The sequence below is a fragment of the Streptomyces sp. NPDC001443 genome (assembly GCF_053597355.1).
Genome location: NZ_JBSFIA010000018.1, coordinates 111,697 through 153,626, shown reverse-complemented (window position 1 = coordinate 153,626; position 41,930 = coordinate 111,697). Strand labels below are relative to the sequence as shown.

The 41,930-nt window shown below is 71.8% G+C and carries 38 protein-coding genes (1 of these 38 running past the window's edge); 15 read left to right on the top strand and 23 right to left on the bottom strand.

The genetic code is table 11. The annotated features are described in order from the left end of the window. Window positions 1-132: 132 nt before the first annotated feature. Entirely contained in the window at window positions 133-399 is a 267-nt protein-coding gene (locus ACWC24_RS20490) for a GlsB/YeaQ/YmgE family stress response membrane protein (RefSeq protein ID WP_450664245.1), read from the bottom strand. A 165-nt stretch (window positions 400-564) separates the two neighbouring features. On the opposite strand from ACWC24_RS20490, the gene ACWC24_RS20485 reads away from it, so the two are divergent. Then, complete coding sequence (locus tag ACWC24_RS20485) at window positions 565-1,806, top strand: APC family permease (RefSeq protein WP_450664244.1); 1,242 nt, start codon at window positions 565-567, stop codon at window positions 1,804-1,806. Window positions 1,807-1,994: 188 nt separating this feature from the next. Continuing rightward, a complete protein-coding gene (locus ACWC24_RS20480; RefSeq protein WP_450664243.1) occupies window positions 1,995-2,396 on the top strand; it encodes a YccF domain-containing protein in 402 nt (133 codons plus the stop codon). A gap of 87 nt (window positions 2,397-2,483) precedes the next feature. On the opposite strand, the gene htpX is transcribed toward ACWC24_RS20480, so the two are convergent. The 11 genes from htpX to ACWC24_RS20425 form a co-directional block, all read right to left on the bottom strand. Then, entirely contained in the window at window positions 2,484-3,347 is an 864-nt protein-coding gene (gene htpX / locus ACWC24_RS20475) for a zinc metalloprotease HtpX (protein WP_450664242.1), read from the bottom strand. 188 nt (window positions 3,348-3,535) lie between these two features. Beyond that, window positions 3,536-5,095, bottom strand: a complete 1,560-nt coding sequence (locus tag ACWC24_RS20470; protein WP_450664241.1) for an NADH-quinone oxidoreductase subunit N — start codon at window positions 5,093-5,095, stop codon at window positions 3,536-3,538. Next, window positions 5,092-6,675 (bottom strand): complex I subunit 4 family protein, encoded by a 1,584-nt coding sequence (locus ACWC24_RS20465; RefSeq protein ID WP_450664240.1) that lies wholly within the window; start codon window positions 6,673-6,675, stop codon window positions 5,092-5,094. The genes ACWC24_RS20470 and ACWC24_RS20465 overlap by 4 nt, the downstream gene beginning before the upstream one ends. Before the next feature lie 6 nt (window positions 6,676-6,681). Then, entirely contained in the window at window positions 6,682-8,715 is a 2,034-nt protein-coding gene (locus tag ACWC24_RS20460) for an NADH-quinone oxidoreductase subunit 5 family protein (protein ID WP_450664239.1), read from the bottom strand. Beyond that, window positions 8,712-9,116: an NADH-quinone oxidoreductase subunit NuoK gene (nuoK, locus tag ACWC24_RS20455; protein ID WP_450664238.1), complete on the bottom strand. Its 405-nt coding sequence runs from the start codon at window positions 9,114-9,116 to the stop codon at window positions 8,712-8,714. The genes ACWC24_RS20460 and nuoK overlap by 4 nt, the downstream gene beginning before the upstream one ends. Continuing rightward, the gene (locus ACWC24_RS20450; RefSeq protein WP_450664237.1) at window positions 9,116-9,766 is read right to left on the bottom strand and encodes an NADH-quinone oxidoreductase subunit J family protein; all 651 of its coding nucleotides are present in this window, start codon (window positions 9,764-9,766) and stop codon (window positions 9,116-9,118) included. The genes nuoK and ACWC24_RS20450 overlap by 1 nt, the downstream gene beginning before the upstream one ends. Beyond that, a complete protein-coding gene (locus tag ACWC24_RS20445) occupies window positions 9,763-10,323 on the bottom strand; it encodes a NuoI/complex I 23 kDa subunit family protein (RefSeq protein ID WP_450664236.1) in 561 nt (186 codons plus the stop codon). Before ACWC24_RS20445 ends, ACWC24_RS20450 begins: the two co-directional genes overlap by 4 nt. Next, a complete protein-coding gene (locus ACWC24_RS20440; RefSeq protein ID WP_450664235.1) occupies window positions 10,323-11,291 on the bottom strand; it encodes a complex I subunit 1/NuoH family protein in 969 nt (322 codons plus the stop codon). The genes ACWC24_RS20445 and ACWC24_RS20440 overlap by 1 nt, the downstream gene beginning before the upstream one ends. After that, window positions 11,288-12,997: an NADH-quinone oxidoreductase subunit C gene (locus tag ACWC24_RS20435; protein WP_450664234.1), complete on the bottom strand. Its 1,710-nt coding sequence runs from the start codon at window positions 12,995-12,997 to the stop codon at window positions 11,288-11,290. The genes ACWC24_RS20440 and ACWC24_RS20435 overlap by 4 nt, the downstream gene beginning before the upstream one ends. Then, the gene (locus ACWC24_RS20430) at window positions 12,994-13,602 is read right to left on the bottom strand and encodes an NADH-quinone oxidoreductase subunit B (RefSeq protein ID WP_450664233.1); all 609 of its coding nucleotides are present in this window, start codon (window positions 13,600-13,602) and stop codon (window positions 12,994-12,996) included. Before ACWC24_RS20430 ends, ACWC24_RS20435 begins: the two co-directional genes overlap by 4 nt. Next, on the bottom strand, window positions 13,593-14,012 hold the full coding sequence (locus ACWC24_RS20425) for an NADH-quinone oxidoreductase subunit A (RefSeq protein WP_450664232.1): 420 nt from the start codon (window positions 14,010-14,012) through the stop codon (window positions 13,593-13,595). The genes ACWC24_RS20430 and ACWC24_RS20425 overlap by 10 nt, the downstream gene beginning before the upstream one ends. Before the next feature lie 412 nt (window positions 14,013-14,424). Between ACWC24_RS20425 and ACWC24_RS20420 the strand changes: the two genes are divergently transcribed. The 5 genes from ACWC24_RS20420 to ACWC24_RS20400 all read left to right on the top strand — a co-directional run bounded on the left by ACWC24_RS20420 (window position 14,425) and on the right by ACWC24_RS20400 (window position 21,398). Beyond that, window positions 14,425-15,564, top strand: a complete 1,140-nt coding sequence (locus tag ACWC24_RS20420; RefSeq protein ID WP_450664257.1) for a sensor histidine kinase — start codon at window positions 14,425-14,427, stop codon at window positions 15,562-15,564. A gap of 130 nt (window positions 15,565-15,694) precedes the next feature. After that, a complete protein-coding gene (locus tag ACWC24_RS20415) occupies window positions 15,695-17,065 on the top strand; it encodes a sensor histidine kinase (protein WP_450664231.1) in 1,371 nt (456 codons plus the stop codon). A gap of 240 nt (window positions 17,066-17,305) precedes the next feature. Continuing rightward, the gene (locus ACWC24_RS20410) at window positions 17,306-17,965 is read left to right on the top strand and encodes a LuxR C-terminal-related transcriptional regulator (RefSeq protein ID WP_450664256.1); all 660 of its coding nucleotides are present in this window, start codon (window positions 17,306-17,308) and stop codon (window positions 17,963-17,965) included. A 432-nt stretch (window positions 17,966-18,397) separates the two neighbouring features. Further along, window positions 18,398-20,326, top strand: a complete 1,929-nt coding sequence (locus ACWC24_RS20405; protein ID WP_450664230.1) for a 2-oxoacid:acceptor oxidoreductase subunit alpha — start codon at window positions 18,398-18,400, stop codon at window positions 20,324-20,326. Beyond that, a complete protein-coding gene (locus ACWC24_RS20400; RefSeq protein ID WP_450664229.1) occupies window positions 20,319-21,398 on the top strand; it encodes a 2-oxoacid:ferredoxin oxidoreductase subunit beta in 1,080 nt (359 codons plus the stop codon). The genes ACWC24_RS20405 and ACWC24_RS20400 overlap by 8 nt, the downstream gene beginning before the upstream one ends. Before the next feature lie 142 nt (window positions 21,399-21,540). On the opposite strand, the gene ACWC24_RS20395 is transcribed toward ACWC24_RS20400, so the two are convergent. Further along, complete coding sequence (locus ACWC24_RS20395) at window positions 21,541-21,960, bottom strand: winged helix-turn-helix transcriptional regulator (RefSeq protein ID WP_450664228.1); 420 nt, start codon at window positions 21,958-21,960, stop codon at window positions 21,541-21,543. A 90-nt stretch (window positions 21,961-22,050) separates the two neighbouring features. On the opposite strand from ACWC24_RS20395, the gene ACWC24_RS20390 reads away from it, so the two are divergent. From ACWC24_RS20390 to ACWC24_RS20380, 3 genes are all read left to right on the top strand, one after another. Then, window positions 22,051-22,905: an NAD(P)H-binding protein gene (locus ACWC24_RS20390; protein ID WP_450664227.1), complete on the top strand. Its 855-nt coding sequence runs from the start codon at window positions 22,051-22,053 to the stop codon at window positions 22,903-22,905. A gap of 134 nt (window positions 22,906-23,039) precedes the next feature. Further along, a complete protein-coding gene (gene rarD / locus ACWC24_RS20385; protein WP_450664226.1) occupies window positions 23,040-24,110 on the top strand; it encodes an EamA family transporter RarD in 1,071 nt (356 codons plus the stop codon). A 127-nt stretch (window positions 24,111-24,237) separates the two neighbouring features. Further along, window positions 24,238-24,708, top strand: a complete 471-nt coding sequence (locus ACWC24_RS20380; protein WP_450664225.1) for a VOC family protein — start codon at window positions 24,238-24,240, stop codon at window positions 24,706-24,708. A gap of 232 nt (window positions 24,709-24,940) precedes the next feature. Here the strand turns inward: ACWC24_RS20380 and ACWC24_RS20375 are convergent, their stop codons facing one another. After that, a complete protein-coding gene (locus ACWC24_RS20375; protein ID WP_450664224.1) occupies window positions 24,941-26,410 on the bottom strand; it encodes a tetratricopeptide repeat protein in 1,470 nt (489 codons plus the stop codon). Between the two features lie 289 nt (window positions 26,411-26,699). On the opposite strand from ACWC24_RS20375, the gene ACWC24_RS20370 reads away from it, so the two are divergent. Both ACWC24_RS20370 and ACWC24_RS20365 read left to right on the top strand, forming a co-directional pair. Then, complete coding sequence (locus tag ACWC24_RS20370) at window positions 26,700-27,254, top strand: DUF6668 family protein (protein ID WP_450664223.1); 555 nt, start codon at window positions 26,700-26,702, stop codon at window positions 27,252-27,254. Window positions 27,255-27,326: 72 nt separating this feature from the next. Beyond that, entirely contained in the window at window positions 27,327-27,941 is a 615-nt protein-coding gene (locus ACWC24_RS20365; protein WP_450664222.1) for a flavodoxin family protein, read from the top strand. 16 nt (window positions 27,942-27,957) lie between these two features. On the opposite strand, the gene ACWC24_RS20360 is transcribed toward ACWC24_RS20365, so the two are convergent. The 4 genes from ACWC24_RS20360 to ACWC24_RS20345 form a co-directional block, all read right to left on the bottom strand. Next, window positions 27,958-28,854 (bottom strand): ABC transporter permease, encoded by an 897-nt coding sequence (locus tag ACWC24_RS20360; RefSeq protein WP_450664221.1) that lies wholly within the window; start codon window positions 28,852-28,854, stop codon window positions 27,958-27,960. Further along, window positions 28,841-29,833: an ABC transporter ATP-binding protein gene (locus tag ACWC24_RS20355; RefSeq protein WP_450664220.1), complete on the bottom strand. Its 993-nt coding sequence runs from the start codon at window positions 29,831-29,833 to the stop codon at window positions 28,841-28,843. The genes ACWC24_RS20360 and ACWC24_RS20355 overlap by 14 nt, the downstream gene beginning before the upstream one ends. Before the next feature lie 27 nt (window positions 29,834-29,860). Then, a complete protein-coding gene (locus ACWC24_RS20350; RefSeq protein WP_450664219.1) occupies window positions 29,861-31,192 on the bottom strand; it encodes a LolA family protein in 1,332 nt (443 codons plus the stop codon). A gap of 346 nt (window positions 31,193-31,538) precedes the next feature. Beyond that, a complete protein-coding gene (locus tag ACWC24_RS20345) occupies window positions 31,539-32,549 on the bottom strand; it encodes a polyprenyl synthetase family protein (protein WP_450664218.1) in 1,011 nt (336 codons plus the stop codon). 794 nt (window positions 32,550-33,343) lie between these two features. On the opposite strand from ACWC24_RS20345, the gene ACWC24_RS20340 reads away from it, so the two are divergent. Continuing rightward, a complete protein-coding gene (locus ACWC24_RS20340) occupies window positions 33,344-33,814 on the top strand; it encodes a transglycosylase SLT domain-containing protein (RefSeq protein ID WP_450664217.1) in 471 nt (156 codons plus the stop codon). A gap of 19 nt (window positions 33,815-33,833) precedes the next feature. Here ACWC24_RS20340 and ACWC24_RS20335 read toward each other — a convergent pair whose 3' ends face one another. The 4 genes from ACWC24_RS20335 to ACWC24_RS20320 all read right to left on the bottom strand — a co-directional run bounded on the left by ACWC24_RS20335 (window position 33,834) and on the right by ACWC24_RS20320 (window position 37,789). Then, window positions 33,834-34,649: an HAD family hydrolase gene (locus ACWC24_RS20335; protein ID WP_450664216.1), complete on the bottom strand. Its 816-nt coding sequence runs from the start codon at window positions 34,647-34,649 to the stop codon at window positions 33,834-33,836. A gap of 44 nt (window positions 34,650-34,693) precedes the next feature. Next, the gene (locus ACWC24_RS20330; RefSeq protein WP_450664215.1) at window positions 34,694-35,155 is read right to left on the bottom strand and encodes a carboxymuconolactone decarboxylase family protein; all 462 of its coding nucleotides are present in this window, start codon (window positions 35,153-35,155) and stop codon (window positions 34,694-34,696) included. Between the two features lie 126 nt (window positions 35,156-35,281). Beyond that, on the bottom strand, window positions 35,282-36,496 hold the full coding sequence (locus tag ACWC24_RS20325) for an FAD-dependent oxidoreductase (RefSeq protein ID WP_450664214.1): 1,215 nt from the start codon (window positions 36,494-36,496) through the stop codon (window positions 35,282-35,284). Between the two features lie 27 nt (window positions 36,497-36,523). Then, window positions 36,524-37,789 (bottom strand): carboxylate--amine ligase, encoded by a 1,266-nt coding sequence (locus ACWC24_RS20320; protein ID WP_450664255.1) that lies wholly within the window; start codon window positions 37,787-37,789, stop codon window positions 36,524-36,526. Between the two features lie 240 nt (window positions 37,790-38,029). Here ACWC24_RS20320 and fahA point away from each other — a divergent pair, with 240 nt between their 5' ends. Both fahA and ACWC24_RS20310 read left to right on the top strand, forming a co-directional pair. After that, window positions 38,030-39,250: a fumarylacetoacetase gene (gene fahA / locus ACWC24_RS20315; RefSeq protein ID WP_450664213.1), complete on the top strand. Its 1,221-nt coding sequence runs from the start codon at window positions 38,030-38,032 to the stop codon at window positions 39,248-39,250. A 288-nt stretch (window positions 39,251-39,538) separates the two neighbouring features. Beyond that, window positions 39,539-40,477, top strand: coding sequence for a M56 family metallopeptidase (locus ACWC24_RS20310; RefSeq protein ID WP_450664212.1), 939 nt, complete (start codon window positions 39,539-39,541; stop codon window positions 40,475-40,477). A 72-nt stretch (window positions 40,478-40,549) separates the two neighbouring features. Here ACWC24_RS20310 and recQ read toward each other — a convergent pair whose 3' ends face one another. After that, window positions 40,550-41,930 carry the 3' portion of a DNA helicase RecQ gene (gene recQ / locus ACWC24_RS20305; RefSeq protein ID WP_450664211.1) on the bottom strand. The gene runs 611 nt beyond the window's last position, so the window shows 1,381 of its 1,992 coding nt (coding positions 612-1,992); its start codon lies off the right edge, out of view; it ends in the stop codon at window positions 40,550-40,552.

The window sequence follows — 41,930 nt, the reverse complement described above, 5'->3', positions numbered from 1 at the left end:
GCGGTCCGCGCGCTCGGTGACCTGGCCGCCGATCTGGCGCGTGCGGCAGGTTCGCAGGAGCAGGGACCGCGGTCGGTCGCGCGAGAACTGTGGACACCGTCGGTGTCCACCCCTCCCTCGCGCGTGTCGGGATCAGTCGCGTGAGTTGCCGAACAGCAGGCGGTAAGCCACCAGGAGCACGAGCGCTCCGCCGATCGCGGCCGCCCAGGTGGCGCCGTCGTAGAAGTTCTTGGTGATCGGGTGGTCCAGCCAGCGGGCCGATATCCAGCCGCCGAGGAACGCGCCCACGACGCCGATCACGGTCGTACCGATGACGCCGCCCGGGTCACGGCCCGGCAGCAGGAACTTGGCGATGGCTCCGGCCAACAGCCCCAGGATGATCCAGCTGATGATGCTCATGCCGTGAACCTGCCCCTCCAGGTCGTGCTTGCACTGTCCCGGCGCTGTGACTTTCTTCCGGCCGGGCTGTGTTCCGCCGTTCTCGCCACGCCCGTTCATCGCGTGTCGGCCGGGAAGACGTCACCGCGCCCTCCGGCGGTTGCGGCGGTCAGTAGGGTGCCGCCCATGACACAGTCCGGCTCTGAACTGCGGCGGACGCTGGGCGTGGGCGACGCCGTCGTCATCGGTCTCGGTTCGATGATCGGCGCCGGCGTCTTCGCGGCCCTGGGGCCCGCGGCGCGCGCCGCCGGCTCCGGGCTGCTGCTCGGGCTCGCCCTGGCCGCGGTGGTCGCGTACTGCAACGCCACCTCGTCCGCCCGGCTCGCGGCCCGTTATCCCGCCTCGGGCGGCACGTACGTGTACGGGCGGGAGCGGCTCGGGGCGTTCTGGGGGTATCTCGCGGGCTGGTCGTTCGTGGTCGGCAAGACCGCCTCGTGCGCGGCGATGGCGCTGACGGTGGGCACGTACCTCTGGCCGGGGCAGTCGCACGCGGTGGCGATGGCGGCCGTGGTGGCGCTGACCGCGGTGAACTACGGCGGCGTCCAGAAGTCGGCCTGGCTGACGCGGTCGATCGTGGCGGCGGTGCTGGCCGTGCTCGCCGCCGTGGTGGTCGTGTGCCTGGGATCCGGGGCGTCCGGTGCCGGACGGCTGGGTGCCGGTGCCTCCGGGGGCGTGGGCGGGGTGCTCCAGGCCGCCGGGCTGCTGTTCTTCGCGTTCGCCGGGTACGCGCGCATCGCGACCCTCGGCGAGGAGGTGCGGGATCCGGCGCGCACCATTCCGCGGGCGGTCCCGCTGGCCCTCGGCATCACGCTGGTGGTGTACGCGTGCGTGGCGGTGGCCGCCCTGTCCGTGCTGGGGCCGGACGGTCTCGCGCGCGCCACGGCTCCGCTGGCGGACGCGGTACGGGCGGCCGGGGTGCCGGCGCTGGTGCCGGTGGTCCGGGCCGGGGCGGCCCTGGCCGCTCTGGGGTCGCTGCTCGCGCTGATCCTCGGTGTCTCGCGGACCACGCTGGCCATGGCCCGGGACCGGCATCTGCCGGGCGCGCTGGCCGCCGTGCATCCACGGTTCCGGGTACCGCACCGGGCCGAGCTGGCCGTGGGGGCGGTGGTCGCGGTGCTCGCCGCCACGGTGGACCTGCGCGGCGCGATCGGCTTCTCCTCCTTCGGCGTGCTGACGTACTACGCGGTCGCCAACGCCTCGGCCTGGACCCTGGACCCGCGCCCGGCGGCACGGGTGGTGCCCGTGGCGGGGCTGCTGGGGTGCGTGGTGCTGGCGTTCGCGCTGCCCTGGGGATCGGTGGCGGTGGGCGCGGGGGTGCTGGCCGTGGGGGTCGTTCTGTACGGCGTACGGCAGTGGCTGCGAGGGTGACGACGACCGTGTGGCGGTGAGGTGAGGTGAGGTGAGGTGTGGCGCGACGTGGATTCCGGGGATGTTCGTCTCCGGATGTTCCCGATCACGCCACAGGGTTGCCGCAGCTCACAGTCGGGCGCTCCGCCCGCTCATACTTGTCCGGGACGGACGGTGTCCGCGCAGCCACCTGGGGAGAGGTACTGATCATGAAGCTGTTCAACCTGTTGCTGAACATCGTGTGGCTGGTCTTCTGCGGCATCTGGATGGCCATCGCGTACACGATCGCCGCCCTGATCTGTTTTGTACTGATCATCACGATCCCGTTCGGGATCGCGTCGCTGCGCATCGCCGGTTTCGTGCTGTGGCCGTTCGGCCGGACCACGGTGGAACGACCGGGCGCCGGAGCCGCGTCGTTCATCGGCAACGTGATCTGGGTGATCTGCGCGGGCTGGTGGCTGGCCCTGGCTCACCTGGTCACCAGCATCCCGCTGTTCGTGTCGATCATCGGCATCCCGTTCGGCTGGGCCAACCTGAAGCTGATCCCGATCTCCCTGATGCCGCTGGGGCGCGAAGTGGTCTCGACGGACGAGCGGTTCGGCGGCCGCTGACAAGGACTCAGGACCGGACCCGGCCGATCCTGACCGGCCTTGGACCGGACCCTTGGCCAGGCCCTTGGCCAGGCCCTTGGCCAGGCCTTAGGACCGGCGGCCCGCCATCCGCTCCAGGCGGGCGATGCGCTCCGCCATCGGCGGGTGGGTGGAGAACATCTTCGACAGCCCCTGGCCGGGCCGGAACGGGTTCGCGATCATCATGTGGCTCGCGGTCTCGATGCGCGGCTCGGGCGGCAGCGGCAGTTGCTTGGTGCCGGCGTCGAGCTTGCGCAGGGCGCCGGCGAGCGCTATCGGATCGCCGGTGAGCTGGGCGCCGGAGGCGTCCGCCTCGTACTCCCGGGAGCGGCTGATGGCCAGTTGGATGACGGAGGCCGCGAGCGGGCCCAGGATCATGATCAGCAACAGACCCAGGAAGCCGGGGCCGTCGTCGTCGTCCGAGCGGCCGACCGGGATGAGCCAGGCGAAGTTCACCAGGAACATGATCACCGACGCGAGGGCGCCGGCGACGGACGAGATCAGGATGTCGCGGTTGTAGACGTGGCTGAGCTCATGGCCGATGACTCCGCGCAGTTCGCGCTCGTCCAGGATCCTCAGGATGCCCTCGGTGCAGCACACGGCGGCGTTGCGCGGGTTGCGGCCGGTCGCGAAGGCGTTCGGGGCCTCCGTCGGGGAGATGTACAGGCGCGGCATGGGCTGGCGGGCCTGGGTGGAGAGCTCACGGACCATGCGGTAGAGCGCCGGGGCCTCGAACTCGCTCACCGGGCGGGCACGCATCGCGCGTAGCGCCAGTTTGTCGCTGTTCCAGTACGCGTACGCGTTGGTGCCGAGTGCGACGACGACCGCGACGATCAGGCCCGTACGGCCGAAGAAGCTGCCGATCAGGATGATGAGTGCGGACAGTCCCCCGAGGAGGACTGCGGTCCTGAGCCCGTTGTGCCGGCGGTGCACGGTACGCCCTCCAAGTGGTGCAGCAGGGGAACCCTTTGCTTGCTGTCTCCGATGCCACTGGTGTCGTGTCACGTCCAGTGGACCCTCCCGCTCTCGACAACGCCAGGCGGGAGCGCCGAGTTCCCTTGTGCCCGCGAGCGCGCGCGTCCGCCGTCCGGGTGACGGGTCCGCCTACCGCCGCGCCGGTCTCAGAACAGCCCGGTGGTGGCGAAGCGCAGGACCAGCTGCGGCGCGCCGGACAGGACGACGCCCAGGACGCCGGTCAGGGCGATGGCGGCGGTGAGGGGAGCCGGGACGCGATGCCGCTCGGGCTCGCCCTCGGGCGCGCGGAACAGCAGCGTCGTCCACTGGAGGTAGTAGAAGAGCGCGATGACCACGTTGACGGCCATCACCACCGCGAGCCAGCCCAGGCCCGCGTCGACGGCCGCCGAGAAGACGGTGACCTTCGCGAAGAGTCCGATGACGCCCGGCGGCAGTCCGGCGAGGCAGAGCAGGAAGAAGGCCAGGAGCAGGGCGGCCAGGGGGTTCGAGGCGTAGAGGCCGCGGTAGTCCGTGAGGCGGTTCAGGGGGCTCCTGCGGCCGACCATGGCGGCCACCGCGAAGGCGCCCAGGTTCACGGCCGCGTACATGAGGGCGTACGCGAGCGTGGAGCCGACCGACTTCTGGGGGTCGTCGGAGTACGCGGCAGCGGCGATCGGTACGAGGAGGTAGCCGGCCTGGCCGACCGACGACCACGCGAGCAGCCGTACCGCGCTGTACGCGCGCGTGGCCTGCTGGCGCAGCGCGCCGACGTTGCCGACGGTCATCGTGAGCGCGGCCAGCGCGGCCAGCGCCGGGCCCCAGGCGTGGGCGTACGACGGGAGGGCGACGACCGTGACGAGGATCAGCCCGGAGAAGCCGACCGCCTTGCCGACCACCGACAGGTAGGCGGCGACGGGCAGGGGTGCTCCCACGTAGGTGTCGGGCACCCAGAAGTGGAAGGGGACGGCGGCCGTCTTGAAGGCGAACCCGACGAGGGTGAGGACGACGCCGGCCGCGGCGAGGGTGTGCAGGCGGCCGTCGACGTGCTGGATGCGGTCGGCGACCTGGGTGAGGTAGAGGCTGCCGGTGCAGGCGTAGACGAAGCTGATGCCCATCAGGCTGACCGCGGTCGCGATCACCGAGGACAGGAAGAACTTCAGCGCCGCCTCGGAGGACTTCCGGTCGCCGTGCTGGATGCCGACCAGGGCGAACGCGGGCAGGGAGGCGACCTCGAGGGCGACGACGAGGGTGGCGAGGTCGCGGGAGGCGGGCAGCAGGGCGGCGCCCGCGGCGGAGGAGAGCAGCAGGAACCAGTACTCCCCCTCGGGCAGTCCCTTGTCGGCGTCCTTCAGGGTGGTGACGGACAGGAGGGCCGCGAGGAGGGCGCCGCCGAGGACCAGGAACTGCACCACGAGGGTGAAGCGGTCCACGGTGTAGCTGCACACCGCCGGGTCGCCGCTGAGGCAGAAGGTGGAGCGGTCGCCGTCGAGGAGGGGCAGCAGCAGGAGCGCGGCCGCGGCGAGTCCCGCGACCGAGGTCCAGCCGAGCACGGCCTTCCTGGCCTCGGGCAGGAACAGGTCGGCGACGAGTACGGCGAGTCCCACCACGGCCGCGAGGGTGGGCGGCGCGATGGCGAGCCAGTCGACGGACTGGACCACGGACTGGGCGGCGGTCTGTGCCGTGGACTCGGCCAGGGGGTGGGCCGCGGGCAGGGCCAGGACGCTCATCGGGTGCCTCCTGCGAGGAGTTGCTGCACGGCCGGGTCGGTCAGGCCGAGGAGGGCCCTCGGCCACAGTCCGGCCACGACGGTGAGGGCGACGAGCGGGGTCCAGGCCGCGAACTCGTAGCTCTGGACGTCGGCGAGCCGCCAGGTCGGCTGCGGGTCCGACGGGACGGCGCCCATGCAGACGCGCCGGACCACGATCAGCATGTACGCGGCCGTGAGCAGCGTGCCGAACGCGGCGATCGCCATGAAGGTGAGGAAGGCGGGGCGGCTGAGGGCCGGGGCGGGGTCGAACGCGCCGAACAGCGCCAGCATCTCGCCCCAGAACCCGGCGAGGCCGGGCAGGCCGAGCGAGGCGACCGCGGCGAAGGCGAGCAGGCCGCCGAGGCGCGGGGCCCTGCCGTAGAGCGCGGCGCCGGTGCCCTCGGCGAGGGTGTCGAGGTCGGTGCTGCCGGTGCGCTCCTTCAGGGCGCCGACCAGGAAGAAGAGCAGGCCGGTGATGAGGCCGTGGGCGATGTTGGCGAACAGGGCGCCGTTCACGCCGGTCGGGGTCATGGTCGCGATGCCGAGCAGGACGAAGCCCATGTGGCCGACGGAGGAGTAGGCGATCAGACGCTTGAGGTCGCCCTTCGCGCCCTGTTTGGCGAGGGCGAGGCAGGCCAGGGACCCGTAGACGATCCCGACGACGGCGAAGGCGGCGAGGTAGGGCGCGAAGGTGCCCAGGCCGTCGGGTGTGATCGGCAGGAGGATGCGTACGAACCCGTAGGTGCCCATCTTCAGCAGCACGCCGGCCAGCAGGACCGAGCCGACGGTCGGCGCGGCGGTGTGGGCGTCGGGCAGCCAGCTGTGCAGCGGCCACATCGGCGTCTTCACCGCGAGTCCGATCCCGATCGCCAGAGCGGCGATGACCTGCACGGACGTGGTCAGCGACCGGCCGTTGTCAGTGGCGAGTGCCACCATGTCGAATGTGCCCGCCTTGATTCCGATCAGGAGCAGGCCGAGCAGCATGACGACCGAACCGAGCAGTGTGAAGAGGATGAACTTCCAGGCCGCCTGGGCTCGCTCGGCGCCGCCCCAGCGGGCGATGAGGAAGTACATCGGGATCAGGACCGTCTCGAAGGCGAGGAAGAACAGCAGCAGGTCGAGGACGGCGAAGGTGGCGAGGGTGCCGGCCTCCAGGACGAGCAGCAGTGCGACGAACGCCTTCGGGGCCGGGCCCGCGGGCGGCTTGAAGTAGGAGTACAGCGCGCACAGGAAGGTCAGCAGCGCGGTCAGGACCAGGAGGGGGAGGGAGATGCCGTCGACGCCTAGGTGGATCCGCACGCCGAGTGCGGGGATCCAGCTGATGTCCGTACTGGCCTGCATCTTCGACGGGTGGTCGTGGTCGAAGCCGAGCGCCAGGACGATCGCGGCCAGCAGGACGACGCCGGTGACGGTCACGCCGTGCCGCAGCACGGCCTGCTCGGGCGACTTCCCCTTCAGTCCGGGCGGGGCCGGCAGCAGAGCGGCGACGGCACCGAGGAGCGGGCCGACGACGACGAACGCCAGAAGGAACTGCATCACGGACTCGTTGATATCGATCACGCCTGCTCACGCTCCCGTGGCGACGAGGACGGCGGCGACCGTCAGGACGACGGCGCCGGCGAGCAGCGCGCTCACATAGGTCTGCACATTGCCGGTCTGGGCCCGCCGTACGGCGGCACCGAGCCAGCGGGGTAGGGCGCCCGCACCGCGTACGTAGGTCTCGACGACCTCGCGGTCGAGGAACCGCACGAGGCTCGCTCCGGCCTGGACCGGGCGGACGAACAGCACGCCGTACAGGGCGTCCAGGTGGAAGCCGGCGGCCGCGTGACGGTGCAGCGGGCCGAGCAGGAGGCGGCCGGGGTCGGCCGGGTCGGGGGCCAGGGCGATGTCCCCGTAGGCCGGCTCGTGGGTGGCGATGGCCTCCGCCTCGACGAGTCCGGCGTCGGCGCCGGGGTGCGCGGCGACCGCTCCGAGCGGTGCCCGGGGAGCGAGGGCGGTGACGTGCTGCCAGGCGCCGTAGGTGACCAGTCCGCCGACCAGGGCGAGGCCCGTGCCGAGGATGGAGGTGGTGAGCGTCGGGGTCAGGCTGCGGCCGTCGAACCAGGCGGGCAGTACCCCGTAGGCGAACCCGCCGAAGGCGAGGGAGGGGACGGCGAGCACCCACAGCACGACGGTCATGGTGAGGGGCTCACGGACCCGGTGCTCCTCGGCCCGGCCGGGCTCGGCGCTCGGGGCGAGGCCCGGCACCTCGGCGCCCTGTCCGCGGAAGGCGAGCAGCCACAGCCGGGTCGCGTACCCGGCGGTGAGCAGGGCCGTGACCAGGCCGGCGACGAGGACCGTCCAGCCCGCGGCGGCGGGGGCGTGCTCGGTGTGGCCCGTGATGACGTGTTCGGCGGCGCCGAGGACGGACTCCTTGGAGAAGAAGCCGCTGAACGGCGGGATCGCGGCCAGGGAGAGCAGTGCCACGGTCATCGTCCAGTAGGCGTCCGGGACGCGGTCCCGAAGGCCCGTCATCCGGGACATGGCGGCGAGCGAGTTGGTGCCGGTGGCGTGGATGACCACGCCGGCGGCGAGGAACAGCAGCGCCTTGAAGGCGCCGTGCGAGAGGAGGTGGAAGACGGCGGCACCGCGGTCGCCGACGGCGAGGGCGCCGGTCATGTAGCCGAGCTGACTGATCGTCGAGTAGGCGAGGACGCGTTTGATGTCGTCCTGGGCGAGCGCCGCGAGCGCCGCCCCCGTCATGGTGACGGCGGCCATCACGGCGAGGACGACCATGGCCGCCGTGGAGGCCTGGAAGAGCGGGAGGAGCCGGGCGACGAAGTAGACACCGGCGGCCACCATGGTCGCGGCGTGGATCAGCGCCGAGACGGGCGTGGGGCCCGCCATCGCGTCGGGGAGCCAGGTGTGCAGCGGGAACTGCGCCGACTTGCCCGCCACGCCCGCCAGGAGCAGCAGGGCGACCAGCGTCACGTGGTGGATGCCGCCGCTCGCGACGGCGCCGAGGACCTTGGTGATCCGGAAGGAGCCGGCGTCGGTGGCGAGGGCGAACAGACCGATCAGGAAGGGGACGTCGCCGAGCTTGGTGACCAGGAAGGCCTTCAGGGAGGCGGCGCGGGCCTCCGGTGTCTCCCAGTAGTGGCCGACCAGGAAGTAGGAGCAGATGCCCATGACCTCCCAGCCGACCAGCAGCACCATCAGGTCGCCGGAGTAGACGACCAGGAGCATCGCGGAGGTGAACAGGGAGACGAGGGCGGCGTAGGAGGGGTAGCGCGGGTCGTTGTGCAGGTAGCCCGTCGAATAGATCTGCACGCAGGTGGCGACGACGCCGACCAGGATGGCGACGAGGGCGGCGAAGCCGTCGATGTGCAGGGCGAGTTCGACGGGCACCGAACCGGTGGGCGTGAGTTCGGTGGCGGCGTCGATCGCCGGGCCGCCGCCCTGGCGCACCGCGACCAGTACGGCGAGGACGAGCGTCGCGAGCGTCGGCAGCACGGCGAGCGGGCGGACGAGGCCGGGGGCCGTGCGGCCCAGGAGCAGTCCGGCCGCGGCGCCCAGGAAGGGAAGGAGGGGGACGAGCGCGGCGAGGGTCGTCGTGGTCACGTGGTGGCCTCAGCCTTCTCGCCGGCCCGGTCGTCGGCCTTCTGCGCCGCGAGGGCGCCGCTGTCGGGGCCGTCCTTGTCGGGTCCCTCGGCGGTGTCGCGGAGCTTGTCGATGTCCGAGGTGCCGCGGTTGCGGTGGACGGCCAGGACGATCGCCAGGCCGATACCGATCTCGGCGGCGGCGATGGCGATGGTGAACAGGGTCAGGGCCTGGCCGGAGTGCAGGGTCTCCTCGGCGGTCCTGCTGAGCCAGACGTCGAAGGCGACCAGGTTGAGGTTGACGGCGTTGAGCATCAGCTCGACCGACATCAGGACCAGGATCGCGTTGCGGCGGGCGAGGACGCCGTAGAGGCCGGTGCAGAAGAGGAGGGCGGAGAGCACGGCGGGATAGACGAGGTGCATCAGCGGACGCCTTCCTGGTCGGCTCCGGCGGCCCTGCGGGCCCGGTCCGGGCTGCCGCCACCGTCCGGGCGCGGGCCGGGGGTGCGCGGGGAAGCGGTCGCCGTCGCGTCCGCCTTCGCCTTGCGGGACAGGACGATCGCGCCGACCAGGGCGGCGAGGAGGAGGACGGAGAGGGCCTCGAAGGGGAGGACCCAGTTCTGGAAGAGGCTCTCGCCGGTGACACGGGTGGTGCCGGCGGGCTCTCCGTCCAGGTCGATCCAGGTGGCGCGGAAGGCGTCGACGACGACCCAGACCAGGGCGGCCGCCGCGGCGACGGCCACCGTGAGGGCGGCCCAGCGGTTGCCGGAGTCGGCGTCCGGGGAGCGGCCGATCGGCGCCCTGGTGAGCATCAGACCGAACAGCAGGAGGACGACGACGGAACCGACGTAGATGAGGACCTGCACCCAGGCGATGAACTCGGCGGTCAGCAGGAGGTACTCGACGGCCAGGCCGCCGAGGGTCACCACGAGCCACAGGGCGGCGTGCACCAGTTGCCGGGTGGTGACGGTGACGAGCGCGGCGCCGAAGGTGACCAGGCCGACGAGGAGGAAGGCGATCTCCACACCCGTCGGGGAGAGGAAGCCGTGCGGGACGGCGGCGGCGAGGGTCACGACTGCTCCCCCTGCCGCTCGTCCGGCCGATCCTGAGCGGCGGCCAGTTTCTCGGCGGTCTTGCGGGCGGCGGCGATCTCCTTGGGTTCCTCCGCCGCCGGGTCGAGGGCCGGCGGGGCCGGGACCGTCCACATCCACTCACGGAGCTTGTCGCGTTCGTGGGTGAGTTCGTGGATGTCGGTCTCGGCGTACTCGAACTCCGGGGACCAGAACAGGGCGTCGAAAGGACACACCTCGATGCAGATACCGCAGTACATGCACAGGGAGAAGTCGATGGCGAAGCGGTCGAGGACGTTGCGGCTGCGCTCGCGGCCGCCGGGGGCCGCGGGCGGGACCGTCTCCTTGTGGGAGTCGATGTAGATGCACCAGTCGGGGCACTCACGGGCGCACAGCATGCAGACCGTGCAGTTCTCCTCGAACAGGCCGATCACACCGCGGGTGCGGGGCGGGAGGTCGGGCTGGACGTCCGGGTACTGCGCGGTGACCGTCTTCCTCGTCATCGTGCGCAGGGTGACGGCCAGGCCCTTGGCCAGTCCGGAGCCGGGGAAGGGGGCCATTAGGAGATCACCACCTTGACGATGCCGGTGAAGGCGATCTGGGCGAGGGAGAGCGGGACGAGGAGGGTCCAGGAGAACCTCTGGAGCTGGTCCTCGCGCAGCCGGGGGTAGGTGACGCGGAGCCAGATCACGACGAAGGCGAGCAGCGCGGTCTTCAGCAGGGTCCAGACCCAGCCGAGGCCGTCGGCGCCCCACGGGCCGTGCCAGCCGCCCAGGAAGAGCACGGTGGTCAGCGCGCACAGGACGACGATCCCGGCGTACTCGGCGAGGAGGAAGAGGGCGAACCGCAGACCGGTGTACTCGGTGTACGCGCCGAAGATGATCTCCGAGTCGGCGACGGGCATGTCGAAGGGCGGGCGCTGGAGTTCGGCGAGGCCGGCGACGAAGAAGACGAACGCGCCGGTGAGCTGCCAGGGCAGCCACCACCAGTTGAAGGCGGCCACGATGCCGGGCAGGGAGACCGTGCCGGCCGCCATCGCCACCGAGGCGGCGGCGAGCAGCATCGGCAGTTCGTAGGCGAGGAGCTGGGCGGCGGTGCGCAGGCCGCCGAGGAGGGAGAACTTGTTGGCGGAGGCCCAGCCGGCCATGAGGGAGCCGAGGACGCCCACACCCATCACGGCGAGTACGAAGAAGATGCCCGCGTCGACGACCTGACCGACCGCGCCCTCCCCCGGGCCGATGGGGACGGCGAGCAGGACCAGGAGGTAGGGCAGCAGGGCCACGGCGGGGGCCAGCTGGAAGACACGGCGGTCCGCGCCCGCCGGGACCACGTCCTCCTTCTGCGCGAACTTCACACCGTCCGCGACGAGCTGGGCCCAGCCGTGGAAGCCACCGGCGTACATCGGGCCGAGGCGGCCCTGCATGTGGGCCATCACCTTGTGCTCGGTCTGACCGACGATCAGCGGGAAGGTGAGGAAGACGCCGAAGACGACGAGGAGTCGCAGGGCGACATCCAGCGCGTCGTTCACTGCGGGCCTCCTTGGGGGTCGGTGCGGGCATCGGGGGTCGGTTCGTCGGACGCGGGGGCCCTTTCGGGCGCCGGCTCCGAGTCCGACTTCGGCGCAGGCTCAGGCTCGGGCTCGGGAGTCGACTCAGGCGCAGACTCGGGAGCCGACTCGGGCTCGGGAGTCGACTCAGGCGCAGGCTCCGGAGCCGGCTCCGAGTCCGACTTCGGCGCGGGCGCAGGCTCGGGAGTCGACTCAGGCGCAGACTCGGGAGCCGACTCGGGCTCGGGAGTCGACTCAGGCACAGGCTCCGGAGCCGGCTCCGAGTCCGACTTCGGCGCGGGCGCAGGCTCGGGCTCAGGAGTCGGCTCAGGCGCAGGCCCAGGCGCAGGCGCCGACTTCGGACCCGGTGCCAGTGCCGGTGCCGGTTCCGGCTTCCGTGTCGGTTCCGGCTCGGGCCCCGGTTCCGGGTCGGGCTTCGGCTCTGGCTCGGGCCCCGGTTCCGGGTCGGGCTTCGGCTCTGGTTCGGGCTTCGGTTCGGACCCCGACTTCGGCTTCCGCTCCGGTTCCTGCTCCGGCTTCGGTTCCGGTTTCTCGAAGGCCGGGCGGGCGTGGTGCCACGGGGCGTCCGAGCTGCGGGGGCCGGTGGCGGAGGGCCGGGCAGGCGTGGCCGGGCCGGGGGCCGCGGGGGTTTCGGCGCGCTGGGATGCGGACCCCTGCGTGGCCGAGCGGGCACGACGCGGTCCCGCGGTTCCCGTCGGTCCCGTCGCTGTTCCCGCTGCCTCTGCTGCTCCCGTTGCCCCTGCTGCTCCCGCCGCTCCCGTTCGCTGCGAGGCGGACCCGCCGGTCGCGCTGCGGGACCGACGGGCGGTGCCGGGCGCGGGAGCCGGAGCGGCGGCGGGCGGCTGATCCGCCGGGCCCGCGCCCGCGCCGGTGCCGGGGCCGGTGACCGTGCCAGGCGTCGTATCCGCCGTCGCACGCGCATCGGCACGCGCACCGGCACCCGCGCTCGCACCCGCACCGGCGTCCGCAGGCGCTGGCGCTGGCGTCGGCGTGCCGGTCTGGCTGGCCGAGCCCTCCGAGGCCGTACGGGCACGGCGCACCGGGCGTTCGCCGGGGGCGCGGCCCGCCGCGCGGGCCGGACGGGCCGGGGCGGCGGGGAGCCGGCCCTTGAGCGGGCCCCACTCGTTCGGGTCGGGGACTCCCGGGGGAAGCATCTGGCGGCGCTTGGGGCCGCCGTGCTCGGACTCCCCCGGCTCCTTGGCGCCGGGCCAGGCCTTGGCGACCCGCGCCGCCAGGACGAAGTCCTTGCGCAGCGGATGACCTTCGAAGCCCTCGGGGAGAAGGAGGTGGTCCAGGGCCGGGTGGCCCTGGAAGGCGACGCCGAACATCTCGTGGGTCTCGCGCTCGTGCCAGGCGGCACCCGCGTAGACGTCCACGGCGGACGGCAGGACCGGCGACTCGTGCGGGACGGTCGTGCGCACCAGCAGCCGGCGCACCGGCCCCAGCGCGGCCACGTGGGCGGAGACGCGGAAACCGGTGCCCGGCTCGTCGACCGCGCTCAGCCAGTCGAAGTAGGTGCAGCCCAGTTCGTCGCGGGCGACGCGCAGCGCCGCGGTCCAGGACTCCGGCGGCACGTCGACCGTCAGGACGTCGTACGACTCCTCGGCCGTGGCCTGGGCGCCGAAGAGTTCCTCGGCGGGTGCGGGCAGCCAGCCGACTGCGGTCATCGGCTCTCACCCGCTGCGGCGGGGGCCGGCGGCGGCTGCACCAGCCCGCTCTGGAGGGCGGCCGCGGAGGGCCGCCTGGTCCCGTAGCGCTCGGCCAGCGACTCCCGGGCGATCTTCTCCTGGAGTTTCAGGATTCCCTGGAGCAGGGCCTCGGGGCGGGGCGGGCAGCCCGGGACGTAGACGTCCACCGGGATGATCTGGTCGACGCCCTTCGTGACCGAGTAGGAGTCCCAGTACGGGCCGCCGCAGTTGGAGCAGGCGCCGAAGGAGATGACGTACTTCGGCTCGGGCATCTGCTCGTACAGGCGCTTGACGGCCGGTGCCATCTTGTCCGTGACCGTGCCCGAGACGACCATCAGGTCGGCCTGGCGCGGCCCCGGCGCGAAGGGGATGACGCCCAGGCGGATGAAGTCGTGGCGGGCCATGGACGCGGCGATGAACTCGATCGCGCAGCAGGCGAGGCCGAAGTTGAAGACCCACAGCGAGTAGCGGCGGCCCCAGTTCAGGACCACCTTCATCGGCTCGGGAGCCAGCCGGGCGAGGGCGCCCAGCCGCTTCGGCTCGGGAAGCGGCACGGGCTCGGGGGAGGCGGGGGTCACGTCCATGTCAGGACGCCCTTCTTGTATGCGTACAGCAGGCCCACGGTCAGGAAGCCGAGGAAGATGAACATCTCCACCAGCGTCGTCGCGCCGTATCCATGGTCGGCGAAGACCGTCGCCCACGGGAACAGGAAGATCGAGTCGACGGCGAAGATGACGTACAGGAACGCGTAGACGTAGTAGCGGACCTGGGTGTGTGCCCAGCCCTCGCCCACGGGGTCGACGCCGCACTCGTAGGTGAGGAGCTTCTCGGGGGTGGGGACCACCGGGCGCAGCAGGCGGCCCGCCCCGAAGGCGACGGCGACGAACAGCACACCGACGACGGCGAGCAGTCCGACGACCGAATAGGAGTGGAAGTAGTCCGCCGCGACGACGACGGACGGGTCCCGCAGCGTGTCCCGCAACGTGTCCGGCAACGTCCGCCTCGCTCCCTGAACTCGTGACCCTCGTGAACCCTGCGTTCGACGATCTGTACGCACGGGAGTCTAGGCCCTGATAAAGAAGCGGTAAGCAGCCCGTCACGCCTTGAGATCCCACGGCGGGGCCGCCGGTGGGGCCGGAGGTGGGGCCGAGGGTGGGGTTTTCCCCCGTCGATCGCGGTGGCCGACCTCATGGCGTCGCGGCGCCGCGCCGGGCACCCTGGCCGGTATGACCCCAGCCATGCCTTCCGACGGCGGAGACGTCGCCGGAGACACCCATCACGTCCACGGCCCCCGCAACGCCCGGGACACGCGAGACCTCCGAGGCCCTCAGGGCACCCGTGCCACCCTGAGCGCGCAGCTCACCGACCGCGACGACGGCGGCGACGACCGCCTGCCTCCGGCCCGCATGGCCTTCGCCCCGCAGACGTGGAAGGAGATCGCGCATCTCCTGGCGAACCTCCCGATGGCACTGCTCGGCTTCGTCTACGTGACCACGGCGCTGCTCGTCAGCAGCGTGCTCACCTTCACCGTGGTCGGGCTGCCGCTGCTGGCGCTGGGCCTGATGGGGTCGCGGCTGCTGGGCCGGTTCGAGCGGGGCCGGGCGCGGATGCTGCTCGGGATACGGATCGACGAGCCGAGCCCGCTGCCGCTGAAGCGGACGGAGGGGTTCTTCCAGCGGATCTGGATGATGGTGAAGGATCCGGTGGGCTGGCGGGCGGCGCTGTACGACGTCATCCGGCTGCCCTGGGGCATCCTCACCTTCACCATCACGCTGACCTCGCTCTTCGTGCTGTGGCCTGTGCTGCCCTTCCTGGCGCGCGGGCTCGCCAACGCGGACCGCGCGATGGCGCGCGCGCTGCTGTCGCCCTCCGACGAGCTGGAGCGGCGCATCGCCGAGCTGGAGTCCGACCGCGGGGTCGTGGTCGACACGGCCGCGGCCGACCTGCGGCGCATCGAACGCGATCTGCACGACGGGGCGCAGGCCCGGCTGGTCAATCTGGCGATGGGGCTCGGCCTGGCCAAGGAGAAGCTGCTGGAGGGCCGGGCCGACGAACACGTGGCGGCGATGGTGGAGGAGGCGCACGGCGAGGTGAAGCTGGCGCTCCAGGAACTGCGCGACCTCGCCCGGGGCATCCACCCGGCCGTCCTCACCGACCGCGGACTCGACGCCGCGCTGTCGTCGGTCGCCTCGCGCTGCACGGTGCCGGTGAAGGTGACGGCCGAGCTGCCGTCGAGACCCGCCGCGGCCATCGAGGGCATCGCCTACTTCACCGTCTCGGAGCTGCTCCAGAACGTCAGCAAGCACAGCGGGGCGAAGTCGGCGTCGGTCGAGGTGTGGCGGGTGGACGACCGGCTGCTCATCCAGGTCGCGGACGACGGCGGCGGTGGCGCGCGGCTCGACGGCGGCAGCGGTATGCGGGGCCTGGCCGAGCGCCTCGGCGCGGTCGACGGGCTGTTCGTCGTCGACTCGCCGCCGGGCGGTCCGACGACGGTGACCGCGGAGCTGCCCTGGCGGGAGCGCGCGGAGGACTCCCCGCAGAGGTGAGCCGGGCCCGCGGGGGTGGGGAAAACCCCCCGCCCAAGACGCCGACGGCCTCCATGTCGCGCTGACCTGCGATCGAGCAGGGTTGGAGATACGGGAGCAGGCCCGCCGACGAGCAGAACGGACGACACCGATGGCCAGCGAGTACGGACCGCGCTACGGGCAGGAGTACGGGATGTCCTACGGGCAGGAGCACCGGCAGGGCCACGGCGGCGGCGAGCGGCACCACCGGCTGCCGGCCGTGCTGCGGGCCCCGTTCGAGGCGCGCGCCTGGCGCGAGTTCGGGTACGTCCTGCTGAGCCTGCCGATCAGCGTTCTGCTGTTCACGTACGCCGTCACGATGGTCTCGCTCGGCGCGGGGCTGCTGGTGACCTTCCTCGGCATCCCGGTGCTGGCGGCGGGGCTGGCCGGCTGCCGGGGCTTCGGGGCGCTGGAGCGGGCGCGGGCGCGCGGCCTGCTCGGCCTGGAGGTGGCCGAACCCGAGCCGCTGCGCATGCGTACGCGGGGCGCGTGGGCGTGGATGGGCGCGGTCCTGAAGAGCGGCGCGTCGTGGCGGCAGCTGCTGTACGCGGTGCTGCACTTCCCATGGGCGGTGTTCTCGTTCTGCGTCGCGGTGACCTTCTGGGTGTACGGCTGGGCGACGCTGACGTATCCGCTGTGGTTCTGGGTCTTCCCGATGTACGGCGGTCAGGACGGGCTCCAGCTGTACGGCGACGAGCACCACCGGGTCTACCTCGACAACCCGTTCGAGATCACCGTGACCGCCCTGGTCGGCCTGCTGTTCACGCTGGCCACGCCGTGGATCGTACGGGCGCTGACGCAGGTGGACCGGCTGATGGTGCACGGGCTGCTGGGGCCGTCGCGGCTGGCGTCCCGGGTGGTGGAGCTGGAGTCGGACCGGGGTGTCGTCGTCGACACGGCCGCCGCCGACCTGCGGCGCATCGAACGGGACCTGCACGACGGGGCGCAGGCGCGGCTGGTGGCGCTGGCCATGGATCTCGGGCTGGCGAAGGAGAAGCTGACCGAGGACCCGCAGGCGGCGGCACGGATGGTGGACGACGCGCACGGCGAGGTGAAGACGGCGCTCCAGGAGCTGCGCGACCTCGCCCGGGGCATCCACCCGGCCGTCCTCACCGACCGCGGACTCGACGCCGCGCTGTCGTCGGTCGCCTCGCGCTGCACGGTGCCGGTGCGGGTGCACGTGGACCTGACGGAGCGGCCGGCGCAGGCGATCGAGGGGATCGCCTACTTCACGGTCTCCGAGCTGCTCCAGAACATCAGCAAGCACGCGCGGGCCACGAGCGCGACGGTGGACGTGTGGCAGGCGGAGGACCGGCTGATGCTCCAGGTCCTCGACGACGGGGTCGGTGGCGCGGACGCGTCCGCGGGCTCCGGGCTGGCGGGGCTGGCCGGGCGGCTCGACGCGGTGGACGGGCTGCTGGTGGTGGACTCGCCGCCCGGGGGGCCGACCCTGGTGACGGCGGAACTGCCCTGGCGGGGCTGACCCGCCCCGGGGCAGGCCATCGTCACGACCCCACAGACTCCGGCTGGCCCCCGTACGCCCCCGGCGGCCGAAAGTCGGCATGCCGTGCGCGTTTTCCCGCCGCCTGCGCCACGGTCGGATCCGATTGCTGGAATGCTGGACGTATACGTACGGGCAGGTACCCGGTGGGGGTACGGCGAACCGTGCGGAAGCCGTCGGGCGACACCGGGCTGTGGGGGGCCGAAGATCGTGGAGGACAGGGTGCGGGTGGTCATCGCCGAGGATTCGGTGCTGCTGCGGGAGGGGCTGACCCGGTTGCTGACCGACCGCGGGCACGACGTCGTCGCCGGGGTCGGCGACGCGCAGGCCCTGGTGAAGACCATCACGGAGCTGGACGCCGAGGGCGCGCTGCCGGACGTCGTGGTGGCCGATGTGCGGATGCCGCCGACGCACACCGACGAAGGGGTACGGGCCGCCGTACAGCTGCGCAAGTCGCACCCCGGGCTGGGGGTGCTGGTGCTGTCGCAGTACGTGGAGGAGCGTTACGCCACCGAACTGCTGGCCGGTTCCAGCCGCGGTGTGGGCTATCTGCTCAAGGACCGGGTGGCCGAGGTGCGCGAGTTCGTGGACGCGGTGGTGCGCGTGGCCCAGGGGGGTACGGCGCTCGACCCCGAGGTGGTCGCGCAGCTCCTCGGGCGCAGCCGCAAGCAGGACGTACTCACCGGGCTCACCCCACGGGAGCGGGAGGTCCTCGGGCTGATGGCGGAGGGACGGACGAACTCCGCGATCGCCCGGCAGCTGGTGGTGAGCGACGGGGCGGTGGAGAAGCACGTCAGCAACATCTTCCTGAAGCTCGGGCTGTCCCCGAGCGACGGGGACCACCGCCGCGTACTCGCGGTGCTCACCTATCTGAACTCGTGACGTATCCGAACCCGTGACGTACTGACACTGCGGCCGGCACCTGTTTCAGTCGAACGGCCGCATGAACCACCACACGTACGGAAATGCACCACACGCACCACGCACCACGCACACCACACATGCCGAGCGCATCACACGCACCGAGCGAACCGTTGCACCACCGAACCACCGAATATTCGAAGCACCGAATCGTCGAAGCACCGAAACAGACAACGATCGCAGAACGTCCTCAAGGCAAGCGCCGGGGTCGGGTGAACCGTGTCGAGCCGGGCCGTCGAGGAGGCTGTCACCTCCGGGCGCGCGAGCGCCCCGAAGCGGTGACCGTCGCCCGGATGACCCGGGGAAGGCGCCCCTTGCGGACGTAGGGTTGATTTCGGGAGGGCCTTCGCAAAGGCCACTCCCGGCCAGCCGCCTCGAGGGAGGTCCAGTTCAGTGACCAGCAAGGTCAGCAGCGCAGCGGAACAGGCCGACGGAGCCGTCGTAGGAGAGCAGCGCAGACCGGGCGGGGCGAAGGACGTACAACGCCTCGACCGGGTGATCATCAGGTTCGCGGGGGACTCCGGTGACGGCATGCAGCTCACCGGTGACCGCTTCACCTCCGAGACCGCGTCGTTCGGGAACGACCTGTCGACGCTGCCGAACTTCCCTGCCGAGATCCGGGCCCCCGCCGGCACCCTGCCCGGTGTCTCCTCCTTCCAGCTGCACTTCGCCGACCACGACATCCTCACTCCGGGGGACGCGCCCAACGTCCTGGTCGCGATGAACCCGGCGGCGCTGAAGGCGAACATCGGGGACGTGCCGCGTGGCGCGGAGATCATCGTCAACACGGACGAATTCACCAAGCGGGCGATGCAGAAGGTGGGGTACGAGGCCTCACCGCTGGAGGACGGATCGCTCGACGGCTACCAGCTCCATCCGGTGCCGCTGACGACACTGACCGTCGAGGCCCTGAAGGATTTCGACCTCAGTCGCAAGGAAGCCGAGCGCAGCAAGAACATGTTCGCGCTCGGCCTCTTGTCGTGGATGTACCACCGGCCGACCGAGGGCACCGAGAAGTTCCTGACGTCGAAGTTCGCGAAGAGGCCCGACATCGCGGCGGCCAACATCGCCGCGTTCCGCGCGGGCTGGAACTTCGGCGAGACGACCGAGGACTTCGCGGTCTCCTACGAGGTCGCCCCGGCGGCCAAGGCGTTCCCCACCGGCACCTACCGCAACATCTCGGGGAACCTGGCGCTGTCCTACGGGCTCGTCGCCGCGTCCCGCCAGGCGGACCTGCCGCTGTTCCTGGGCTCGTACCCGATCACCCCGGCCTCGGACATCCTGCACGAGCTGAGCCGACACAAGAACTTCGGCGTACGGACCTTCCAGGCCGAGGACGAGATCGCGGGCATCGGGGCGGCGCTCGGGGCGGCCTTCGGCGGCTCCCTCGCGGTCACCACGACGTCCGGTCCCGGCGTGGCGCTCAAGAGCGAGACGATCGGTCTCGCGGTCTCCCTCGAACTTCCGCTGCTGGTGATCGACATCCAGCGCGGCGGCCCCTCCACCGGTCTGCCGACCAAGACCGAACAGGCCGACCTGCTCCAGGCCATGCACGGCCGCAACGGCGAGGCCCCGGTCCCGGTGGTCGCGCCGCGCACCCCGGCCGACTGCTTCGACGCCGCGCTGGAGGCGGCCGGGATGGCGCTGACGTACCGCACCCCCGTCTTCCTGCTCTCCGACGGCTATCTCGCCAACGGCTCCGAGCCCTGGCGGATCCCCGAACTCGACGAGCTGCCCGACCTGCGGGTGCAGTTCGCCCAGGGCCCCAACCACACCCTGGACGACGGCACCGAGGTCTTCTGGCCGTACAAGCGCGACCCGCAGACCCTCGCCCGCCCCTGGGCGATCCCGGGCACGCCGGGCCTGGAGCACCGGATCGGCGGCATCGAGAAGCAGGACGGCACCGGCAACATCTCCTACGACCCCGCCAACCACGACTTCATGGTCCGCACCCGGCAGGCCAAGGTCGACGGCATCGACGTCCCCGACCTCGAGGTCGACGACCCGCACGGCGCGAGCACGCTGGTGCTGGGCTGGGGATCGACGTACGGCCCGATCACGGCGGCGGTCCGCCGGCTGCGCGCGGCCGGCGAGTCGGTCGCCCAGGCGCACCTGCGTCACCTCAACCCCTTCCCGAGCAACCTCGGCACGGTGCTCAGACACTACGAGAAGGTGGTGATCCCCGAGATGAACCTCGGGCAGCTCACCACGCTCGTGCGGGCGAAGTACCTGGTCGACGCCCATTCGTACAACCAGGTCAACGGCATGCCGTTCAAGGCGGAGCAGCTCGCCACGGCGCTCAAGGAGGCCATCGATGGCTGAGACGTCCACGGAAGGCACGGGCACGATCGAGGCACTCTCGCTCGTCCCCAAGGCCGAGGCCAGGCAGTCCATGAGGGACTTCAAGTCCGATCAGGAAGTGCGCTGGTGCCCCGGCTGCGGTGACTACGCGATCCTGGCCGCCGTGCAGGGCTTCATGCCCGAGCTCGGTCTGGCCAAGGAGAACATCGTCTTCGTCTCGGGCATCGGTTGCTCGTCGCGCTTCCCGTACTACATGAACACGTACGGCATGCACTCCATCCACGGCCGCGCGCCCGCGATCGCGACGGGACTCGCCTCCAGCAGGCGCGACCTGAGCGTGTGGGTGGTCACGGGTGACGGCGACGCGCTGTCGATCGGCGGCAACCACCTGATCCACGCGCTGCGCCGCAACGTCAACCTCAAGATCCTGCTCTTCAACAACCGGATCTACGGCCTGACGAAGGGCCAGTACAGCCCGACGTCGGAGGTCGGCAAGATCACCAAGTCGACGCCGATGGGCTCCCTGGACGCCCCCTTCAACCCGGTGTCCCTGGCGCTGGGCGCGGAGGCGTCGTTCGTGGCCCGCACGATCGACTCCGACCGCAAGCACCTGACGGAGGTGCTGCGGCAGGCCGCCGCACACCCCGGCACGGCGCTGGTGGAGATCTACCAGAACTGCAACATCTTCAACGACGGCGCCTTCGAGGCCCTGAAGGACCGGCAGTCGTCCCAGGAGGCGCTGATCCGCCTCGAACACGGGCAGCCGATCCGCTTCGGCGCGGACGGTTCGCGCGGTGTCGTGCGCGACCAGCACACCGGCGATCTGCGGGTGGTCACCGTGACCCCGGAGAACGAGGCACAGATCCTGGTCCACGACGCCCACTGCGCGTCCCCGACCACCGCCTTCGCCCTCTCCCGGCTGGCCGACCCGGACACACTGCACCACACCCCGATCGGGGTGCTGCGCTCGGTGGAGCGGCCGGTCTACGACACGCAGATGGCCGACCAGCTCGACACGGCGATCGAGCAGAACGGCAAGGGGGACCTGGCGGCGCTGCTCGCGGGCGGCGACACCTGGACCGTCGTCGGCTGACCGGATCCGAGGTTCCCGACCGGGCCCGGGCCTCTCGGTCCGGGCCTCGTCGTGAGCGCGGCGCGAACCTTCAGGCCCGGCCTGGTCGCAGGCGCGGCGTGAACCTTCAGGCCCGGCCTGGTCGCAGGCGCGGCGTGAACCTTCAGGCCCGGGCCTCGTCGTAGGCGCGGCGCGCCTGCTCCACGTCGTCCATCCGCCGATGGGTCCACATCGCCAGCGAGCGGACCTGCTCCGCGGCCTCGCGCCCCAGCTCGGTCAGGGAGTAGTCGACGCGCGGCGGAATGACCGGCTTGGCGTCCCGGTGCACCAGGCCGTCGCGCTCCAGGGTCTGCAAGGTCTGCGTCAGCATCTTCTCGCTGACCCGGCCGATCGCCCGGCGCAGCTCGCTGAAGCGGTACGGGCGGTCCAGCAGCTCGATCAGGACGAGCACACCCCAGCGGCTGGTGACGTGCTCCAGGACCAGCCGGTAGGGGCACATGTCCTCGGTGACGGTGTACTTGCCGCTCCCCGGGGCGCCCGGCGTGCCTGTCGCGCCCACTGCGTTCACTGCACTTACTGCCATGTCTGTACCTTACTTCAAAGTGGGTACTTTCGCAGAGTTAGCGCTCCTTCTAGGGTTGACGACATCGCACCCCACAAGGAGATCCAGATCATGAGCATCGTCGTCACCGGAGCCACCGGACACCTCGGCCGCCACGTCGTGGAGCAGTTGCTGGAGAAGGTTCCGGCCGAACAGATCACCGCCGTCGTGCGCGACGAGGCGAAGGGCGCCGACCTCGCCGCCCGCGGCGTACGGCTCGCGGTCGCCGACTACAACGCCCCCGAGACCTTCGACGGCCTCTTCGCGGCCGGCGACAAGGTGCTGCTGATCTCCGGCAACGAGTTCGACAAGGGCCGGGTGCGGCAGCACCAGGTCGTCATCGACGCGGCCGCCGCGGCCGGTGTCGCCCTGCTCGCCTACACCAGCGCCCCCGGCAGCCTGACCGCGGCACTCGCCGACGACCACCGCGCCACCGAGGAGGTGCTGCTCGCCTCCGGCCTGCCGTACGTCCTGCTGCGCAACGGCTGGTACCACGAGAACTACACCGAGAACCTGGCCCCGGTGCTGGCGCACTCCGCCGTCGTCCAGGCGGCCGGCGAGGGCCGGCTGACCTCCGCGTCGCGCGCCGACTACGCGGCGGCCGCCGTCGCCGTGCTGACCGGCGAGGGCCACGAGAACACGACGTACGAGCTGGGCGGCGACGAGCCCTGGGGCTTCGCCGAGTACGCGGCGGAGCTGAGCCGGCAGACCGGCAAGGAGATCGGCTACACCCCCGTCTCCGTCGAGGCCTTCAGCGAGATCCTGGCCGGCGCCGGGCTCCCCGGGCCGTTCGTCGCGATCCTGGCCGGGGTGGACGCGTCCATCGAGAAGGGCGAGCTGGCCGTCACCTCCGGCGACCTCTCCCGGCTGATCGGCCGTCCGACCACCCCGCTGGCCGAGGCCGTCGCCGCCGCGCTCAAGGGCTGACCGCGACACCGCGCCCCCGACCGCTCCTCCGCCCCCGTCATGACCGTATGGCGATACGGGCATGACAGGCGGAGGCGGTCGGCGTTACCTTCTGCGTACACGCGCTCGCGTGTACGAGCGAGAAGGAGCGACCGGTGGCCGAACAATCGAGGGGCGAGCAGCGGACAGGTCTGCTGAACGGCTTCGCGGCCTACGGGATGTGGGGTCTCGTCCCGCTCTTCTGGCCCCTGCTGAAGCCCGCCGCCCCGGCGGAGATACTCGCCCACCGGATGGCCTGGTCCCTGGTCTTCGTCGCCGTCGCACTGGTCTTCGTACGGCGCTGGGCCTGGGCGGGCGAGCTGCTGCGGCAGCCGCGCAGGCTGGCGCTGGTCGTCCTGGCCGCCGCGGTCATCACCGTGAACTGGGGCATCTACATCTGGGCCGTGAACAGCGGGCACGTGGTCGAGGCCTCGCTCGGCTACTTCATCAACCCGCTGGTCACCATCGCGATGGGCGTGCTGCTGCTGAAGGAGCGGCTGCGGCCCGTGCAGTGGGCGGCCGTCGGCATCGGCGCCGCCGCCGTCCTGGTCCTCACCGTCGGCTACGGCCGTCCGCCCTGGATCTCCCTCACTCTCGCCTTCTCCTTCGCCACCTACGGGCTGATGAAGAAGAAGGTCAACCTCGGCGGTTTCGAGTCGCTGGCCGCCGAGACCGCGATCCAGTTCCTGCCCGCGCTCGGCTATCTGCTGTGGCTGTCGGCGCACGGCGGGTCCACCTTCACGAGCGAGGGCGCGGGGCACTCCGCCCTGCTCGCCTCGACCGGCATCGTCACCGCGCTGCCCCTCGTGTGCTTCGGCGCGGCCGCGATCCGGGTGCCCCTGTCCACGCTGGGCCTGCTCCAGTACATGGCCCCGGTCTTCCAGTTCCTGCTCGGCGTCCTGTACTTCGGCGAGGCCATGCCGCCCGAGCGCTGGGCCGGTTTCGCGCTGGTCTGGCTGGCCCTGGCCCTGCTCACCTGGAACGCGCTGCGCACCGCGCGCCGCACCGCGCGGCTCAGGGCCGGGATCCCGGCGCAGACGGCGGCCGGAGCGGCCGTCGTCGTGGCAGGTTCCGGAACCGTCACCGAAGCCGCAGCCGGAGGCGGAGTCGCCGCCGAAGCCGGGGCCGAGGCAGGGACCGGTGTGCGCGGAGCTGCCGCCTCCAGTTCCGCGCCTGTGGACGCCTGAGCGGAGGACCCCTCGGCGATCGGACTGTCATCCGGCGCCCGCGAGCCGTCCACCCGGACGGCTCGCGGGCGCCGCGCTCGTGGAGGCACCGGGCGCCCGGCCGCGGGTGCCGTTATAAGTGGTAACCATGACGCAGACGACCGATCCCGCCCCGCTGCACTGGAAACTCGTCATCGACGCCGTCGATCCGCACACCCAGGCCGACTTCTGGTCCGGCGCGCTGCACTACACGGTCGAGGACAACAGCGCCCTCGTCGAACGGCTGCTGGAGGCCGGCGCCCTGCCGGGCGCGGCCACCGTCGAGTTCCACGGCCGTCCCGCCTTCCGGGACCTGATCGCCGTACGCCATCCCGACGACCCGTACGACGAGGACAGCGGGACCGGGCACGGGCGGCGACTGCTGTTCCAGCGCGTCCCCGAGTCCAAGTCCGGCAAGAACCGGCTGCACCTGGATCTGCACCCGGGCCGGGACCGGCGGGCGGAGGAGGTCGAACGGCTGCTGAAGCTGGGGGCGAGTGTGGTGCGCGAGGTCGACGAGCCGGGCGGCAGCTGGGTGGTCATGGCGGACCCGGAGGGCAACGAGTTCTGCGTGCAGTGACACCGGCACGCCTCCCGTCACGACGGGAGGCGTGCCCGTCGTGACGGGCCCGGGCTTCGTGGCGGGCGGTCGTCCGCCCAAAGGGTGCTGCACAACGGCGTGAGCGCTGAATTTCCGCCATGATCCGGCCTGCCGGACTCGTCGTCTGGTCCGGTTTCCCGCCGACTGGCAGCGCACATCGATCTTGCTTGCGAGCTGCTGCCCGATCTTCCGGACCGTTGTGCAACACCCTTCAGCGGGCGTCGGGGTTGCGGGCCGCCCGTTCGGCGAGGCGGTTCATCCGGGTGCGGGCGGACTCCAGCGGACCGAGGTCCTCGGCGGCGGGCCCGTCCTCGAACGTGAGCTCGGTCCACAGCCCGAGGAGCTCCTGCCCCAACTGCAGGCCCTGTACGGGCTCACGCACCGCGCGCCAGGCCGCGGCCGCGCTCTGGACGTTGCCGTAGGCGGCCTCCGCGTCCCCGGCGCGGCGATGCACCCGGGACAGGTCGAGGGAGAGGTGGAAGGCGCGCAGCGGGTCGCCCGCGAGGTAGGCGATGTACGCCGTGAGCTCGAGCAGTCGGAGCACCTCGGGGTGTTCCGGTCCGAGCGTTCCCGACGCCTCGGCCACGGTCCGCTCGGCCAGCGCCGCCGCCACATCGATCTGCCCCGCCTTCACGGCCCCGCTGATCCGCGCGATCGGCTCGGCGAGGAGAGCGGGGGCGTCGGTGTCCGCGGAGCCGGCCTGCGGCTCGTCCCCGAGTACGGCCTCGGCGACCGCGTCGAAACCCCGCGCGGGGGTCGGTTTGGGGTCGGGGTCGAGGACGGCGTAGGGGTCGAGGTGCGGTTCCGGCGTGCCGCCGCGGGGCGCCCCGAAAGCGGATGCGGGGGCGGGGGCGGGGCTCGGGGGTTCGGCGGCGGGCGGGAGGGCCGCGGGTGCGGGCGCCGGCAAGGGGGTCAGCGGCCCGGAGACGGGCGAGGGACCCTGCGCGGGTGCGGGGGCCGGGGGGCCGTCCATGGCGGGCGGCGGGCCGAACTCGCCCCTCGGGGCCACGGCCGTGCCGTAGGGCGTCTCCGGAGACGGCTCCGACACCACGCGCAGGCGGAAGGTGGGGGCCGGGTCGTCCAGTCCCTGCGGCGACTGCGGGTGCGGGCGGGGCTGCGGGTGCTCCGACTGCGGCGGGCCTGCCTGCGGCGGACCTGCCTGCGGTGCGCGGTCCGGAAGCGCGCGCAGCAGATGGGTCGGCTGCTCCTGACGGACCGGCACGGCGTCCTCCGGCTGCCAGGCCGGAGCCGCCGGGGCCGCCGGGGCCGCCGGGGCCGCCGGGGCGGCCGGAAGCGCGGAAGCAGGGGCCGGCACGGGGGCCGCGGCGGGCGCGGGGGCGTCCTTCGGCGGCGCGGTCCGGGCGGGCTCCCCCGCGAAGTGGCTGGCGCCGTCCAGATCCACTCGAAGGGGGACGACGTAACCGATGCGATCGTCCTGGACCATGGCGACGACCGGATGTCCAGTGGCGAGGGCGATGCGGTGGAGATGACTCAGCACGGCGTGCTGGACCTCCTCGCCGGGCGCCGGGAGAACCGGCACGCCACCGATCGACGCACCGCCCAGGCCCGGTCCGGACACCGGAACCCGGACGTCCAGGGGCGCCACCACGGGCGACGCCGGGTCCGCGGAGCGCGCGGAGCGCTTCTCTTCGCGCTTCTTCTCGCGGCTGAGTCGAGACATCGCTTCCCTCACTCGGATGCGTCGGGGAGTCGGCGGTCGGCGCGGGCCGGTGCCGTGGGTTCCGCAGCTTCCATGGTGCTCCTTCCCGACGCCGGGCCACCGCTCCCCCGGCGGCAGAATCCGGTCGTGCACATACTGTCGAGTCTCTCCGCCCACTTACGGTGCACGCGTCACCACGACGTCACAGACTCGTCCCAGCACTTTGCCCGCGGTGCCGGACGCGTCACGGGCGGAGCCACGACGACCGAGACCGACGAGCGACCGGGACCGACGAGCGAGGAGTACGGGAATGCCGAACGGCGGCGCACGGCAGGGGCCGGAGATCTGGATCCGGGGTCCGGTGAGCCCGCCGGAGGGGAACGTGCAGGACTCGCGGAGCGCGCGGGACCCACAGGAGGGGTACGGGCCCGCACACGTCCACGGCACCCACCGGCGCTTCTCCTGGGTGGCCACGCACGGCGGCGCGGGCACCTCCACGCTCGCCGCCGTCTACGGCGGCCGGGACTGCGGGCGCGACTGGCCCGGGCCGGACGATCCGTCGTCCGTCCTGCTGGTCGCCCGGACCCATGCGGCGGGGCTGGACGCCGTACTGCGCACCCTGGAGGTCTTCCGGCTCGGGGAGGCTCCCGTGGGGCTCGACCTGGACTCCGTCGTGCTCGTCGCGGACGCGCCGGGCCGGCTGCCGCGGCCCCTCGCCCAGCGGGTCGCGCGCATCGAGTCGGCCGTCGACGTGCACCGGGTGCCCTGGGTGTCCGCCTGGCGCGTCGGCGACCTGGGCGGGGAGCCGCCGCGGGAGACCCGGACACTGATCCGACTGACGGAGTACAGTTGCACGTGCATGTAATGCAGGCGCATTCATTGCGCGCATGCACTTGTCGTCAGTCACTTGTCGTCAGCCGACTCTCCTGGGGGAGCAATGGGCCGCCGTTTCCTGTTCGTACTGGGCAGCAGCCGCACCGAGGGCAACACCGAACTGCTGGCCCGCCGGGCCGCCGAACAACTGCCCGCGGACGTGGAGCAGGAGTGGATCAGCCTCCTCGAACGGCCGCTGCCGGAGTTCGAGGACCGGCGGTACTCCGGCGGCCGCCCCCGTCCCGACGCCGACGCCGCCCCGGCCGACGCGGGGACCCCGGACAACGCGGCGGCGCTGCTGGACGCCACGCTCGCCGCGACGGACATCGTGATCGCCTCGCCGCTGTACTGGTACACGGTGTCCGGCCCCACCAAGCGCTACCTGGACCACTGGACGGGCTGGCTGCGCACCCCCGGCATCGACTTCCGGGCGACCCTGGCCGGACGCACCCTCTGGGGTGTCACCGCGCTCGCGGACCACGAGCCGGCCGTCGCCGACCCGCTGATCGGCACGCTCAACAACACGGCCGCGTACCTGAAGATGCGGTTCGGCGGGGTCCTGCTCGGCAACGGCAGCGACCGCGGCGACGTCCTGAAGGACACGGCGGCGCTGACCCGCGCGAAGACGTTCTTCGCGCACGGGGCGCCCCCCGCCCGCTTCCCGTTCGAGGGCGCGTGACCTGCGCCCCGGTGAGCTAGGTGCTGATGTCCTTCGTCGTGAAGCGGGCCCACGCGGCGGTGCCGAACACCGCCGCGTACAGCCCCTGGAGGCCGAGGTTCCTCACCAGGTCGTCCCAGTAGACCGGTTCACGCATCAGGTCGGCGAAGGACAGCCAGTAGTGCGAGAACAGGTACGGCTGGATCGCGTGCAGCTGCGGGATCTGGTCGAGGATCTGGACGGTGATCAGCAGGCCCACGGTCGTCGCCATGGCCGCGATGCCGCTGCCGGTCAGGGTCGAGACGAACAGGCCGAGCGCCGCGACCCCGACCAGTGAGGCGGCGACGGCCAAGGCGATCAGCGCCGCCCGGCCCAGGCCCTCGGCGAACGTGATCCGGGTGCCGGAGATCGTCGTCAGGTCACCGAGCGGGAAGAGCAGCGCCCCGACCACCATCGCCGAGGTGGCGACGACGAGCGTGGCCACCAGGCAGAAGGCGATCGTGGTCGCGTACTTGGTGAGCAGCAGGCGGGTGCGGCCGGCGGGCGCCACCAGCAGGTAGCGGAGCGTCCCGGCGTTGGCCTCGCCCGCGATCGCGTCGCCCGCGACGACCCCGATCGCCATCGGCAGGAAGAACGGCAGCGTCGCGGCCAGCGCCGTGAACACCAGGAACAGCCCGTTGTTGGTGATCTGCGAGATGAACGCCGGCCCGCCGCCGCCTCCGCGGCCGGCCGGGGACCCGTCGCCGGTCTCGATCCTGACCGCGATCCCGACCAGGACCGGCACCGCCGCCAGCACACCCAGCAGGGCGAGCGTGCGCCAGCGCCGGAAGGTGGTCACCAGTTCGCTGCCCAGCAGGCCGAAGGTCCACAACGGGCCGGGCCTGCGGGGGACGTCCACCGCTCCGGCCGGGACGGCCGCCTCAACCCGCGACATCGAACCCCTCCCCCGTCAGGGCCACGAACGCGTCCTCCAGCGAGGCCCGCTCGACCCCGAAGCCACGTACCCGGACACCGGCGGTCACCAGTGCCGCGTTCACCTCGGCGAGATCCCTCTCCGGCGGTTCGCCGGTCACCCGGTCCTCGGCCACGACGATGTCGCCGACGCCCTGCTCCTTCAGCACCCGGGCCGCGTCGCCCGGGTCGGGCGTGGTCACCACCAGTCGGCCGCGCGCCCCCGCGGCCAGGTCGGAGACCGCCCCCTGGGTGACGAGGCGCCCCTGCGCCATCACCGCGGCATGGGTGCATACCTGCTCGATCTCGTCGAGCAGGTGCGAGGAGAGGAAGACGGTCGTGCCGTCGGAGGCCAGTTCCCGCACCAGGGTCCGGATCTCCCGCATGCCCTGCGGGTCGAGACCGTTGGTCGGCTCGTCCAGGACGAGCAGCCGGCGCGGCTGGAGGAGCGCCGCCGCCAGACCGAGCCGCTGTTTCATGCCGAGGGAGTACGCCCTCGCCTTCTTGCCCGCCGCGGCCGACAGGCCCACCCGGTCCAGCGCCTGCGCGACACGGGTACGCCGGGTGCGCGGGTCGGCCGTCGGGTCGGCGGCGTCGTACCTGGTCAGGTTGTCGCGACCGGAGAGGAAGCCGTAGAGGGCGGGGCCCTCGATGAGCGCGCCGACCTGCGGCAGCACGACGCGCGAGGCGCTGGGCATGGGCCGGCCCAGCACCCGCGCCGTGCCCGAGGTGGGCGCGATCAGCCCCATCAGCATGCGGATGGTGGTGGTCTTGCCTGAGCCGTTCGGGCCGAGGAAGCCGAAGACGCTGCCCGCCGGGACGGTCAGGTCGAGACCGTCCACGGCGAGCTGTCCGCCGCGGTAGCGCTTGGTCAGGCCGCGGGTGTCGATGACCACGGCACCGGCATGCGCGTCGGCATCCGCGTCCCGTGGCGGCGGTTGCGTGGCGGACGGCTCGTCCATCGGCTCCCTCGTTTCGTCGTACCCGCCTCAGTGGCCGGCGTCGGCCGCCTTGACCAGCGCGCCCTTGGTGACAGCGCCGACGTAGACCTTGCCGTCGTCCGTGATCAGGGCGTTCACCAGACGGGTGGAGAAGACCGTGCCCGAACCGAACTTGCCGGTGACCTTGTCGCCGAGCGAGCCGAGGAAGCCGCCGAGGTCGCCGGCCGCACCGGCGGCGCCGTCGGCGGAACCGGTGGGCAGACCGCCCTTGCTGCCGGAGTCGAAGGTGGCGATGGAGGTCCAGCCCTCGCCGATGACCTTGGTCTCACCGGGACCGTCGGAGCCCGTGAGACCCGAGAGGCCCGGGAAGCCTTCGAGGCCCTGCGCGCCCTTGTCGCCCTTGGCTCCCTTGTCGCCGTTGTCGCCCTTCGCGCTGTCGTCGCGGGACTTCCCGCTCTCCCGGCCCTGTCCGTGGTCGTCGCCCTCGGTGACCTTGGCCCCCTTGGGCGGGGTGAAGTCGAAGGTCGACGCGGCGGGCTCGGCGAAGCTGATCCGGGTGAAGCCCGCGTCCACGACCGCCGCACCGCCACCGGCCGGGGTCAGCGTGAACTTCAGCGGCAGGCCGGTCTTCGCGTCCACGGCCACGCTGATCGCGCCGACCGTGCTGCCGGACTGCTTGGGCTTGACGAGCAGCTTGTACGCGTCCCGCCCGGCGACCTGCATGGTGCCGTCGACGGTCACGGACGTGGTGTCGTCGACCGACTTCAAGGCCTCCTCGGTGAGGCCCTTGGGGGTGGCCGGGACCGGCTCCTCACGGCTGTCGCCCTTGGCCGCGCTGTCGTCCGCGGTCGAGTGGTAGACCTCGTTGGACTTGCTGTCGTAGCCCCAGACGTCCTTGCCGTCGTGGATGACGCTGTACTCGGCGGCGCTCTCCAGCAGTGAGAGCTTCTGCCGGTCCGGGCCGTCGGTCGCGACCCGCAGGGTGTGCGTACCGGAGGCGAGCTCGGTCAGCTTGGCGGACGGGTCCGCGCTCGACCCGTCGCCGGCGGAGCCCGTGGCGCCCGAAAGCAGGCCGCTCTCCAGCCCGCCGAGATCGGGGAGCCCCAGGTCAGTGGTGATCTTCACCGTGCCGGACAGCTGCTCCACGTCCGACTGGGCGATCCTGTCGATGAGTTGCTGCGCGGTGATCTTCGGAAGGTCGGGGTCCCCGGAGGAGGCGAGCGCCGGGACGAGCCCGATGGTCGCCGCGGCCACCCCCACCACCGCGACCGGAACGACGTACCGAGCGGCCGTACGACGCCCGGAGCGCAGGTCGTCGGCCTCCCCGGCGGTCGTGCCGGTCGCACCGGTCGTGCTGTCGTCGGATTCGTACGGTGCCATGTGTGCCCTACCTCCGTGGTCGGCGGCGGCTGTCCGTCTCGGCGCGTCCTCGCACTCGTGGTCCCACCCTGAGCCGCCATTCTCACCCGAATCGGTGAGGAGTGGTGTTTTCCGTTGTGTCCATCTCACCAAATCGGGGCTGTCGAAGCGTCAGACCGCGGGATCAACTCCGCGTACTGCTGGGGTATGACACGAAGAGGCGGTGCCGCGCCCGACCCGTAGGGGTCGCGCCCGACACCGCAATCCGAACTACTCCAAATAACTCGGAACAACTCGTAACAACTCGGAATAACTCCGAACGACTCCGGACAACAGGGACCGAACGACAGGGCCGGCCCGGCGGGGCCTAGCCGGCCCGGTGCACCACGGCGTCGCACAGCTCCACCAGCGCCCGCTTCGCGTCGCACTCCCGCAGGGGCGCCAGCGCGGCGCGCGCGTCCTGCGCGTACCGCACGGTGTCCTTGCGCGCCTGCTCCAGCGCGGGGTGTCCGCGCAGTGCCGCCAGCGCCTCCGTCAGCTTCGCGTCGTCACTCAGGTCGGAGTCCAGCAGCTCGCACAGAGCGATGTCCTCCGCCAGCCCCAGCCGTGCGGCCCGCTCCCGCAGCCGCAGCACCGGGAGCGTGGGGATGCCCTCCCGCAGGTCCGTGCCGGGGGTCTTGCCCGACTCGCGGGAGTCCGACGCGATGTCCAGCACGTCGTCGGCGAGCTGGAAGGCGACTCCCAGCCGCTCCCCGTACTGCGTCAGCACGTCCACGACCGTCTCGTCCGCCCCGGACATCATCGCCCCGAACCGGCACGACACCGCCACCAGCGATCCGGTCTTGCCCCCCAGTACGTCCAGGTAGTGCTCGACCGGGTCCCGCCCGTCCTGCGGCCCCGCCGTCTCCAGGATCTGCCCGGTCACGAGCCGCTCGAACGCCTCCGCCTGCACCCGCACCGCCTCGGGCCCGAGGTCGGCCAGGATGTGCGACGCCCGCGCGAACAGGAAGTCACCGGTGAGGACCGCGACGGCGTTGCCCCAGCGGGTGTTCGCGCTGTCCACCCCGCGCCGCACCTCGGCCTCGTCCATGACGTCGTCGTGGTACAGCGTGGCGAGGTGCGTCAGTTCCACGACCACCGCCGACGGCACGATCCCCGGCGCGTACCGGTCCCCGAACTGCGCCGCGAGCATCACGAGCAGTGGCCGGAAACGCTTCCCGCCCGCCCGCACCAGATGCTGCGCGGCCTCCGTGATGAAGGGGACCTCGCTCTTGGTGGCCTCGAGCAAGCCTTCCTCGACAGCCGCCAATCCGGCCTGGACATCGGCTTCCAGAGCCTGGTCCCGCACGCTCAGCCCGAACGGCCCGACGACGGTCACGAGGGGTCTCCTGTCTGCTGGTGTCCACTGGCGCTTGCGCGGTTTGTCGATAGGTCGCTGCCACCACCTCAAGTCAGCGTATCCGGTCACGTTTCGATCACCGATAGCCCCCACGGTTACCGGCCAGACGGTACCGGCTCATGCCCGAGATGTTGCCGAATGGGCGACAAGGCAGACATTCACCCCTTTTCTACGCACATGGCCACGCCCGTCGACACACCGCGGAAGCCGACCGGAAGCACCCGACCGACCCCACGCCCCCGCCGCGCGATCCGACGACACCCCGTCAGACATAACCAGAATGCTACTTCTTTACCTCTATGTCCGATTCGCTGACATTAATCACGGAATTCCGCTTGGCGGTAAATGCGATCGACTGCGTAAACAGTGAATTGGCTCACTCTGGCCCACAAATAGGTGCACCCACCATCCACCCCCGCCACCCTTCCGCGGCAAGCGAGTTGAGCCTTGGCGATCGCAAAGGATCAAGTGCCCCAAATGCATCAGACCAAGGTCAAATAGGGCGAGGTGTGAACCAGTCGCTTGTTTCGGACATGTGCTCTCGCATACGTTCCCGGCGAGTCGGGCGGACGCCTAATCCTGCCGCCGCCCTTCAACACCACCGACGAACACACTCGTACGGCAGGAGCGGGGGAACCAGGTAAGCCGCCGGACCGGGCATCGCGCCCGGAACGGCTCGGGGTTGAACCGTGTCGCCGCAGGGCGACGCGGACGGGCACCTCCCGGCCCGAACCCGACAGCTCACCTCGCAGGCACCGGAGAGGAAACACGCCATGCACGCTGCCGGCAAGAGCCGTCGCGCCCGATTCGTCCGCACCCTCGCCGTCGCCGGTACCGGCGCCGCCGTGCTCGCCCTGCCGCTCCTCGGCGCCACCAGCGCCTCCGCGGCCACCACCGCGTCCGTGACCGCGGCCCCGAAGTACACCAACAACCTCGACGGCTGGATCCGGCAGTCGCTCTCGGTCATGGCCCAGCACCACATCCCGGGCAGCTACAACGCGATCCACCGCAACGTGATGCGGGAGTCCTCCGGCAACCCGCGCGCCATCAACCTCTGGGACTCCAACGCGGCCAAGGGCATACCGTCCAAGGGCCTGCTCCAGGTCATCGACCCGACCTTCGCCGCCTACCACGTCGGCGGCACGTCGTTCGACATCTACGACCCGGTCGCGAACATCACGGCCGCCTGCAACTACGCCGCCAAGCGCTACGGCTCGATCGACAACGTGTTCGGCGCCTACTGACCGGCCCCGCCCGGGACGGTCAGATCTCTCCGGGAAAGAGTCTTTCGAGGACGACGGCGATGCCGTCGTCCTCGTTCGACAAGGTGATCTCGTCGGCCACGGACTTGAGTTCGGGATGGGCGTTGGCCATCGCCACGCCGTGGGCGGCCCAGTCGAACATGGGGATGTCGTTGGGCATGTCACCGAAGGCCAGGGCGTGTTCGGCGCGCAGGCCGAGATGCTCGGCGGCCAGCGCCAGGCCGGTCGCCTTGGTGATGCCGCACGGCTGGAGCTCGACGGTCCCCGGCCCCGACATGGTGACCGTCGCCAGCGAGCCCACCACCGAACGGGCCGTCGCCGCCAACTCGTCGTCGGACAGGGTGGGATGGCGCAGCAGGACCTTGCTGATGGGCTCGCACCACAGATCGTCGCGCCGCCCGACCCGTAGCGCGGGCAGGGTCGGGTGCGGCATGAGATAGCCCGGCTCGATGAGCGTGAGGCCGTCGACCCCGTCCTGGTCGACGGCCGCGTACACCTGCCCCACCTCGGCCTCGATCTTGCCGAGGGCCGTCTCGGCCAGCTCCCGGTCGAGGGTGACCGACCACAGCAGCCGGTCCGCGCCGGCGTCGTACAACTGCGCGCCCTGTCCGCACACCGCGAGCCCGGCGCAGCCGATGTCGTCGAGCAGCGGCCGCACTCTCGGCGCCGGGCGGCCCGTCACCACGAGGTGCCGGGCACCGGCCCGGGTCACCCGCGCGAGTGCGGCCAGGGTCCGGTCGGAGAGCGTGTCGTCGCCGCGCAGCAACGAGCCGTCCAGATCGGTGGCGACGAGTGAGAACGCGAGGGGAGCGGCCATGATCAGAGAATACGGACCCCGCGCCCTCGCGACTCACCCGCGTTTCAGCCCCAAGTGACGCCCGCGGGCTCCTTGGTTGTGGTGTTGATGCGGTTGAACATGTTGGTGAGCGCGATGGTGAGAATCAGCGCGGACAGCTCCTTCTCGTCGAAGTGGTCGGCCACCTCGTCCCACAGCGCGTCCGGCACCGACTCCTCGGACCGGTCGGCGAGCCGGGTGACCTTCTCCGTCAGTTGCAGGGCGGCACGCTCGGCGTCGGTGAACCAGGGCGCCTCGCGCCAGGCGGAGACGGAGGCGATGCGTTCCTCGCTCGCGCCGGCCTTGCGCAGATTCACGGTGTGCCCGTGCACACAGGCGCTGCAACCGTTGACCTGGCTGGCGCGCAGCCCCACGATCTCCGACAGTTCCTGGGACAGACCGCTCTCCCCGATCGCCTGCGTCAGGGAGCCGATCCCCTTCAACGCTCCCGCGAGGACGTACGCCGGGTTCTTCATCCGTGCCTGCATGGTGGTGCCTCCTGGGCGTCTTCCGTGTCGGTACGCGGTGACGTGTCGCCGTCACCGCGCTTCACCGCACTGACGGAACGCAGGCGCGCGATGTGACAGACCGGCGGAACTTTTTTCGTCCCCGGCTCAGCCGTGGGCCGCCGTCAGGTGCTTCGCCAGCCGCGGGGAGGCGAACTCGGTGCCGCACACGAACCGCATGACCGGGCCGTACGAGGCCGCCGCCGGCAGGCCGGTGAAGTACAGCCCCGGTACGGACGACACATAGCCCGCGCCCAGCTCGGGAGTGCCTCGGCTGACCACGAGCTCGGCACGCAGCCGGTGGCCCAGGAAGTCCATCGCCGCCATGTCCACCCGGTAGCCGGTCGCCGCTATGACGTGGTCGGCGGACAGCCGGTGGGTGCCGCCCGAGTGCGGGGCGACGGTCAGCGTCGCCCGGCCGTCCGCCGTGCTCGCCTCGACGATCCGCTCGACCTCGGTGACCTGCACCTTTCCCTCGAAGCGGTCGCGCAGCCACCAGGCGCCGAGCGGACCGAGCACGCGCCGGACCAGATAGTGGCGGGCCCGGTCCGGCAGGTACCGGTAGGGGTGCGGGTAGTAGCTGAGCGCCCACAGCGACCAGGCGCGGCCGAAGGGGGACTCGGGGCGCAGCCGCGGCTGCTTCCACGGCGGTGCGCCGAAGGCCACCCGGCCATGGCCGCGCGAGACCACGCGCACCCGCGCGCCCGCCTCCGCCGCCAGCGCCGCCGTCTCCAGCGCGGACTGGCCCGCGCCGACCACGACGAGTTCCTTGCCGGAGAAGCGGCCGAGGTCGTGGTGCTGGGAGCTGTGGGAGACCGGGCCGGTGGGCGAGGGCCCGTCCGCCCCGGCGACGGTCAGCTCGGGCGGCAGGTGGGACAGTCCGGCCAGGCCCGTGGCCACGACGACGGCGCGGGCGACGAACGACTCCCCCGAGTCCAGCTTCAGTTCGAAGCCCGAGCCTCGGGGTTCCCCGGCCCTGCGGTCGACGGAGACCACCCGCACCCGCTCCAGTCGGGGCACCAGCCGCTGCTGGAACCACTCGCCGTAGGCGATGAAGGTCTCGGCGGGGATGATGTCCTCGTCCGTCACGAGCCGGCGTATGCCGGCCGCGTCGCAGTAGTCGCCGAGCGTGTGACCGGTCTGCGGCGCGTCGATGCTGGAGGCCGCGGGCGTCGATTTCAGCAGCATGCCCGCGGGCATGTGGTCGCGCCAGCTGACCATGGGATCGCCGAAGACGCGGACGGGGACACCGCGCGCCCGCAGATGGGCGGCGGTCGAAAGGCCGAAAGGTCCGGCTCCGATGACTGCTACGGGTCGGCTCACGAAGTCCCTCCCCAGGACGTCACTTCGTCACTTCGTGGTGGTGCCGCCGCGGCGGTTGGTGCGCCACAGCTGATACAGGTGTTTCGCGCCCGGCCGCACGAAGCGCGCGAGCATCGTGAAGAACGGCCGCAGGTCGTCACCCGCCAGCCAGGCCAGCTCCGTGCCGCTCGCCCGCGCCGGTGCGTGCGGCGTCGTATAGCCGCTGCGGCGGTAGGCGAGCAGGGCGGCCAGGTCGATGTTCTCCACGAGATACCGGTGACCGGCCCGCTGTTCCCCCTCCGGAACGGCACGCCCGGTCAGATCCAGATGCATGGCACGCACGACGTCCACCCTCGTCCCGCTCTCGAAGAGCCTGAACTGGGCGCCCATGCGCGGGTTGAAGTCGAGGAGTTTGTACTGTCCGTCGCGACGGTCGAAGCGCAGGTCGAGGTCGATGATTCCGGTGAAGCCGATCTGTTTGATGAAACGTGCGGCGAGGTCCGCGAGTTCCGGATTGTCGACGACGTACGCATGCGCCGTCATCCCCGCGTGCGGCGGCCAGGAGCGGACCTTCACCCCGGTGAACATCGCCAGTGGGGTCGAGTCCCGGTCGAAGTAGGCGTGCACGATCCAGTCCTCCGCCTCCTCCCTCGGCAGGTACTCCTGGAGGATCACCCCGGGGTCGCCGGGACGGCCGGCCCAGTCGCGGGCGAGCGCGAGCAGGCCCTCACGGGTGGCGATCCTCGTCGTCCCGTTCACCGCAGGCCGTGCGCGGCGCACGAACGCCTCGCGGTTCTTGGCCACGACCGGGAAGCGGGCCTTCTCGGCGAAGGCGACGACGTCGTCGTAGGACTGCGGGAAGACCGCCGACGGGCTCGGGACGCCGTGTTCCACGCACAGTTCGTGCAGTCCCTGCTTGCTGGCCAGCCGGCGCGGCAGATCCGGCTCGACCCGCGGGAAGAGGAAGCTGTCGCCGAGCGCCTCCTGATGCTCGGCGATCAGGACCGCGGCCTCCTCGTCGGTGGGGACGAGCACGGCGGGACGGCCGATCCGGCGGCCGATCCGCAGCAGCCCCTCCACCAGATACTCCGGTTCCTCGGTGCCCGTGGTCGGCCAGACGAACGCCCGCTCCAGATAGCGGGAGGCCGCCGCGGGTGTGTAACGGTCCTCGGTTATCGCGTACATCGGGACGCCCAGGCGGCCCAGACTGCGGATCGCTCCGACCCCGCCGTGGTGCAGCGGATAGTCGCCGAACTTGACGATCAGGCCCGGCACGCCGACGTCGGCCTGTAAAGGCACGCTGCCGCCGCCCATGGGCACGGGTCCCCCCACGTGTCCCCCTCCACGGACCGGACCCACCCCGTCCGTGTCCCGAAAAAGACGCTAAGCCGGAATTGACCACTCCGACAACCCCAAAAGGGACATTGCAAACTCTTTAGACACTGCCCAAGACAGCCAACTCGGCCGTAACGTGTGGCGCGGCCACATGGAACGCACCGTGTGGCATGAAACAGACGGAAAGCACCGCACGCATCCGAGAGTGAGGCAGCACCCATGCCCCCCTTCGACGTCCCCGAGGGCGATCCCTTCGGGCCGCACAACCTGCCGTACGGCGTCTTCTCCCCCGCGGGTTCGGACTCCGCCGAACGCAGGGTCGGTGTCCGGCTCGGCGATCACGTCCTCGACGCGGGGGCCGCGGCCCGGGCGCTCGGCTCGCCGTACGCCTCCGTGCTCGCCCGGCCCACCCTCAACCCGCTGCTGGCGGCCGGCCGCAACGTGTGGTCCGACGTACGGCGCGCGCTGACCGGGTGGGTGACCGTGCCGGCCCACCGGCAGGTCGTCGAGCCGTTCCTCCACCCGCTGTCGTCGGTGACCCTGCATCTGCCGTTCGAGGTCGCCGACTACGTGGACTTCTACGCCTCGGAGAACCACGCCCGCAACGTCGGCCAGATCTTCCGCCCGGACGCGGCGGACTCCCTGACCCCGAACTGGAAGCACCTGCCGATCGGTTACCACGGACGGTCCGGCACGGTCGTGGTCTCGGGGACGGACGTCGTCCGGCCGTCGGGCCAGCGCAAGGCGCCCACGGACGAGGCACCGGTCTTTGGCCCGTCGGTCCGGCTGGACATCGAGGCCGAGGTCGGCTTCGTGGTGGGGACGCCCTCGGAGCCGGGCCGGCCGGTGGCGCTCGGCGACTTCCAGGAGCACGTCTTCGGCCTGTGCCTGCTGAACGACTGGTCCGCACGCGACATCCAGGCCTGGGAGTACGTCCCGCTCGGCCCGTTCCTCGGCAAGTCCTTCGCCACCTCCGTGTCGGCGTGGATCACGCCGCTGGACGCGCTGGAGGAGGCGCGGGTGGCACCGCCGGCCCGCACGCACGCCCTGCTGCCCTACCTGGACGACTCGGGCGAGGAACCCGGCGGCTACGACCTGCGCATCTCCGTCGCGATCAACGGCCATGTCGTGTCCGAGCCGCCGTTCTCCGGCATGTACTGGACCGCCGCCCAGCAGCTCGCCCACATGACCGTGAATGGCGCCTCGCTGCGCACGGGTGACCTGTACGGGTCGGGCACGGTCAGCGGTCCCACCGAACGCGAGCGCGGCTCCCTGCTGGAGCTGACCTGGAACGGCCGCGACCCCCTCGAACTCCCCGACGGGAAGCGGGCGTTCCTGGAGGACGGTGACGTGGTGACGATGACGGCGTGGGCGCCGGGTCCGAACGGCCTGCGGGTGGGTCTCGGAGAGGTGACCGGACGCGTGGTGCCGCGCGACTGACCGGCACGGGTGCGCGCCGTTCGACGCCACGAGGCGCCGGGGCCGGGGGAGGCCGAGGCCGGGGAGGTACGACCGGCCTCGGCCTCCCCCGGACCTCGGACGAAGGACCCCTCTTCCGGCGCCCGGCGCCCCATACTGGCGGTGGACGCACGACGCGCCGGACGACGCGTCGCCCGGACCGCCCGAAGACCCGTTTGCCGACTCCACCGCCACACCGCCGCACCGCCCCCGCCCCACCCGTACGCCCCTGACATCCACCCCCTCCGATCAGGATCCGGAGCCCGTGGCATGACCGTCTGCCTGCTCCTGTTGAGCGCCGTCGCCCTGGCCGCCGCCGTACCGATCCCCCGTGCGCTGACCCGCGCGGCATGGCCGGAGCGCGAACCCGTGGTCGCACTGTGGGTGTGGCAGTGCCTGGTCGCCACCGTGCTGCTGTGCTGTCTGACGGCGCTCGTGCTGAGCGCCGCCGCCGTCTTCCACACCGTCCGCGTCCGGGTCTTCGCGCCCGCGCCGCCGTCCGTGACCGAGGCCTACGACCTGTCCGGCACACCGCCCTGGGCGACCGCCCTCACCCTGCTGCTGGCCTGCGGGGCCGCCTGGACCACGGCGATGCTGGCCCGCGAACTGGTCGAGGCCCGGCGCAGCCGCGGCCTGGCCCGCGCCCAGCTGCGCGAACGCGCCCCCGATCTGCCGCCCGGTCTGCCCGGCGCGCGGGGGCCGCTGCTGGTGCTGGAGGACGAGTACCCCGACGCCTGGTGGCTGCCCGGTCACCCGCCCCAGCTGGTCGTCACCACGGGAGCCCTGCACCGGCTCACCGCGCACCAGCTCGACGCCGTCCTCACCCATGAACGCGACCACGCCCGCGCCCATCACGACTGGCTGCTGCATCTGTCCACGGCCCTGGCCACCGGCTTCCCCCGGGTCCCCCTGTTCACCCACTTCTGCGAACAGACCCACCGGCTGGTGGAGCTCGCCGCCGACGACACGGCCTCCCGCCGCTGCGGCCATCTGACCACCGCGCTGGCCCTCATCGAACTGAACCAGCACCGCGGAGTGCTCTCCTGCGCCTCCAGCCACCGTCTCCTGGGCGAGCGGGTCGACCGCCTGCTCGCGCCGCCGCCGCGCCTGGGCCGCAGGGACCGTGCCCTGACGACGACGGTGGCCGCGCTGGTCCCGCTCCTCCCGCTGCTGATCACCTTCGCCCCGGCGCTTACGACACTGAGCTGACGGCATCAAGCTGATGGCATTGAGCTGACGGCTCTGAGCTGACCTCGTCCGGCGTCCCCCTCGGGCCCCGGACTACATCCAGTCGTCGGGCTCCGGTGCGGCGTCCATCTCGGGCCAGTCGTCGTCTCCGTGACCGGTGTCTCCCCGATGGGCGTCGCCCGCCGGGGCCGACTCCGCCTTCACCGTCCCGCCCTGGGCGGCCAGGACCGCGATCACGCCCTCCCCGTACGTCGCCAGCTTCTTCTCGCCGACCCCGCCGACCCCGCCGAGCTGTGCGACGGACGTGGGCCACACGGTGACGATCTCCCGGAGCGTGGCGTCGTGGAAGATGACGTACGCCGGGACCCCCTGCTCACGGGCCTGCTCCGCACGCCAGGCGCGCAGTGCCTCGAAGGCGGGCAGCAGTTCCTCCGGCAGCTCGGCCGCGGCGGCCTTCGGTTTGCGCTCCCCCCGGCCGGAGGAGCCGGTCCGCGCGGCCGCGGGCTTCTTCGGTTCCTTGCGCAGCGCCACCTCACGCTCGCGCCGCAGCACCGCGCCGCTGTCCTCGGTCAGCACCAGCGTGCCGTACTCCCCCTCGACCGCGAGCAGCCCCTGCGCCAGCAGCTGCCGCACGACTCCGCGCCACTCGCCCTCGGCCAGATCCTCGCCGATGCCGAACACGGACAGCTGGTCGTGGTCGAACTGGATCACCTTGGCGGTGCGCCTGCCCATCAGGATGTCGACGATCTGCACCGCGCCGAACTTCTGCCCGCGCTCGCGCTGCAACCGCACCACCGTCGACAGCACCTTCTGGGCCGCGACCGTGCCGTCCCAGGTCTCGGGCGGGGTCAGGCAGGTGTCGCAGTTGCCGCAGCCCGCCGGGTCCGGCTCCTGCCCGAAGTAGGCGAGGAGCTGTCCGCGGCGGCAGCGGGCGGTCTCGCACAGCGCCAGCATCGAGTCCAGGTGCGCGGCGGCCCGGCGGCGGAACGCCTCGTCGCCCTCGCCGGACTGGATCAGCTTGCGCTGCTGGACGACGTCGTTGAGCCCGTACGCCATCCAGGCGGTCGAGGGCAGTCCGTCGCGCCCGGCGCGGCCCGTCTCCTGGTAGTAGCCCTCGACCGACTTGGGCAGGTCGAGGTGGGCGACGAACCTCACGTCGGGCTTGTCGATGCCCATGCCGAAGGCGATGGTCGCCACCACGACCAGCCCGTCCTCCCGCAGGAACCGCGACTGGTGGGCCGCGCGCGTGCCCGAGTCCAGGCCCGCGTGGTAGGGCACCGCCTCGACACCGTTGCGGGTCAGGAACTCCGCCGTCTTCTCGACCGAGTTGCGCGAGAGGCAGTACACGATGCCCGCGTCGCCCGCGTGCTCCTCGCGCAGGAAGCCCAGCAGCTGCTTCTTGGGATCGGCCTTGGGCACGATCCGGTACTGGATGTTCGGCCGGTCGAAGCTCGCCTCGAAGTGCCGGGCCCCC

Bases quoted from the DNA above. Each gene is read 5' to 3' on its own strand.
- ACWC24_RS20390 (WP_450664227.1), top strand. From the start codon at position 22,051: ATGAGCATCGTCGTCACCGGAGCCACCGGACACCTCGGCCGCCACGTC.
- ACWC24_RS20420 (WP_450664257.1), top strand. From the start codon at position 14,425: ATGGCCTTCGCCCCGCAGACGTGGAAGGAGATCGCGCATCTCCTGGCG.
- ACWC24_RS20485 (WP_450664244.1), top strand. From the start codon at position 565: ATGACACAGTCCGGCTCTGAACTGCGGCGGACGCTGGGCGTGGGCGAC.
- fahA (WP_450664213.1), top strand. From the start codon at position 38,030: ATGCCCCCCTTCGACGTCCCCGAGGGCGATCCCTTCGGGCCGCACAAC.
- ACWC24_RS20335 (WP_450664216.1), bottom strand. From the start codon at position 34,649: ATGGCCGCTCCCCTCGCGTTCTCACTCGTCGCCACCGATCTGGACGGC.
- ACWC24_RS20375 (WP_450664224.1), bottom strand. From the start codon at position 26,410: ATGTCTCGACTCAGCCGCGAGAAGAAGCGCGAAGAGAAGCGCTCCGCG.
- ACWC24_RS20365 (WP_450664222.1), top strand. From the start codon at position 27,327: ATGGGCCGCCGTTTCCTGTTCGTACTGGGCAGCAGCCGCACCGAGGGC.
- ACWC24_RS20470 (WP_450664241.1), bottom strand. From the start codon at position 5,095: ATGAGCGTCCTGGCCCTGCCCGCGGCCCACCCCCTGGCCGAGTCCACG.
- ACWC24_RS20380 (WP_450664225.1), top strand. From the start codon at position 24,238: ATGACGCAGACGACCGATCCCGCCCCGCTGCACTGGAAACTCGTCATC.
- ACWC24_RS20310 (WP_450664212.1), top strand. From the start codon at position 39,539: ATGACCGTCTGCCTGCTCCTGTTGAGCGCCGTCGCCCTGGCCGCCGCC.
- ACWC24_RS20370 (WP_450664223.1), top strand. From the start codon at position 26,700: ATGCCGAACGGCGGCGCACGGCAGGGGCCGGAGATCTGGATCCGGGGT.
- ACWC24_RS20330 (WP_450664215.1), bottom strand. From the start codon at position 35,155: ATGCAGGCACGGATGAAGAACCCGGCGTACGTCCTCGCGGGAGCGTTG.
- ACWC24_RS20430 (WP_450664233.1), bottom strand. From the start codon at position 13,602: ATGGACGTGACCCCCGCCTCCCCCGAGCCCGTGCCGCTTCCCGAGCCG.
- ACWC24_RS20400 (WP_450664229.1), top strand. From the start codon at position 20,319: ATGGCTGAGACGTCCACGGAAGGCACGGGCACGATCGAGGCACTCTCG.
- ACWC24_RS20480 (WP_450664243.1), top strand. From the start codon at position 1,995: ATGAAGCTGTTCAACCTGTTGCTGAACATCGTGTGGCTGGTCTTCTGC.
- ACWC24_RS20340 (WP_450664217.1), top strand. From the start codon at position 33,344: ATGCACGCTGCCGGCAAGAGCCGTCGCGCCCGATTCGTCCGCACCCTC.
- ACWC24_RS20395 (WP_450664228.1), bottom strand. From the start codon at position 21,960: ATGGCAGTAAGTGCAGTGAACGCAGTGGGCGCGACAGGCACGCCGGGC.
- ACWC24_RS20355 (WP_450664220.1), bottom strand. From the start codon at position 29,833: ATGGACGAGCCGTCCGCCACGCAACCGCCGCCACGGGACGCGGATGCC.
- ACWC24_RS20360 (WP_450664221.1), bottom strand. From the start codon at position 28,854: ATGTCGCGGGTTGAGGCGGCCGTCCCGGCCGGAGCGGTGGACGTCCCC.
- nuoK (WP_450664238.1), bottom strand. From the start codon at position 9,116: ATGCACCTCGTCTATCCCGCCGTGCTCTCCGCCCTCCTCTTCTGCACC.
- ACWC24_RS20415 (WP_450664231.1), top strand. From the start codon at position 15,695: ATGGCCAGCGAGTACGGACCGCGCTACGGGCAGGAGTACGGGATGTCC.
- ACWC24_RS20350 (WP_450664219.1), bottom strand. From the start codon at position 31,192: ATGGCACCGTACGAATCCGACGACAGCACGACCGGTGCGACCGGCACG.
- ACWC24_RS20490 (WP_450664245.1), bottom strand. From the start codon at position 399: ATGAGCATCATCAGCTGGATCATCCTGGGGCTGTTGGCCGGAGCCATC.
- ACWC24_RS20320 (WP_450664255.1), bottom strand. From the start codon at position 37,789: ATGGGCGGCGGCAGCGTGCCTTTACAGGCCGACGTCGGCGTGCCGGGC.
- ACWC24_RS20435 (WP_450664234.1), bottom strand. From the start codon at position 12,997: ATGACCGCAGTCGGCTGGCTGCCCGCACCCGCCGAGGAACTCTTCGGC.
- ACWC24_RS20445 (WP_450664236.1), bottom strand. From the start codon at position 10,323: ATGGCCCCCTTCCCCGGCTCCGGACTGGCCAAGGGCCTGGCCGTCACC.